Source organism: Adlercreutzia rubneri (assembly GCF_009755265.1).
GTDB classification, from domain to species: Bacteria; Actinomycetota; Coriobacteriia; order Coriobacteriales; family Eggerthellaceae; genus Adlercreutzia; species Adlercreutzia rubneri.
This window is the reverse complement of the sequence record NZ_WPOO01000002.1, coordinates 115343-173013: the sequence shown is the minus strand read 5'-3', so window position 1 is coordinate 173013 and position 57671 is coordinate 115343. Positions and strand designations below refer to the sequence as shown.

Here is a 57671-nt window from a genome sequence, read left to right as displayed (position 1 = left end):
TATCGTCGGTGCGCCCGGTGAGCGTGGCGATGCGCGGATGGCGGCTGCCGCAGGCGCAGGTGCCGGGCACGATGCGCGTGAGGTCGTGGGTGCGGTAGCGAATGAGCGGCGCGCCCTGCTTGCGCAGCGTGGTGAGCACGAGCTCGCCCTCCTGGCCGTCGGGCAGCACCTCGCCGGTTTCGGGATCGACGATCTCGATGTAGACAAAGTCGTCCCAGATGTGCATGCCGTCGTGAGCGTCGCAGGAAATGCCGATGCCCGGGCCGTACACCTCGGTGAGGCCGTAAATGTCGTAAATCTCGATGCCCAGCTCGTCCTGAATGCGGTTGCGCATCTTCTCGCCCCAGCGCTCGGAGCCGATGACGCCCTTCTTCAGGTGAATCTTGTCGCGCAGGTTGCGCTTGGTGATCTCCTCGGCGAGAAGCAGCGCGTAGGAGCTGGTGGCGCAGATGACCGTGGACTTCAGATCCTGCATCATCTTCAGCTGCTTCTCGGTGTTGCCCGGCCCCATGGGAATGGCCATGGCGCCCAGGCGCTCGGCGCCCAGCTGGAAACCGATGCCGGCCGTCCACAGGCCGTAGCCCGGGGTGATTTGGATGCGGTCGAGCGGGGTGATGCCCGCCATCTCGTAGCAGCGGGCGAACTGCGTGGCCCAGTCGATGACGTCCTGCTGGGTGTAGGGGATGATAACCGGCGTGCCCGTGGTGCCCGAGGAGCTGTGGATGCGCACGACTTCCTCGTCGGGCACCGCCTGCAACCCCAGCGGATACACCGCGCGCAGGTCATCTTTCTCGGAAAAGGGCAGCTTTTCGAAGTCGGCCTGGGTGCGCACGTCCGCGACATCGATACCTTCGAACTTCTTCGCGTAGAACGGCGACCGCTCCTTAATGGTGGCCAGCTGATTGGCGATAAGCTCAAGCTGCTCTTTCGTCATTTCCATGGGCGCGCATCTCTCCTTCGGACACATTTGTTGCGAGTATGCCCCATTCTAACAAACTGGCAACAACTCGCACTCGTGAATCACGATAATCGCGCAGGGAAAAGGCGAGGTGATGGCTGGAAAGATGACGGATTAACCCATAGATGGCGGATCGAATCGGTAGCCGAATTTGCGGATGGCCTTGATCTCCGCGTCCCAGCCCATCTTTTTCCGTAAACGCGCAACGGCTATATCGACAGCCTTCGACTTCGAAGGGTAATAACCGTGCCATACGCGCTCATAAATATCTTCTCGGCTAAAAGCGCGATGGGGATTCCTCACGAACAGCATGAGCAGATCGTACTCTTTGGGGGAAAGAACCACTTCGCATCCGGCTATGCGCACCTGCCGCGCCGTCGTATCGATCTCCGTCGTGCCCATGCGCAGCGTCTCGCGGAGCGCGCCGCGTTCGAGAAACTTATTGGCGCACGACAGCAGCTCCCGAACCGAAAAAGGCTTGATGATGCAGGCGCTTGCCCCGATTTCCATGCAGTGCAGGCACTCTTTCTCTTGAGAGGCGTCAAGCACCATGATCGTAGGGATATCGAGCGTGCGAATGTACTCGAGTAATTGAATACTGTCGATGCCCGTCAGACCAAGGCCCAGAACGGCAAGATCGAAATCCGCTTCTACAATGGCGTCAACGGCATCAAGCCCGTCACACACCGTGACGCAATAATGGCCCTCGCGCTCGAAGGCGGCTTTCACGACATCAGCCACGCATTGCTCGCCTTCAACAATAACGATGTTCGCCACGACTATCTGCCCCCTCTCCCGTTCGAAGGGGCGGCCGCAAGGACGGTCGGCGCGGTCGGCGCGGTCGCAACAGAGGGGTCAGCGCCCCTTGCGGCGCCTATTGTTTTCTGGGAGCCCCCCCCCCGAGCTGTTTTTTGCCCTGAGGATTAAAAGGGCAGCTGCAGCCGGCCGCACCAGCAGCAGTTCTCTTTAATTCCCTCGGAAAACCCATCGGTTCACCTTTCTCATGCTTTACGGTGCGCAAAGCGAAGCGACTCGCCTCGCGCATCGCCGGATCCGCACCATCCGAAGCGAATCCCGTATCGCCCTTTTGCGATGTTACGATTTTACGCGAATCATACGATGCCCGACGGCTGCTTGGCGTCACCCTGCCCTACTTTCCTGCTAAACACGAGAGCTTGTCCTCTCGTAGCTCCATCCGATGATCCTTCCCGCTATTTGGCGTGTCGACCCCTCGCAAGACGGCGCATGCGCCCGAAGGCTACTACCGAAATGCCCGCCCCAAGTGCTGTTGCCACCAAAAGGACGACCACCCACCAACCCTGCGGATCGCCCGTCTGCGGAAGATGGATTAGCGTTTGGAACCAACTGGAACCGCCTCTGCCATTGGCCGCACTCGCGCCATCCGTCGCGGGGAGAATAGCCTGCTTCTCGCGATCGTAACCGCAAACCGAGCACACCTCGTGACGACGCCCATCATCGGCCATCACCTCGCGGAACTCATGAGCCCCCGCAGCCGCCTTGACGTTGCAGACAGTGCACTCGCGCCAGTGCCCCGCCGCATCGGCCTTCCAACCGCCGAACACGTGCCCCACCGACGGGATGGGCGTCGCATATCTCGTTGCGCCGCAATGCTTGCAATGATTCGATTTCAGACCGTCCTCAACGCAGGTAACGGGCTTGTCTACCGTGAAATTCGCCTCCCACTCGTGGGGAAGAACATCGAGCGGCCGTCTTTCAACGGCGTCACACGTAGTGCAGGTGCGCTTTTCGGTTCCTTGCTGAACGCAGGTCGAAGGAGTTTCGACAGCCCAGTCGCCCCAAACATGCTCCTGATACCCCCATGCCGCGTACACCGTTACATCGGCATCGACAAGCTCCACGCTATTAACATAGGCGTGGGAGGCCGCTCCATCGCGAGCCATGCCCTCATCGGCAGAGGTGGGCGCCGCCTCATGATCGAAGATGCCGTCGACACGACTGAGCGTCCAGCCGAGGAACACCACTTCCTTGCCGTTCAGGCCGCTGTGAGTGGGCCGAGCACTGCCGAGAGATACCGTGTCGCCGGCAAGATGAAGCCCCTCATCAACGGGAAGCCCCTTAACTGTACCATTTTCCTGAGCGTTTCCGTCGTAGATGATCTTGTATGACGTTTCGGAGAAATCAGGTACTCCGCTATTGTTGCGGTCCTGTGCCCATACGGCATAGAGAGTAAGGTCTTCCGTTCCCATGATAATTTTGCCCGAGACCAGCGCCTTCTTTGCTTCATCTCGCTGCTCCGCTGTAAAGGCATCTTCGTGCTTAGCCCGACTCCAACCTGCGAAGATTTCTGTGATGCCGTCGGGATTTCTGGGCTGCCGGCTGAAGCCCGTATCCGACGTCAACGGAACCGGCGTGCCCTTCCTGATGTCGGTCTGGCCTGCCGGGGCAGAGCCAACGCCGCCATTCAAATCGTAGGAAAGCGAGTAGGTCTCCAATACGTCGGCGACATTGTTCCTGTTGTCGTCATAGCCCCAAGCGGCATAGACGGTTTTATCGGCATCGTCGAACGCAACGCTCGTTACCAAGGTCGGCTCGTCATCGCTGCGGCTCAGGATCTTGGCGGGCCGCTCCGTCCAACCAAGGAAAGCGATGCTCTTGCCGTCGGCAGAGTGATAGATTGGCGTAGCGGTGCTGAGCGTGACGGTTTCACTCGTCAGATGGATTTCGCTATCGCTGGGCAAGCCTTCGATCGACCCTCCCGACTGCGCGTTGCCGTCATAATTGATCTTGTACTGCGGCTCTTGATAGTCCGCCACGTGGTTGCCGTTGCGGTCGGCAGCCCAAACGGCATACAACGTTCTGTCCGCCGTATCGAAAATGACGCTCGTGCCTGTGATGAGAGCCTGCTTGAGCTCCTCCTTCTGGGCCGCCGTGAAGGCATCCTCGTGTTCCGTGGCGCTCCATCCGACGAAAAGCTCATTGGCGTTGCGACGGAAACCTGCCTCCGTGGTCAGCTTGACTTCACTGCCTTTCGCGATATTGCTCACTTGCGCTGGAGGCGTTCCGCTGCCTCCGTTAAGATCGTAGATGAGAGAGTACGTTTCCAGCGCATCGGCCACGCCATCGTCGTCTTCGTCATAGCCCCAGGCAGCGTAGACTGTCTTGTCAGCAGCTCCAAAGGTGACTTCGGTAACCGTAGCCGGCGCCTCATCGGCACGGCCGAAAATTGAATTCGTTTGCGTTTCGGTCCAACCGATGAAAACCACTTTCTTGCCATCTACATCGCTATGCGTGGGCTTGGCGTCGCTCAAGGTCACCTTGTCGGAGGGGATGTGCGCTCCGCTGATCGTGGGCATCGCGCCAACCGTGTCACCGTCTCTAGCGTTGGCTTCATAGGTCAGCTGATATTCTTCTGTGTAGTCAGCTACTTTGTTCCCGTTGCGATCGGCGGCCCAGACGGCGTAGACGTTGGTATTGCCATCTGCATCGGCGTACTTGCTCGTATCTTTAGCGTCATCCGCAGAAACGTCGGCGCCTGGCTTTGACAGCATCGTCACCTCTGTCACGATGCTGTCTTTCAAGTCATCGTGATCCGCCTTGGTTTTTATCACACGGTCAAGGATCGGCGTAGTGCTCCAGCCGACAAAGATGTTGGTACCGTAAGTAAAGGTATGGTTTTTTACCTCAGCGGCAGCACTCGATGCGTCGTCATCATGCCCCAGGCTTTTACCGGAAACCGCACCGTTGGTGGAGAGCTGTTCCTTTGCCCCTATCACATGATGGTGGGGACAGATGATGTCGGTATAGTCACCATTGTTGCCGTGATAACGGACATGGACGGCATCGTCGTTGTAATCCGGATTGCTGTTACCATTGGCATCCATCGCATAGACGGCATAAAGGTGGACGTCATGATCGGGCATGTCATGCTGATCCGTAGAGATGATCTTGCCGATGGTTTCTTGAGTCGCATCCTCCTGAAGAACGTCCGCGATTTTCTCCAGGCTCCAGCCGACAAAGATCGTCTTCTCTCCCTTGTTCAGACTGCTGGTGCCCGTATAATTTGGCGAAACCTTCTCGCCTTCAACATGCTGCGTGGTTTCCGGAGCACCCGCTCCGGTTCCGCCGTTCAAGTCATAGGTCACCGAGTAGAGCTTCTTCACCTCGGCAGCAAAGGTCTTGTCATCCGCATTGATTACCTGCTCCTTCAACTGGTCAGTGGTATACGTGGTGGCTTCGTCTGTCCAGTTCCCCGTGAATCTCCAGCCACTCGAGGCCGTAACCGTCGGAATGCCCTCCTTCAGCGCATCGTTGTGCCACACCTTGGTTGAAGAGGCGCTCAGCGTTGCGTTTTCTGCACTAAAGGAAACAGTATGGGGTTGCTGAAGACCAATCGCCAGATCGGCGGTGCCTTTGCCTGTTCCTTTTTCAAGCGTCACCGTGGCCGTAGCGGTCGTCTCGTCATCACCCAGACCAAACGCCCCTCCACTTTCTGGTAGAGAAAACTTCAGCGGATTATCGCCGTTGGCATCGCTGCTGCCGGGGTTGGCAACAATCACATGGTAGGTATCTGCCCGCCGGCCCGTGAATTTAAACACACCCGTTTCGGTAATTGTCTCGTGGCTTTCGGTGTCGTCGGCGCCAACTCCATTCTGATGAGGTGCACTTACTTTAATCTTACCGGTATAGAGATCATCCGCGTCTTCCGTATAGACGCCATCGAAGTCTTTATCAATAAAGACCTTCCCTTCAATAACGCCCGTCTGGAACTCAACTTGAATGCGTGACAAGGGGTTGTGCCCCTGATTGAGCGTGCTGCCCACGGAATAGGGAGACACGCCGCAAGGCCCAAAGTTGACCACGCTGCCCACAAGATCGGCGCTGCTGTCAAACTTTGGACTCAGACGCAGGTTAACTTTTAGATCCGCATCCTCCGGAATGCTTTCGGTATCACTCGTAGCCGCGATGCGAATCATTTTCACATCGCCCCAATTGGTAATTTTTTCTGCCGTAACATAGTTATCATTCGTAACAGTACTATAGTGAAAAGAATCTCCAGGGGCTGCGCTTGCATCAACCTTGGTGCTGTACGTTACCTGAATATGATTGCGGACTGCAGATGCACCGCTGAGCGTCGGTTCTCCCGTCAGCATCATGTCAAAGTCAAATGCCTTATCTTGCATATGACTATCCCAGAAATCCCCCTCTTTGGGCACCGGAATAAAGTAATAAAAGGCCTGCGCGTCGTCCTTGGAAAAAACTCGTCCAGTTTCATTCTTGAGGGTAAAAAGCATGTCCACAACATGATCCGCATCTTTGAGATAGACCTTGTCGCCCTTTTCCTCGAAGTTTGAGTAGTCGCCTGCGTCATAGTCTGGTTCCGTGTTTGACTTGTCCAGCATTCTTGCGCCGAAGGTGAAGGTCAAGCCCAGCCGGGCCGCCACCACCGAGAGCTTCGCGCCCTTTGCGTTGACGTTGAAGGTGCTGTACCGCACCCTATCATCCATAACCTGATATTGGGCCAGGGTGCCGTTGTTGGATGTGGAGGTCAGGGATGCGCTCTTGAACCGTACGCAGTCCCGCATATCCAAGGTCATGGCATCGGCGTCCTTGGCGATCTCCATATCAAAGGAAATCCCGATCTGGTACTGCCCCAGCCCGTCGGTGAACCAGCCAACCTTTGCGGGGTTATCCGCGTCCATAAAGGTGATCTTGTACAGCTTATAGCCGGTTTCGGCAGCAGATGTTACCTCCACAAAGCTGTATGAGTCTTTGGCAATCTCGGTCCTTTGGGGACTCGTTACCGTCTCCGTAACCGCGTCGAGGAGGAAAACCTTATCCGCCATTCTTCCAACCTCTTGGTATAGCTTGAGGTTTTTGACCGTGATCTTTTCCGGCAGACGGATATAGATTTCCTGATCCGTTGTAATATTGTTGGAAGAATAAGGATAAGCGGACGAGCTGAGCAGACCGTTGAAGGTAATGGTCTCTCCCGCTGTTGCGGAGGTCTTGCTCAGGATCGGCACCCGCTCCAAGGAATTCTCCTCGTACGCCTGCTCCATGGCCAAGGGGATCTCGCCCCTTGTGTTTGTGACCTTTACGGTATAGTTGCCCGATTTGGCCGTGCTATCACCTGAACCGGTATCGTACATTTTCATGGAAGCAAAGTTGGAATACGTAGCCTCGTCTGCGGTCAGCAGCTTGCCGAAGGTGGTAGCATATCCCGACGTGGGATCCTGATCACGGGAGGACACATAGCCCACGTAGTCCTTCTCATAGCTGCCTACGTTGGCCTTGATCTTGGTGAAATACTCGCCCTTGCCAAGTCCTGCCATCTGGGTGGTAAAGGCGACAAAGCCGCCGCTGCTGATGAGGGTGCCGTTGTACTTTTGTTCGGTTGGGTTCGTTGTCGTCGTGTACCAGACTTCCACAACATTGCCCGTGGTTGCAGGAATCTTCTGGGCGGTGACGCCGATTTTATCATTGTTTCCATAGGTGAATTCCACCGTCTTATTGGCGCTCACGGCGCCGCCCTGGTTGACCACATGGAACTGTCCCAGATAATAGATAATATTGGAATCGCTTGCGTAATTATTATAGATTGGCTGATTGTTGGCTTTTCCATTCACGCTCATGCTCTCTCCTGCTTGAGCAGTGAAGCTGAGCGTAGTGCAGTCGCCATTATAGAGATACCACGTACTGTCATCCTGCCAGGTGATCGTTCCGCCCACTGCGGAGGCATCGCCAGTAGTGGGCGTCTTCCCCTCGTAGCATCCGGGGGCTGTCTTACCGGTGTTGAGAATCGAATCGCTGCCCCACCTGACGGCATTTGTAGTTGTGATGTCACAATCGGACGTCCACTTAAAATAGGGGGTAAAGTAATCCTGCGCATACTCCAGGTACAAGTTTTCCCAGGTCAGTTTAACAGTGTGATTGGCATCGTCTACCGTCTTTGTGAAGTTAAAGCCGTCCTTATAGCTATCGTCACCACCCTTGTGGTTTTCCGGATCCAGCAGGTTGAGCCTGGTAGACTCTCCCGCAGGATCCCAGGTGATATGATCGAGTTTCGCATAAATATTGTTGCCATTTTCTGTGTAGTATGGCAAGGCAATGGTGAGCTCCAGCTTCTTAAAGAACTGGGGCATATCGATGTAGTCCTTGTCCGGGTTTATCCAGATTTGCCGCAGGGCAAAGGGCTGATTCGCCGCCGTGGGTACACCAGTCTTCACGCCAATCCGGGACAGTCTGGGGCCGGTCTGGATCGCTCTGTTGTCACTAGGCGTATCATTGTATTTGCCCGTAATCTTTGGAGTGGCAGAGATTGTCTGATATGTTCGATCGCCTGTGTAGACTTCGATTTTGAGCGAATCCTTAAGCTCCTGCTCCTTTGTTCTGTTCCAGAGAACGGTGTCCGGGGCCAGAACGATATTAAAGCTGTTCTTTTCCGCCGTATTTTTGAGAGAATAGGTGATGGTGCCATTTGTGGGGTGGTAGCCGCCGTAGTTGTTCACACTGTGCAGCTGGTCAATGCTTTCAGGCGTTACGCTCTCCGCCATGTCACCCCGCTCGGGGATGGGGTACTCCACCACGGTCAGCCCGTCGGGCACGGTGATCTCCACCTTTTTATTCGCCAGATTCAACTCGCTTTCCACCTCAATGTGCAGGGTGAATTGCTTGTTGAAGTCGACGGAGAAGGAGCTATCATTTGCCAAATTTTGATCGAGTACACCTTCTACCTTAATCAGGGCAGTCGTAATTCGCATTCCCTCAACCGCTCTCTGACCTCCAGATCGGGCGGCTAGGAGATTGGCACCCCGGCTCGCAATCTCCTTCAGGGCGGCATCGCTCCCACCTTCGGCAGCCACCTGCCAGAGCGCGTCGTCCTCAGCAGGAACAAGGCTGGAAGGCGCGGCGCTCAACGAGGCGGTATCCTGCAGGACGTCCACCACATCGAACCCGTCCGAACCCCCAGTAGCCGCAAGGGCGCTCGACACACCGCAAACACCCGCCAGCAACAAGCCCGCCGCCAGGGCCACCGTCCGATTCCTCAGCTGCTCTTTGCGCCTTTGGCGGCGCTTTTCCATCAAGCTTTCCTTGCCATGATATTCGAAACGAGAAACCATAAGACCGTTCCTTCTCGCACGTATTTCGCTCTCTCAAAAACCCTTCGATTTTATCAAGAACAGATTCGGCATAAGTGGAGGTTAAGCCTGATAAAACACTCATATTGGTTTCAAAACGGACACAAAAATGAATCCCTTTTCCAGGGGCTCGAAAGCCGTCTCATGCCGCGGCCTCTTTCTTGACAAAAAAACTTCCAACGGATAGGCTCGGCCCCAGGTTTGCTACATTGTCTTCCACGAGCAAATTGCAGAGCCCGAGACCAAACCCGCAGGAAGCATATCCAGCGGGCCAGAAAATGCCCGTCTAACAAAAACGGATACTTGGGCTTTTCTCGACCAAAAGACATGGTTTGCTTATTTCAAGGGAGGGGATCGTGCAAATCAATCTGAAGGCCCATAGGGTCAACCGGAAACAGGCAGCGCAGATAGCCCTACTCGATGCCATCATCTGGCTCTGGCTGCATCAAATTAATTACGACAGCCTTTTCACCGTATCCTTTATCGACTCTGTTGCAACGCCCGCCATACCAGGCCCACTCATCGGCATCGCCTTGGTCATAGGCATAGGCCGGGCGCGATGGGATCGCATCCCCAAAGCCATTCGCATCGGCGGCGCCCTTGCGGCCACGTTCACGACCCTCGGCTTGGCCCTAGAGCCCCACATGCCCATCTCCAGTGCCACACTGCATGCGACGCTCATTCTTTCCTTGACCGTGGCTTGCACTTTCGCCGCATTGCTTCGACTGGAGACCTTGGCGAAATGCGATGACTTTTCCACGCTATCGGTGGCGCTGTCCGGCTCGCTGCTGCTTTTCTACCTGTTAAACCTGGGGCTCTTGCTCGTGCCGCGAGCCGTATACGACGCTTGCATCATAGCCGCACCCCTCGTCATGCTCGCAGGCGCAAACAACCCCGCACCAAGTTCCACACGCCTGGGGCCTCTGCCCAAGAAGGTACGCCTGTCCTCGCCTATCGTCGTACCGTGCCTCGTCGGTCTCGCAACCGGTTTGGTGGTGGCACTCGGCACGGTATCCATGGCCACCTCCCCCTCGGAGCTGTTCACTCGCCCCGCACCGCTGTTCCTCATCTCGCAGCTGCTCTTCCTGCTGCTCGGCATTATCACGGCGTTCGGCCTCGATTTGCGGAAGGCCACCTACTTCGCCCTCATTAACCTATGCTGGGGCCTCGGCATTGCGATCGGGCTGATCGGCCGTGAGCATTTCATCCCGCTGCCAGACCCTATTCTCGTTGATCTGTCTTCCTTCGTGTGCCTTCTCACCCTTGTGGGGTTCTTCGCCTTCTCGGGGATATGGGTGAACACTCTGGGACGCGCGGCAAGCATGAGTCGCGAATCGGCCGTAGAGGACGTAGCTCGAAAGGCAGGCCTCACCAAAAGGGAGACCGAAGTGGCGTCCCTTCTCCTAGAGGGACGAAGCCTGCGCATTGTGCAGCAAGAGCTGTTCATCTCGGAGGGCACGGCCCGCACCCACGCGAAGCGCATCTACGCGAAACTCGGCATCCACTCCAAACAGGAGCTTATCGACTACTTCAAGCAGAACCTCCCTCATTAGCAAAAGGAATGCTCCCCATTAAAGCGCCTTCCTTCCGTTGATAAAGGAGGCGGCTTCGCCGAAGCGAAGCCGCCAAAGGGAAGGGTATGGGCTGGCAGCGTAGGGAGGGATCCGCTGCCAGCAGAAGTTGGCTTAAGCCTTGGCGGCCAGGACGTGGTTCACGGCCACCCAGCTCATGACGGCGCCCGAACCCAGGCTGATGCCGCCGTGCACGTACGTTCCACCCGATACGCCGGAGGAGCAGTTGCCCACGGCGTACAGGTGCTCGATGGGCTCGCCGTTCACGTTCACGACCTGAGCGTTCTCGTTAATGGTGAGACCGCCGGCGGTGCCGCAGGTGCCGGGCACATACACGGCGCCGTAGAACGGGCCCGTGGCCAGCGGCGCGAGCACCGGGTTCGCCAGATCGGTTCGGCTACCGGCCATAACGCCGGTGGTGTTGATGTCCAGGTGCTTCTCGCCGCGATGGTACACCGGGTCAACGCCCTTGGCAGCGTTCTCGTTGAAGGTCGCAATCTCGGCAGCGAGGCCAGCCGCGTCGATACCCAGCTTCTCGGCGAGCTCTTCCAGAGTGTCGGCCTTCACGAAATGCGCCGGCACCTCCGACGGGTCGGAAGCTTCTCCGCCGTAGGTCTCGTTGAAGTAGCTGTCCTCGCCATCGCCCACGGCGCCTACCGTGTGGCCGGGAAGCGAGTAGGTAGCCCAGCAGGCAGCATCGCAAATGAAGTAGGCGGGGATGTTCACATGGCCCGGCTCGCCCGTGTCATAGTAGGCGAACGCCTGGTTGAACAGGTCGTAGGGACATCTGATCCCACATCTGAGCAGCCGAGAGCGAACCGCTGGCGTCGGCGGCGCCGAGGCTGCCGCGACCCATGGGAATCCAGCCATCCATGGGCTCGTAGTAATCGCCGAATAGCGGCGAGGCTGCGAACTTCCAGCCCATCTCCTCAGAAATCCAGTCGATGAAGGTGCTGCCGTTATCGATGAACGAGTTGAGCACAGCCTGATCGACGCGACCGTCGGTGGCGTTGGTGAAGTACTTGACCACCTCTTCCTTGCTGTCGGTGATGCCGGCGTCGGTGGCGGCGTAGGTCAGCGGCACAGCCAGGCCGCCGCCCGAGGTAGCGGCAGTGCCGCCCCACATGGTTCCCTTCTCGACAAGGCACACCGATTCGGCGCCCTTGGCCGCGGCGACCAGAGCCGCGAACGCACCGGTGCCCGAGCCGATGACGAGCACGTCTACTTCCTTATCCCAAGCAACATCGGCGCCGGCGCTCGCCTTCGCGCTCGCGCCCTTTTCCGCGCCCGTCGAGGGGGCACAACCCGTCAGTGCAGCAGCACCTCCCAGCGCCAGACCAGAGAGAGCAGCCGTCTTCAAGAAGTCGCGACGACCCATTCCCTTGATTTCTCCCATTACTTCCTCCTTTCGGCGAACCAGCGTCCCTGCCGGTTCGGTTACCCCTGCATCGTAAGGACATTGGCGCCTCGCCGTCAGTCTCACGAAAGCGGCGATATGTCCTAAAGCACTCATCCGAAAGGTATGATTTTAGGGAAAATGGCCGATCAGAACCAAAAATGAGAAACGCAGCGACAGCCTATCCCGTCACTCGCTACTCTGCCGCCAGCTTATAGCCAACGCGCCAGACAGTGAGCAGATATCGCGGCTCGCTGGGATTGTTCTCAATCTTTTCGCGGATCTTGCGCATGAACACCGTGATGGAGTTCTCATCCACCTCCGCCGTCTCGCCCCACAGGTGCTCGTAGATGCGGCGTCGCGTGAACACCTCTCCGGGGCTTTCGGCCAAAAGCGCAAGTATTTCAAATTCCTTAGCCGTCAGAGGAACTGTCTCGCCGTGCAAATGCACTTCGTAGCGATCGAAGAACACTTCCAGATCTCCTATGCGGCACGGTTCGCGGCGCGCCAGCTCGCTGGCATCGGTTGAATTTTTGCGCGCATGTTCGATGTCGCCGCGGTGACGCCGCACGTGAGCGTCGATGCGCAGCAGCAGCTCATCGGCGATGAAGGGCTTGGTCACGTAGTCATCGGCACCGGCCTTGAAACCCGTGCTCTTGTCTACGATGTCGTTTTTCGCTGTGAGAAAGATAACGGGAATGCGACGTCCCTCCTCGCGCATTTGCTGGCAGACGTCGAAGCCATTCATGCCGGGCATCATCACGTCGAGAAGCAACAGATCGGGGTGCTCGTCATCCAACAGCCGAAGCCCCTCTCGCCCGCCAAGAGCCCCGCAGAACTCGTAGCCCGCTTCTTCTACGACGGCTCGAAGACTTTCGTGAATGCCCGGATCGTCGTCGATAAGCATCACTTTGATGGGTCGATTCATGATTGTTCCCCCTTCGGAAGGTCTTCGCCACTAGGCCCGCTACCAGATTTCTCGTCCTTCTCTGCCGTTTCTCGCGAAACCGGGCCAGACACAGGGATGCGCACGACAAAGGAAGCTCCCTGGCCCAGCTCGCTTTCCACGCTCACAGAGCCCCCGTGCATCTCGGCGTACTCGCGCACGATGGCGAGTCCCAATCCCGTACCGTTGTAGCGCCGGGTGGATGAGGAATCCACCTGCACGAACTTCTCGAAGATACGTTCCTGATCTGCGGCATCTATGCCGATGCCGCTATCAGCCACCGTAAGCCATACCTCATCGACAGCGTCTTTTGAGCTGGCAGGGTGGAAAGCGGCCCCAAGATGCACGGTACCCCCGTCAGGCGTAAATTTCACCGCGTTGCCGCACAAATTCTGTAGCACGTGGACGAGCTTGTCGAAATCGCCCTGCACGAGCGGCACGTCCGGAGCCACCTCGTTCGTGAACTCCAAATGCTCCTTAGCCGCCAGGGGCCCTACCGTGGCGCGCACGATGCCCACCACATCGCCGACGTCCACCACTTCCAGACTCAGCTTCACGCGACCGGCATCAAGACGACTCATCTCCAGGATGTCGTTGATCATCAGCATGAGCGCCTGGGAGTTAGCTTCGATGCCCGCCAAGGCCTTAGCCTCGTTCTCGTCAGCTCCTGCACGATGCTTGCTCAGCAGATCGGCAAAGGCCACGATGGAAGTGAGCGGCGTGCGCAGCTCATGGCTCACCATAGAGAGGAAGTCGCTCTTGTACTGATTCTCATCCACCAGCTGAGCGTTGACCGCTTCCAGCTGGCGGCGCTGCTGCTCGAGCACCTCGTTAGCCTGCTGCAGCTGAGCCGTCCGATCAGCCACCTCGTCTTCAAGTCCTGCGTAAACATCAGCAAGCTCGTGGGCCATGTCGTTGAAGGCCGTCGTGAGCGAACTCATTTCTTGGGACGATTCGCTATAGCTGAGACGCACATCAAGATTGCCTTCTGACACCTCGTCCACACCGGAACGAATTTTGCCCAAAGGCCGTGTGACCAAATAGGTCAGCGCCACATACACCACGACCAAGCACACCGCCAGCATGACGGCGAAGAACAGGACATCTTGAGCAATGGAATCGCGCTCATTGGCCTGGTACACGTCGAGCGGCATAATGATGCTGATGGCGCCACCGATATCCCCCATTTTCCACCCCTCTTTGGGAGTGCCGGTCACGTCCAGCTCCCCAGCCGGTTCGCCATGGCACTGCAGGCAGGCCTCATCTATGGTCATGGGAGCCACATATCGAAAGACTTGGTGTCCCTCATAGTCGGTAAAGCCGTAGTAGTCGGCACGACTTGCATCGTCGTGGAACGCGGAGAGCGCGGCCGCCTCGTAGCCATCGGGCTCACCAGCTTTATTGCGCGGATTGAAATTCACGAACCGCGTCGTGTAATCGGAATGCATCGTGAAAGACTGACCGATGATGCGACCAGCAATGGCGCAGTGAAGCCCTTGGTACACGCCATCTTCCGTGAAGGCCACTTGGGCCAGGCGGTCTTGATTGGCCACCATGAATTCCCAGACGGCATCCATTTGCTGAGCGAGGGCGCGCGCCTGCTCCCGCAACTCGTTTTCCATTTGGGCATGCTTGTTTGCGGAAGTCCAAACCAAGTTCGCACCGAGCGACACCGCCAGCAGCACGGCGATCAGGCAGAGAAATTTGGTTTTCAGCTTCACTTTCGCCCCCCTTCCACCTTCGACCAGTGTAGCGCGGAAAGCCGGACCGTACGACGGGAGGGAGGTCGCACGGCCCGGCTCGGCGGAAAGGTGGCTACAGAACGAGCTGCTTCAGCTCGCCGGCAAAGGCCGCCTGACGGGCATCGATAACCACCGAGGGATCGGTGGTGGGCTCGGGCAGCACCGAGATCTGGTTCACCCCGTCAGGATGAGCAGCGCGCAATTCCTCGATAGGCCCGAAATCGAGTGCGCGCATGGGGCAAGCCGCCACGCAAGCCGGCTTCTCCCCTGCCGAGCGAAGATCGATGCATCCGTCGCAACGATGCACGACGTTCAACTCCTCGATGAGCACCGGGTGTCCATAGGGGCAAGCCTTCACGCAGTAGCCGCAGCCGATGCACGCTTCATCGTCATGCTGCACCGTGCCGTCTTCCTCGTTGATGTAAGTGGCGCCAGCAGGACACACTTCCACACAGGCCGGAGTATGGCAGTGGTTGCAGGCCCCGGAGTAGTGGAAAGTGGCGGGAGCGGGGAATTCCCCCACTTCGAAGCTTTCCACCCGGCGAAAGAGGTAGCCTACTTCCAGGTCGTTCTTATCCTTGCAGGCCACCTGACACGTACGGCAGCCTATGCACATCTGCTGGTTGAAATAGAATCCCTGCGGGTTCTTGTTCTCTTTCACGTCGGCCATAGGTTACTCACCATCCTTGCAGACAATGCGAAGCGGCTGCTCGGCATCGGGAGCCAAAGCCTCGCCCGTGTACTTCTCAATCTTGCAGAGCGCGGAATTGTAGCCCGACACGCCCTGACCGTTGGGGGCGGGGCCCGTCAGGCAGTTGTCAGCGCCGGCCACATCGATACCAGTCTCTTCGTCCACGGCCACCCACGCGCCGTGAGGCAGAGCCACCACGCCGGGCATGAGGCCCGCATACACGCAGGCGTTGCGCACGCACTGGCCGTAGGGGCTCGAGACGAGCACCGTGTCGCCGTCGGACACCCCGGCCGCATCGGCGTCGGCAGTGCTGATGAACACCGGGTTCGTCCACGCCTCGCGCAACCAGCCGATATTGTCGAACACCGAGTGAGCACGACGCAGATAGTGGGGGTTCATCACCTGCAGGGGATACTCAGCCCCGGACGCGGAGGCGTCCTCGTAGCCGTTGGTCACCTTCACATAGGTGGGAATGGGGGTCACCGTGTCCCAACCCATGGCCGAGAACGTGTCCGCAAGCGTCTGGCTGTATATCTCCAGCTTACCGGAGGGCGTTTCCAGCGGATTAGCCTCGGGGTCTTCCACGAAGTCCTTGAAAGCAATATAGCCGTAGTTGTCGTCGGGAGTGCGCTTGACCTGATACACGCCGAGCTGCTTGAGCTCCTGATAGGCCAGCTTGCCCTCCTGGGGCTCGCCTTCCACGCCCAGCTCGTCGATGTCTTCCTGGGTGATGCCCACGGCCGGCACATAGGTTTTGCCGTCCTCGTCGCACACCTCCATGGAAGCCAGCTGATTGAAATACTGCTGCTTCACATCGAAGGGGTACACATCAGCGCGCGCGATGCCCAGCTTCTCGGCTAGCTCGCAGGCAATGTCCTGGTCGGACTTTGCCTCGTACAAGGGGTCGATGATCTGCTGATAGGCCACCATCATCTCGCGGTTCGACTTATGGCCGAGCGTGCCGCCGAACAGACCGTCGAAGCGCTCCCACTCGGTGGTGAGGGGCAGGATGATGTCGGCATAGCGGGCGGCCGAGGTAAAGAACTGGGCATGGGCCACCACCATGTCCACCTTGCGATGGGCCTCGATGGCGCGGGCCATGCCCACGTTGGTCTGCAGTTTGTTGCCGCTTGAATGGTAGATGACGTGGATGTCGATATCGCGCTTCTCGGCCGGGTCGTAGTGCTTCGTGCCCGTGAAAGTATAAGTGCCATCGATGACAGCATCCCACACCTCGTTGCCATTGATGTGGTCATCCACGGGGTTCTTGATCTCGGGCAGACCGTCCTTGCCGGCCTTAATGAGAGCCGGCCCGCCATTACCCGAAGTCACATGCATGGTGGAACCCGTCATGTGGCCCGACTTGCCCATGTGGCCGCCCATGGCGCCCACGGTCATGACGAGCTGGGGCAGGTTGTCGGTGTTGTTGACGCGGGCCGAGGCAGCCGACACGAGGAAGCCCACCTTGTGATCCTTGCCCATAGCGCGGGCCAGATTGCGGATGGCCTCGGGCGAGGCACCGCAGATTTCGCTGGCCCATTCCGGCGTTTTCGGCGTGTTGTCGTAGGCGCCCTGCACGTAGTCCTTGAAGTTCGTCTGCTGTTTAGCATCGGACGGCATATGCTCGGCATCGAAGCCCACGGTGCAGCGGTTCAGGAAGTCCCAGTCAATGAGGCCCTCAGCCTCGTCGGCCTCCAGCATGGCGTAGGCCACGCCGAGCAGGAAGGCCATGTCGGTGGCCGGGCGAATGGGAATCCACTCCGCATCCAAGGTGGCCGCCGTCTCGCTGTACATGGGATCAACGACGATGAACTTCGCGCCGGCGGCCTTGGCCTGCCAGTAGTTCCACATTTGGCTGCCCGCAGCGCTCCAGGCCGGGTTCATAGCCATCATGACGATGGTCTCGCAGTTGCGCAGGTCGTAACGGTCGTTGATAGTCTGGTCCTGCATGTTGTCGTGATGGAACCCGATGACGAACGGAGTCTTCGACCAGGAGCCATAGGAGTTGGTGTCCCAGAAGTTCGTGAAGCCGCCGAAGGCGCCCATGGTGCGGGTCATCTCGGGATTCCAACCCTTCAGGAGCAGGATGGAGCGGTTGCCATACTGCTCCTTGGCGCGAGTCAGGCCCTGAGCCACCAGATCGAGCGCCTCGTCCCAGCTCACACGCTCCCACTCGTCCTTGCCGCGCAACTCGCCATTGGGAGCGTCCAAGCTCCAGCCGGCGCGCTTGAGCGGATACTTGATGCGATCCTCGGCGAACACCTGCTTGCGCTGGCTGCGGCCGCGCAGGCACCCGCGCTGCTGCGGATAGTCCGGACTGTCCTCGTGGGTGTCGTCGGTCTTCTGGCGCACGACAACGCCGTCTTGCACAAGCACCTTGTTCAGGCAGCGACCACCGCAGTTGTGCCAGCAGGCCGCCGTCTTCCACTCGCCTGACACGATATCGCGACCGACCGGATGGGCAGCTTCAGCATCTTCACCCGTAGCGGCCAAATCGCTCGTAGCCGGAGCGCAAGCAGTCAGCGAGCTAGCCGCGGCCAAAGCCGTAGCAGCCGTAGTGGCTTTGATAAAGCTGCGGCGAGTCAGATGAGCAGCGTTCCGAGTCGTCGGGTGCGAATCAACGTGGAGCGTCTCTTCATTGCGAGCCATAGGTCCTCCTCTTCTCCCTTACTCAGAAGCACGTTCTCCTCAACGTGTCTACAAGAGTACGAGAACCAGACCCCAATAGCCATTACCGCCATCCGCAATCTTTCTTTCCGAATTATTAATTGCCCCGAGGCCAAGCGTTCTTCGAGCGAGTGCAGATAATCCTCTTTGCCGTAAAAATCTCCGCTGCGGGAGATTATTTCACGAATTTTTCTCCCAAATCAGAATTACCCGTACTCCTCCCCTCCGTAGTTCTAATAGGTCTTTGCAGGGAACCCCTTGCAAACTTAGAGGAACTTAGAAGCTATCATGGAAGAAAATTCTTTCACTCCAAGCGGTAAATCCCGCTGGAAGTCCTTTAATACTCGACCAGGCTGTAGGTGTCGATGGATTGGCGCTGGTGCATGATGCGGTACACCGTATCAGTCTGCCAGCGCCCTGAGGGGCACGACGTAAATGCCCTCTTCCACTTCTCTAGCATACGAGCCAATGCCGGTTATCACACAGAGGAACTCTGGAGGACGCCCCTGCGCTCGTGGGTTTTCTGCAACTTTCTTCCGCAGCCGCCTGAGAGATTTCACCGCATCGGGAACCTTCTCTTCGCTGAGCTTGAACTCGAAGGCGGCCCATCTACCATCCAGGGTCTCTATGACAGCATCGGCCTCTAACCCCGAATCGTCCCGATAGTAGTAAACAGCCGCCGGCATCGAAGGATCCATCGCCTGGGCGTATACCTTGAGATCGCGAATGCAAAGATTCTCGAAAACAAGACCGAAGGTCTGCCCATCCGCGAGGAGGGAATCCGGCGAAAGCAATAGCAGGGCGGCGGCCAACGACGGATCGGCGAAGTAGCGCTTCGGCTTCGTCGCTAGGCGCTTTTTTGAGCGCTTTGGCGGCACCCAGCCCGGCACCTCCTCGACAAGGTAGATCGAGCGAAGAAACTCCAGATACGAGGCGAGCGTCTGCTCGGTTACGAGGGATGATGGATTGTCCTCTCCGCCGTACATATCGCTGATGATGGTCTTGTAGGTTGGAGACTGTCCCAAATTGCGGGCAATCGACAAGCACAACCGACGGGCCACCTCTCCACTCTTGCCATGTTTAGGAGCACTCTTTTCGAAAACAAGACGCAGATATTCTCTTGCAACGAGCTGACCGTTTTCAGCGGAAAGATCGAGGGCTTCGGGCCATCCCCCACGGCAGATCAACTCAGCTAGCTGACGCGTATCGTTTTCAACTTTCGCTGGCTGAAACCGGTGAGCGAATAGACCGCGGAGCGAGACAGAACGTTCAGACTCCCCAGACTCGGCCAAGCTGAAGGGATACATCCTCACAGAGCCAATCCGACCCGCACCACTATGCCTGCTCTGGCCCTCTTGGTCATCGGACGAGATCGGGGTGGACGACCCAGTCAGCAGCCACGCTCCCCTTAACCCCCGCTCGTCATCTATGGCATGACGAACTGCATTCCAAATCGCAGGCGCAAGCTGCCATTCGTCTATAACGTGGGGGCGATCGCCTATGAGCATGAGTTTTGGGTCGGCACGAGCCATGTCCAACTCTTCATCCACATAGCTGACGCTTTGCGCGTGGGCCAAAGCCGTCCACGTCTTTCCGCACCACTTCGTACCAGCCACCTCTACGGCCCCGAAGACCTCGAGATAGCGCTCTATTTGCTCGTCCACAAGACGCGGCAGATATCCATTCTTTACAAGCGTTTTCCGAGGCATGGCCCACGCAACCTTTTCTCTACGAGCGGCTTCTTTGCATCGACCCTATACTATCAAACTATTCATGGTTTTCCGAGTTTTTGATTCATGGTTTTCCGAGTTTTTGATTCATGTTTTTCCGAGTTTGATCGGTTGAGGGTTGATTGAGATCAACTGTTTTCGAATTGTACCTTGGCAACCTATACTGATTCTGGATTGAGTGTTAATACTCAATCAGGCTGTAGGTGTCGATGGATTGGCGCTGATGCATGATGCGGTACACCGTAAGCGTAGTGGCATTGTAACGGTAGTAGATGATGTAGGGGCCCGCAAGCGTCGTGCGGTACTCGTGCTCGAGATGGTCGTCGGTAAAGTGGCCGCCGGCGTCCGGAAAGGTTCGTACGGTTTCCAAAGCCGCATCGATACCCTTTATCGCATCGAGGGCCGCCTGGGGCATTCCCCGCTCGAGGCCGAGGTAAATGGCGATGGACTCCCGATCGAGCTGCGCCCGCGGACGCCATGCAAGATCAAGCATAGTCGAGCCCCCATACCTTGAAGATTTCGGCCATGCGCGCGTCGGATTCCTCCGCTGTGAGCGCCTCCGGGCGGTAGCGCTCTTCAATTTCCGCCTCACGCAAGGCGAGGAACATGCGGTTGCGCTGAGCGGCGGCCTCATAAGCGGCGCAGTCTTCCAGCACATAGGCCGGTACGCCGTTTTTCGTGAGGATGATGGGTTCCTGGCTCTCCGTCGCCTGAGCGCACACGTCATTGAACTGCGTGCGCAAATCAGTGATAGGTCGAATAAGCGGAAGCGCTGCCACAGCGGCTGTCATAAGGCACCTACTTTCATTACCATAATTATGGTATTAATTATAGATGCTTTAATTGACAAATCAAGCAACACGTCTATGAGAACTCTTGCATGTTATTCAGCTAGAGCAAATTATCCGAGGCCCTCTGTTATCCGAAGTTGGCGACGGCGGTGTCAATGGCGGCGAGGTTCATGGCGACGAACTGGGGCTTCACGCGGGCGCGCACCGCATCTTTCAGCTCGTCGACGGTGAGCGGCACACGGCCCTGGGCCACGGCCACGGCGAGCAGCATCATGTTGAGGGACTTGCGGGAGCTCGCACCGGCCTCGCGCACGAGGGCCTCGTCGTCCACGGGGATGAACAGGGGCACCGGGTAGCCTTCCGCGCCATCGGCGCTGGCGTCCTGGTCAGCAGTCACGGTGTTCGGCGCAACGATCGTTTCGGCTGCTTGCTCGTGGGACGCCTCCGCCTGCAGGGAGTTCGCCAAAGCTGCCACAACGTCGCCGGCACGATAAGGCTGGCTCGCCAGGGCCGCCGTCACCGGCTGGATGGCCGTCGTGGCCGTCACCAGCACACCGCCCGGCGCCAGATAGGGCAGCGCGCGGGCCGCCTCGCCCGGCTCCAGAGCGATGACCATGTCGGCCGTACCCGGCGTGATGAGCGGAGAGTACACCGCCTCCCCGTTCGACCCCATGCGCACGTGGCTCGTTACATTGCCGCCGCGCTGGGCCATGCCGATGGTCTCGGCCGTGCGCACCTGCCAGCCCTTGTTCTGCGCCGCCTGGGCCAGCACCTTCGCGGCCAGCACCGTGCCCTGGCCGCCCACGCCCGCAAGCAGAATGTCAATCATCGCACGCCTCCTTCCTCCGACAGCGGCAATCCCGCCAAGGGGCCAGTCGGCCCTTCGGAATGCACGATGCGTTCTGCCACTGACACCCCTTCGGCTGCCCCCAACACCTCACCAGGCGTCTCGTTCGGCTCGCCTGCTATCTCCGTTTCCTGGAAGTCGTTCATCTCATCAGTCAGTACACGAGGGATCGGCCCCGTTTGGAACGGGTCGGGGTTCGGAGCGTAGATGGCCGGCTCGGCCGGAACCGCACCGCCAAAACCCACGGCACCCTGGATGGCGTTAAAGGAGCACACCTGAGTACACAGGCCGCAGCCGTCGCACAGGCTCGTGTCCACGAACGCCTGGCCGCGTCCGCCGGATTTCGGGCCGCGCAGCCCTTCGTCGAAGCCGATGCCGGGGCACCCGATGGAGGTGATGCACTTCTTGCAGCCCGTGCACGTATCGGCGTCGATAGTCACCGGCGCATCGGGCTTCTTCAGCTGGATGCACGGGGCGCGGAAGATGATCGCCGACGGGCCTTCGAAGTCGATGGCCGCGCGGGCCGCCGCCACGGAGCTTTCCAGGCTGTGCGGATTCGCGAACCCGATGTGCTGGATGCCGAGGCCGTGCAGCACTTCCTCAATCACAATGGGACGCCGCCGCTCGCCCATGAGCGTGACGCCCGTGCCGGGGTGCGGCTGGCTGCCGGTCATGGCCGTGGTGGCGTTGTCCAGAATGGCGAAGGTGACGTCGTGGCCGTTGTACACGGCATTGGCGATGCCGGTCATGGCGCTGGCGAAGAACGTGGAGTCGCCCACGAAGGCCACCTGCTTCTTGTGCGGCTCGGCCACCGCGAAGCCCTGAGCCATGGTGATGCCCGCGCCCATGCACAGGCAGGTGTCCACGGCATCAAGTGGCTGGGCGTTGCCGAGCGTGTAGCAGCCGATATCGCCGCACAGCACCGCCTCGCGTCCGCGGAGCGCCTGCTTCGCGGCATAGAAGCTGCCGCGATGGGGACAACCCGCGCACAGCACCGGCGGACGGACCGGCAAGGGGCCGTCGTAGCCGAGGTTGTTGGCGCCGATGATGGACGCCACCAGGGCGGCAAGGGAACCAGCCTGTCCGCACCCGGCGTCGGGGGAGGCCCCGTGCTCAGTCTCGGAAGAGCAGCGCGAGGGCGGCGGTACCTCCTCGCTCGCAGGTTGCACAGCGAACGGAACAGCCCAGTGGGCTGTTCCGCCGAGCGAGCCATTGCTTGAGCACGTGGAGGTGCCGCCGCCCTCGCGCGGAGAGTCAGCAGACGCGCTCGTGCGGTCGAAGAACCTGCCCAGACGACCGGCGATGTTCTCGGTCGTGTTCTCGCCGCGATCGTTAGCCTCGCCGGTCAGCTTGCCGTGCACCCGCAGCGGCAGATGGCGCGCGCCGGTCAGCTTCAGCATTTCCTCTTCCAGCACGGAATCGAGTTCTTCGAAGACGATCACATCGGTCAGCTCCTCGGCGAAGGCCGCCGCCGTCTCGGCCGGGAAAGGGTAGGGCGTGCCTACGGCCATGAAACGGTAGCGGGGCACAGGAATTCCGGCGCGGGAGGCCTGGGCCTCAATAAGCGATAACGCCTCGCGGGCGTAGGCTGCCGATACGCCGCCAGCCACAATGCCCACCGCAGGAGCGGACGCTCCAGCACCTTCGACGCCATTCTGCACGCAAGCGCCCTCACCTTCCCCGCCCCCTTCGAACACTTCGTTGAACCGCGCGAATGCCGGATCGTAAGCGTAGTCCCAGGCAATCTGGGCCAGGCGACGGTTGATCTCGCCGTGGGCCTCAAAGGCGCGCTTGGGGAAGATGACCCACTTCGGATCCTTCTGGAAACCTTCTTCAGGCAGCGGACGACCGTGAGTTTCCTCGGCCACCTCGAAGAACGTGGAAGCATGGTTGATACGCGTCGTGGGACGCACGATGACCGGCGTGTGGTAGCGCTCGGACAGATCGAAGGCGGCCCGCATCATGGCGAAGCCCTGCTCGGGCGTGGCCGGATCGAGCACCGGCACCTTCGCGAAGGCGCCGAACCGACGCGTGTCCTGCTCGGTTTGGGAGGAGATGGGGCCCGGATCGTCGGCCACGAACAGCACGCAGCCGCCGCCCGTGCCCACGTAGTTCAGCGACATGAGCGCATCGGAAGCGACGTTCAGCCCCACCTGCTTGCAGGTGAACAGCACCCGCGCGCCGCAGTAGGACGCGCCGGCCAGCATCTCGAGCGCCGCCTTCTCGTTGGTGGACCATTCCACATGCACGTCCTGGGCCGCGCCCGCCGCGTGCAGCTTCGCCACAGTTTCCACCAGCTCCGACGACGGCGTGCCCGGATAGCCTGCCACCACGTTCACCCCGGCTTCCAGAGCCGCGTGGGCAAACGCCTCATTGCCCATCAAAAGTTTCTTCACCATGTTCGTTCCGCCACTCTCGTCAACCTGTTGGAACAACCTATCCGCTGGCGTCAACCTAACGGACGCTCTTTCTGTCGGTATCAACTTACTGTCTACCCGCCGACTCAATCTACTGGGACAATTTGCCTATCGGCTTTTCGCCAAAAATTGCGGTTGTTAGCATTTTCTGCAGACATTCGAGACGGAAGACCTCGCCTCATGTCCACTTTCTGCCCCGAAATTGAACCATTTGCCCTCATTAGCGTCATTTTCGTCCCTTAGATTTCCCGCGGCTCCACTGCGGATGCTAACAAACGCAATTTTTTGGGAAAAATCGGAGTCCAAACTGCCTGCAACCACGAACAAGGCCGCCTCTGCCACGTAAACCGTCGAGCAAATTGCGTGGCGTAGACCGCACCCATCACAAGACGAGAACGGCTTACGACGCCATCTCTGCCTTCAGGTCGGCCACCTTTTGCAGCATGGTCGCATCGCCCGTGCCCATCATCTGCACGGCCAGAATGGCGGCGTTCTTCGCGCCGTTGATGGCCACGCAGGCCACCGGCACGCCCGAGGGCATCTGCACCATGGACAGCAGCGAGTCCAGGCCGCCCAAATCGCTCGTCTTCATGGGCACGGCGATGACCGGCAGCGGCGTGAAGGCGGCCACCACGCCGCCCAGATGCGCGGCCTTGCCGGCGGCGGCGATGATCACCTTGATGCCGCGATCGTGGGCCGTTTCGGCCCACTCGTGCACTACGGCCGGCTTGCGGTGGGCGCTCGCTACCTTCACCTCGTAGGGCACGCCCATGGCGTCCAACTGGGCCATGCACGGCTCCATGGCCGGCATGTCCGATTCCGACCCCATGATAATACCCACGACCGGCGTTGCCTCTGCCATATCCGCGTCCTTTCCCTCGGTGCTTGTTGTGCGGCTACGTTCTATCGCCTTGTGCTCTGTCGCCGTTATTATAGCCGCACGCCCCTGCAGGCAAACAGACTGGAGATTCCGTTTTCAGCCAACGGCCTCCTCCTGTTCAAGAGATTTAACGGAGAATAACGGAACTTAACGGAGATTAACGGAACATCATGGTCATAGAAGGATAGATATCCCGACAAAGCCGTTGCGGTTCGTTGACGGTTAGGGCGGCGAAGAGAAGAAGCCGCTGGACCTATCGCAAAATGAATGGCAATTGATCGAGCGACATGGAAACACCGTTGCCGCTGCTTCGAAAGGGAGGCCACCGTGAGCCAGGAAACGTACCACCAGCACGAGACGCAGAAGGAAAAGCACGTCGAAGACCATATCGGTGACGAGATTCGCAAAGTAAAGGAACAAGAGGAGCGCGAAGCCCACGGCTTCCACGAAGCTATCGGCGACGAGATCGCTCACGAGAAGAAGGCCGAGCGTCGCCAGCAGAACGAAACCGACGCCGCCCTCACCGAGACCGCCGACACCATCCTGCGCGGGGAATAGGCCGACCCCGCCTGACCAACGCAGCGTCCTCTTCTCCGAGCCATGGCCCTGACGAAAACGCGGCATTTCCCAAAAAAACTTCTTGCACCGGTGGCGTAAGTCGGGTAAGATAGTCAACGCTCTTTTGGCAAGGCCGAAAAAGCACCTGCGGGCGTGGCGGAATTGGCAGACGCGTACGGTTCAGGTCCGTATGGGGGCAACCCCATGGAGGTTCAAGTCCTCTCGCCCGCACCATTTGAAACGAACGCCCTCTTCGGAGGGCGTTTTACTTTCCGCCACCTCCACTCAGCAGAAAGGGTCAACGAGAAGGATGGGCTATGTCTGCCGATAGCTTCGACGACTTCCCCTATGAGACCGACACCCATGCCTCCGATGCAGAGGCGCGGCGGCACTACTGGGCTGTGGCCATCGGGCTGCAGGCGGTGGACGGGCTGGAAGTATCTCCCTACCTGCACGACCTGGCCCGCAGCTACGAACAGGGCCAGTACACCTTGCAGGAGACAGGCGAGCTCATCCGCGCCTATCACACGGGGGAAGCGGACGGGCGGCAGGCCACGGCCGAGGCCGATCTGGTCAGCCAGCGCATCGCCGAGATGCTGGAGGCCGGCAGCTTCGTCTTCGCCCCCGACATGCTCTCCCTTATCCACCGCGCGCTGTTCCAAGATCTCGATGCCGAGACCTATCGACCGGGCCAGTTCAAAACCGAGCGACTCGTAAAGCAGGAGGATATTCTCAACGGCGACAGCGTGCTGTACGCCGACCCGGCCATGATCCAGACGTCGCTGGACTACCTGTTCCGCGAGGAAGGCCGCCAGTCTTACGGAACGACGCTCTCCGAGGCCGATGTCGCGCGGCTCGCGCAGTTCATCGCGTTTCTCTGGCAGGTGCACCCCTTCGTCGAGGGCAACACCCGCACCGTGGCTGTGTTCTCGGAACTGTACCTCGGCTCGCTCGGCTTCACCGTGGGCAACGAGCCCTTCCAAAAGCACGCGCGTTACTACCGCGACGCCCTGGTGCGGGCCAACTACCGCAACAACGAGGCCGGTATCTTGCCCGAGCGAAAACCGCTGGAGGCATTTTACGAGAATCTGCTGCTAGGCGCCGAGCACGCCCTTAATCGCGAGGCCCTTCTCTGCCCCGAGCTCTTCGACAATCCCCAGCTTCTCAAGCACATCGACCCCTCAAGGGCGCTGAGAAGATAGCCACAGTCCCGCAAGGTGTTTCTGACCTGCGCGTAACAAACGCGGCAGGCGGCCTGCGCCGCGGGGAAACGGACGCACAATGGAACCGATGCGCAGCCCGTGCCGGCTCTTCGGCGCGGATCTGCGCACGACGCGCAATCTTTCGCCGTTGGGAGGTTCCTTATGAGCGGGAAGTCCAAGACCTTGCCCACCATCGTCGTCGCGAGCGCCGGCATTGCCGCCGGTGCCGCCGTGGCCTTCACGGGGTTTCTGCTGAAGCGCCGCGCGGTGCGCACCACGTGCAAGCCGTTCTACGCCGAGGCCACGCGCCGCTTCAAGATTCCCGGCATCAGCGAGGGCTTCGTGCCCCAGGACCTGTTCTACCTGTCCGATGAGCAAACCTGGCTCTTCAGCGGCTACCTGGCGAACCGCCGGCCCTCCCCCATCTACCAGGTGGGCGCCGACGGTACGGTGCGCCGCCACGAGGTGCGCCTGCCCGAGGGCTCGCTGTACCGCGGTCACGGCGCCGCCGTGACAGCTGCCGGGCCCTTCGTGTTCCTCACCGTGCGCGACGGGTTCATCGCGCTGGATCGCGCCGAGCTAGCCAAGGCGGCCGACGGCGACGTGCTGCAGGCAACCGGGCACCGCGCCGTGCCGCTTATGCCCGCCTTCATGACCGTGCAGAAGGACATGCTCTACATCGGCGAGTTCTCCCATCGGCTGTTCTACCCCACACCGAAGAGCCACTGGCTGCGCTGCCCCTCCGGCGAGACGAACCCGGCTCTCCTGCTTGCCTACGCCCCGCACGACGGCGGCCCCTTCGGCTTCGGCGAGCATCCCTCGGCGGTGTACTCCATTCCCGGCAACGTGCAGGGCATGTGCGTCACGCCCGAGGGGAACATCGTCCTCAGCCTGGCGTGGGGGTTCGGCGACGCCGAGGTGCGCATCTACGACCCGGCCCAGGCCAAGCGCGGCGGCAGCTATCTCGTGGAAGGGCACAAGGCGCCGCTGTACTTCCTGGACGAGGCCACGCGGGTGGAGACGCTTACCGTGCCGCCCATGGCCGAGGGCATCGACGACGTGAACGGCGAGGTGTACCTGGCCAACGAGGCGGCGAGCAACCTCTACCTGCTCGGCAAGTTCTATGGCGGCCAGTACGTGTACTCGTTCCCGACGAGGGAATAGCTGCGCCGTCCCGCCACCCTTTGCTTTCGGCAGGCCCGGCGAGAGCCAATGTTTCCGCGGGAAAACGGCTTGCGTGAGAAGTGATGACAGCTTGCAGGCACGAGCGGCCGCGCGGAAGACGCCTCCTATACTAAAGTCGATATTTTTGCTCAGAAATAATCGATGGAGCCGAGGATCGGAGACCGTCATGACCGCTTCAAAGAAACGAACTGTCCGCGTTGTCGCCCTGTGGATACTGGCGCTGTGCCTCGTTATCCCCCTCGGGGCGTGCGCCTACCAGCAGGGAAGCAGCGCCATCCAGGCCCTGGCCTCGACGGCTTCCGACACGAACGCGGAAGCTGCCGAGACCAGCGATGCCGCAGCGGAAGACAACGCCGCCCCCGCGGCCGATACATCTGATGAAAGCTCAGCGGCCGAGAACACTGAAGGCTCCACCAGCACCGACGCAACAGCGGCCGAGGCGACACCAGCAGAAGGCAACGCCTCTCCCGACGCCCATGAAAGCAACGAGAAGGCTGCTGAGGGGGCACCGACCACGGCGACGATCATGTACTACGAAAACGTCAATTACGACGACGGCGATACCGAGCCCGACGAGAACGGCCGGGTGTTGCTGGGTTCCTACGAGCTCACCGACGTACACGTCGGGCAAACGATCAACGCATGGGATTACGTAGTCGACATCCCCGGGTATTTCTTCTGGGACGGTTGGCCGCAGAATCTCACGTTGACTGAGAACCCTTCCGATAACGTCATCAACCTCTTCTACTTCAAGCTGTGGAACAACGAGTACACCGTGAACTACTACCTCATGGAAAACGCCGACCTGACCGCCGACAACTGGAAGGACGCGCTGGCGCCCGATGACGTGAAGTTCGTTAAGATGGGATCGGAGACCTTCACCAACCAGCGCTTCGACCAACTCGTCAAGGGGGATGCCTACGAGTACAAGATTGACGGCACCTATGTGGTGGACACCTATCCTTCCGAGATACATGTGGGCGTAAATCCCGACGACAACGTCATCAATGTGCTCTATGTGCCCGATTCCGCGAACCTGCCCGACGATATTGAGATTCCCAGCGACACGACGCAGCCCGGCGATGGGGCGCAGCCGGGCGATGGGACGCAGCCGGGCGATGGGGCGCAGCCGGGCGATGGGGCGCAGCCCGACGATAGCGAAAACGGCGACGATTCCGCCGACCAACCCGCCGATGACTCCGACGCCGACAAGCCAGCGGACGATTCCAGCGCCAGCAAGCCCGCCGATACGCCGAGCGCTGACGGAAGCACCGCACCGAGCATGCCGAGCGACACCACTTTCGATAAGGACGAGATCGAAGACGCCCTGCCTGACGATGTGAAGGACGAGATCGTGAAGGACTTCATCGAATCGGGCGACGCTCAAGACAAGACGGAAATCACCGACGAAATGATCGAGAACCCCGTGAGCAAGTCCGACGCCGACTACGTGAAGAATGTCTACGAGACCGGCTTGAAGGAGGGCGAACGGCTGGCCCAAACGGGGGATCTCGTCCCCTTTGCCATCATCGCAAGCCTCGCCCTGGGAGCAGCGGCAGCCGGCGCCATCGCCTTCGCCATGAACCGCCGCGCCCGGCGCTGAGCCCGCCACGCTGCCCGAAACAGGAAATTACCGCGCAACGGGCCCCTCCCCCTTTTTGCGAAACTTGCGAAACTCTGCGAAACTTGCGAAACTCTGCGAAAGATGCGAAAGGCTTGGGGGCTACACCAGAAGTGTTCGCGTGCCTGGTTACTCCCCCTTTGAGGTGAGGTGCCAGCCATTGCAATAGGGGCAGTGGTAGACGTGCAGGGGCGGGGCGCCGTGTTCGGCGCACTCGGCGGCGGTGAGTTCGGCCTCGTAGCGGCTGGCATAGCGGTTCTTGCGCTCGCAGGCCTTGTGGCGAAGGGCCGCGGCGCGCTCCTCGTCATGGCGCTGGCTGCGCGCGTTCTCGCTGGCGAACAGGTCGTCCATGCCGCCGAGAGATGCGGCGAACTCCGCTTTCTGCTTCTGCCACGCCGACCGCTTCTTGCTGCCCACGGACGCCTCCTTTTCCGCAACACCTTCTCACGGCACGGACACTGCAAACCATGCTATAACCCAACCTAGAACTAGCACAATCGTAGAATATCCTGCCATGCTTATCGCAATGCTAACAGATCATATTTTCCTGTCGATCTGACAGTCGTCTACCGTACCATAAGAGCCAGAAAAAAGAGCATGATCGCAGCCCTCTATCATGAAGGAGAGAACTCATGGAGCGCGCCTTTTCCCTTTCCGTCTCCGTCCCAACACCATTCCGAATCCCGCATAGGGTACTGGCCCTTATCGGCGTCATCACATTCATTCTTGCCTGCTGCTTGGCCGGCTGTACCTCGAATGCCGCCGATAGCGACAGCTCTGCCACCGACGGCAACGCCACCGGCGAAAAGACCCTCCGCGTGGCTATGGAACTGGCCTACCCGCCCTTCGAAACGAAGGACGACGCCGGCAACCCCGAGGGGCTGGCCGTCGACTTCATCCGCGACTTCGGAGCTGCCTACGGCTACGACGTGCAGATAGAGAACACCGCTTGGGACGGGCTTATCCCGTCGCTGCAGTCGGACAAGGCCGATCTGGTCATCAGCTCCATGACCATCACCGACGAGCGCAAGCAGTCCGTGGACTTCTCCGACGCCTACGCCATGGCCCAGCTGGCCATTCTGGCGAACGCGGATTCCGGCGTGGCCTCCATCGATGACTTGAACCAGCCGGGCAAGAAGGTGGCCGTGAAGACCGGCTCCACCGGGGACGTGTACGCCACGAAGAACCTGACCAACGCTGAAATCGTGCGCCTGGCCGACGAGAGCGCGTGCGTGACTGAAGTAGTGCAGGGCAAGGCCGACGGCTTCCTCTACGACCAGCTGACCATCTACCGCAACCACGAGGCGAACCCCGACACCACCGAGGCCGTGTTCATCCCCTTCCAAGACGCCGAGGAATGGGGCATCGCTGTGAAGAAGGGCAACACCGAGCTCTTGGACCAGCTGAACGCCTTCATCGCGCAGTCGAAAACCGACGGCGAGTTCGATCGCCTCACCGAGAAGTACCTCGCGGACGAAAAGAAGGCCTTCGACCAGTACGGTTTCAAATGGTTCTTCGATTTCGAGTAATCTAGTCTCATGAAACGCCTCACCGCCATCACTCGTCCCTTCACCGCCGCCGCAGGTGCGCCCGTGCGCCCGGCGAAGGCGGCCCTGAACTACCTGGCCGTGTGCGTGGCCGTGATCGCCGTGGTGTGGGCATCGCTGGCCGCAGCGGGCATCTCGCTGAACTTCGATTTCGTGGCTCAGTACCGCGTGCGCATCTGGGACGGCTTCTGCATGACCGTGGGCATTTCAGCGGCATCCCTCGTGCTGAGCCTTGTGCTCGGCGTGCTCGTGGCCGCGGGCCAAGGCGCGCGCTTCCTGCCACTGCGCTACCTGTGCGACTTCTACGTGAAAATCATCCGCGGCACGCCGCTCATCGTGCAGGTGTACTTCTTCTACTACATCATCGGCACAGCCTGGGGCATTGACAACCGCGTGCTCGCCGGCATCATCATCCTGTCGCTGTTCTCCGGCGCCTACATCGCCGAAATCGTGCGCGGCAGCCTGCTGTCGCTGGACGCGGGGCAGATGGAAGCGGCCCGGGCCGTCGGCTTCACCCGCGCCCAAACCTTGCGCTACGTGGTGGCGCCGCAGCTGGTGGCGCGCACGCTGCCGGCACTTACGGGGCAGGTGGCCTCCATTATCAAGGACTCGTCGCTGCTGTCAGTCATCGCCGTCATCGAGCTGACCCAGACCATGCGCGAGATCACCGCCACGAACTACAACTTCTTCGGCGGGTTTCTGCTGCTCGGCGCATTGTATCTGGTGCTCACGCTGCCCATCATGGCGGTAAGCCGCCACTTCGAGAAGAGGCTCGACTATGCGCATTAGAACCGACACCGCCGCTCGCCTCTTATCCCATAGATGCTTTCTCGGCACAGCCGCGCACCGCATGTTGAGTGAGAGCACGCGCCCCCTCCCCTTCCCGGAGGTCGACTATGCGCATTAGCTTGGACCACCTGTGCAAATCTTTCGACGGCGTGGAAGTCCTGCGCGACATCACCTTCGACGAAGAGGTGTCGGCGCTCGCCATCATCGGCCCCTCCGGCGGTGGGAAGTCCACCCTGCTGCGCATCATCGGCGGCCTGGAGACACCCACGTCCGGCGCCATGGCGGTGGATGGCTCCCCCGTCTCCTTCGACGAGACTTCCCTGCGCGCCTACCGCGCTACCCTGGGGTTCGTCTTCCAAGATGGCGGCCTGTTCCACCACATGACCGCTTTGGAGAACGTGGCCCTCCCCTTGCAGGTGGTTCATGGCGCGAGCTCCGATGAGGCTGATGACCGCGCTCGCGAACTGCTCGCGCGCCTCGGTTTGGAAGACTCGCTAGCAAAGCGCCCGGCCCAGCTGTCCGGCGGCCAAAAGCAGCGCGTCGCCATCGCCCGTGCGCTCGCCGCCCGCCCGCGCCTTCTTCTGCTGGACGAGCCCACAAGCGCCCTAGACCCAGAGTTCACCACCGAAGTGCTCGACGTCGTGCGCGACCTCGCCGAAGCCGGCACGCGCTTCATCATCGTCACCCACGAGATGGGCTTCGCCCGCCACGCCTGCGACCACGTCGCTTTCCTCTACGGCGGCCGCCTTCTGGAGTACGGCGATGCCGCCCGCGTTTTCGACCACCCCGAAACCCCCGAGCTCACCCGCTTCCTCAGCCGCCTTTTGGAATGGAGCATGTGAGGAGAGGGGGTTACGCCCTCCACAGCTCGTTGTCGCGCACGGCGTTCATGAACCAGGCTCCATGTTTAGCCACGTCGCCCACCCATGAGAGAACGCCGGCACTCCAGCGAGCGAGGGCAACGAACTCGACGGTGTTGTCCAGAATCGTCGCCTCGTCGCATAGGTCGAGAGCGCGCGACAGGTTCCCCAGGGACGCTCGGTAGCGACGTAGCACCGCCCCCTCGTCGATATCATGACCGCCTACGGCCACCCGATGGGCAATGCGGTCGAGGGCCACTGCGGCCGTATCGACGCCGATGTAGTACAGCACCACCCGGTATCCAGCCTCCCGCGCCCGGCTCATATTGCGAAGCACCGCGTGACCCGTCAGCGTCGTTTCCTGGTTGAAGCTGCGCCGGCGAGAGAGGCACTCTTCTATGAGGCGGACCGCCTCACGCCCGGCACGCAGCTGATCGGCGCTGGAGGCCGGATCACCGCCCTGGGCCACGACGATCTCGTCGGAGTTCACACGCGTCATGGTGCGCGGCATGTCCTCCGTGCGCCAAAGACCCGTGCGATAGAACGTCGATTTCCCCGCCCCGTTCACGCCGGCGAAGACCACGTACACGGGCTGCATCAGAACACGCCCTCCTTCACCAGCTCCCGCTGGCGCTGCTGCAGAAAGAAGTCGAACACGGCCATATAGAAGGAAGCCTCTTCCTGGCACCGCGCCGCCTTCATCATCTCAGTTGGGGGGAGGTGCCCAAACGCGTGCCGACATGCGTCGTACAGATCGTGCGCGCAAGCAACGGCTTCTGCGCGAGCCGCGGCCGCCGATCCCTGCGAGTGCTCCCCAAGTGCGTCGGCCACACCCACGCGCGGCCTCCCCGCGCGAGGGGAGGCCATCAGCCTTTGCAGCACGTCCTCTTCCCGAATCATCCACTCGCGGCCGTTCTTCGCTGCAGGAAGACGTCCCTCCTTGATAAGCGCTCGCACCCGAGACGGACTCACCCCTAACTGTCGAGCACTTTCCCCAACTGACAACATGGCATCCTCCTTCAAACTAATCATTGCGTTAACACAATGATATCACAAGGAGAAACCATTCTTTTACTCAGGCATCACGGGCGCCCGCCGCAGAGGCCGCGCGCCTCCACCTTGCAGGAAACGGCCTACTCCAGGCCCATCTCCTTTTTCAGGCGGGCCAGATCGTCATCCACGGCGGCTTCGGCGCCAGCGGCAGCGTACTTCTTCGCCAAGTCCTCGGTGGGGTCGGCCGGCTGCTCGGACAGCTCGGCCACGGCATTGGCGCGGTCGAGCATCTCGTCGGCCTTGGCCTCCATGCGGTCAAAGGCACTGCGAGCACCCTCGGCACGGTCGCCAGCCGAGGTCATCTCGTTCACCTTGGACTGAGTTTTCGCCACGGCGGCCTTCGCCTTGATGGTAGCCTTCCGCGCGTTCAATTCCTCGATGTCGGCTACCAGCTTGTCGTGCATCTGGCGCATCTTGTCGGCGTTGGCCTTCGCGCCCTCGTAGGCCACGGTCAGCCCCTCGGCGCGCCCGGCCAGCTCTTGCTTCTTCGCAAGGAACACGCGAGCGTCGGCCTCATTGCCAGCGGCGAGCGCCTTGCGGGCCAGCTCCTCGTACTTCGTCATCTCGGCCATGTTCTCATCAACGAGCTTCTTGCAGCGCTTCTCCTCGGCCATGACGCCGGCGGTGGCTTCGCGCACCTCGGCGAGCGACTCGGTCATCTCGCGCAGGTACTGGTCGACCATCTTCTCGGGGTCTTCGGCCTTGTCCAAAAGCTCGTTGATATTCGCCTTCACGATGGAGGTGAAGCGATCGAGGATTCCCATGTCAGTCTCCTATCTGGCCCGAAGGCCGGGTTGAATACCGCTGCGTCGCCTAAGGCCGCGGCTTCGTCGGCTGCACCGGCGGCGCGTCCGAAGCGCCTGCCTGCGCGTACTTCTTTTCCAAATCCGCCAGCTCGGCGTCGGCGAGCGACTCCAGCGGCGTGTTCAGAATCTCCTGCATGCGCTCTGCCTCGCGCTGCTGCGCCAGACGGCGGTTGCGCACGATGAGGAACACGACGACGGCCACTATTATCACCGCCGCGCACACCGCGATGATCGGCAGCGGCGAAGGCGTCACCGTCATGATACGGTCGGCCGTGTCGGCAAAGGCGTCGGAGAAGATCTCCTCTTCCGTGAGGCTCATGTCGTCGTAGTTCTGGCTGAGGTAGGCTTTGAAGATGTTGATGGCCTCGTCGTCGAGCACCGATCCCGTCATCGCGCCGGCCCAGTAGGCGGCGTTGAACCGCCCGTTGCCGTCGTCGCAGAACACGAGCACGAAATGGGCCTGATCGGTGAACAGCTCGTCATACTTCTCCTGAGCGATGGACTGCAGCTCCTGGTAGGAGCGCACCGACCCGTTCGGCAGGATGTACACGTAGGGCTGCACGCCCGTTTCCTCGTAGAAGTGGCGCAAGCCGCGTTCGAGCTTCGCCGGGTCGTGGATCCAGTCGCCGTCCTCGTCGGTGAAGTAGCCGGTCTCGTTCACGGATCCAGCAGGAAGGGCCGTGCGCTCCACCGTGGATGCGGGCACATTCGCGCCCGTGCAGCTGCCGCCGCCGAGAGCCACCACCAGCAGCAGCACGAGCAGCACGGCCGCAACGATGACGAACACGGTGCCGCATCCGCTGTTGGAGGACTTGCCCTGAGAGGAGCCGGGTTGCGGGCCATTGCCGCCGGGGCCGTCGCCCGATCCGGGCTGCTGCGGGCCGCTCGGCTGCGGGGACATTTGCGGCGGCACCGAGCCGCCACCGCCACCTCGGCTCGAGCCCATCAGGCCGCCAAGGAAGCCTCCCCAGAAGCTGCCGCCCCCGAAGCCTCCCCCATAGTAGCCGCCGCCGTGATAGCCCCCGCCGAAACCAGAGCCACCGTGGCCGGCCGAGCGGCCGCCCGACCCCGAGCCGCCAGAGAATCCGCCGCCGAAACCGCCGCCGCTACTTCCAAAGCCGCCGCCGAAGCCGCCGCCTCCCGAGAAGCCGCCGCCTCCGCCCGATCGTCCCATGACCGCGAGCCTATTTCACGATGAGCACGGGCACGTTGGTCTTGTGCAGAACCGAGTAGCACACGCTGCCGAGCATGCCGCGCACGGCGCCAAGGCCGCGGTGGCCCATAACGATGCAGTCGTAGCCGCCCTCGTCGGCGTAAGCGGTGATGGAGTCGTGCGGCGAGCCGTTCACCACGGCGATGCCAATGCCCTCGGCGTCGCCCACCAGAGGCGCGATGTTATCGGCAATGGCGTCCATATCGGCCTTGATGGCCTCGTTCTCCACTTCGGAGATCACGTCCATGTCCATGGTGTCGCCCATGACGCCGGACATGCGCGAGGCAATTTTGAAGGTCTCGGCGTTGAAGTCGTGCCAGTCGACCACCGACAGCACGGTGATCTGGGCACCGGGCACGCCGGCCGCCAGGTCGAGCGCCGCGGCCAGCGCGTTCTTCGCCGGGTCGGACTTGTCGTAGGGAACGAGAATCTTCTTGTACATGGGGGCCTCCTTACCCTCGCGGCACCTCAAGCGACGACGCCTACGAACCGCAGCTCGGCAACCGAAAGCAGCTCGCATGCTCTAGCATCGCCGGATAATGCTTACCCTGCGGCTCATCCTAATGAGCCACTGCCATTTTACCACGGGCCTTTTCCGTTCCCCCGCCGCCGCCCACCTGTAGACGCGACGTTACGCATCCCTACCGCGGTTCCAACTGCACTCGCCAACTTCAACGGCTATCGGTTAATGCTTTAGCAGCAAAGGACGAAACGGAGGAAGTTGAGTTAATTTCGACTCTCATTTTTAACTCAATTCTCTCTCGCACCTTCCGATTCGGTTAAATTCTGCTACCATTTCAACTCAATACAGACTGTATCTTCAGAAGAAGGCGCTATGACATATCTCGATCTCCGCAAGGCCTTTCACGACACCGCGCAAGATGCGGATCAGCTATACGATCGCCGATTCAACGATGAGCGCACCTGGCATCTCAAAACATCTATCGCCGGTAGTCCCGCCTTTGTCTACATGGCTCCGGAAATCTACGAAGCCCTGCTCGAAGCTGCTCAAATCGACAAAGATATCCTTCGCCTGGAAGCCGCACTTCCCCAGCGAGCCCTCGATAGCTACCGTGACAGCTGCCTTATCGACGAAATCGTGCTGACCAATGAAATAGAAGGTGTGCACTCAACGCGGCGCGAAATAGGCGAGGTGCTCGAGCGCCTGAAGCAAAATGATCGCCGTGGGCGTTTTTTCGGTATTGTTCAAAAGTATGCTCTCCTCCAGACGCGACCGGACATCGCCCTTCGAACCTGCGCCGACGTGCGTGATGTCTACGACGACCTTGTGCTGGCAGAGGTTCGCATCTCGGATCCCCACAACGTCCCCGATGGCACCTACTTTCGCACTAAAATGGTGCATGTGATCAACGAAGCAGGCATCCCCATCCACGACGGAATCGAGCCCGAGGCAAGAATCATAGAGGAGATGGATCAGGCTCTTGACGTCCTCAACGACGAGTCACGAGAGCCTCTTCTCCGCATTGCTCTTTTCCACTTCCTTTTTGGTTACATACACCCTTTCTACGATGGCAATGGAAGAACAAATCGCTTCATTAGCAGCTATCTCATCTCCCGCCAATACGAGCCTATCGTGGGATTGGGCATCTCCCACGCCGTAAAGCAGGAGATTGAAAAATACTATAAGGCCTTTTCTCGGTGCGAGCATCCCCTCAATAGAGGCGATATCACGCCTTTTGTCATCGCTTTCTCAGAGATATGCGTGAATGCGATGTGCAATCTTCGCGATGCTCTCACAGAAAAGAAAAGCCAGATGGATATGTATCTCCATCGCTCGGCCGTGCTTGTCCCAGAACCGCTGCGCACCCTTGTCGAATCGCTTATCACCGCCACGCTGTTCACCTTTGACGGCGTAACCGCAAAAGAGCTTTGTGAGGCTGAGCGGCTCTCCCGGCAGACGCTTTATAAGCGTCTGTCCGAGCTGAGAAAACTCGGCCTCTTGCAAGAGGAGAAGATAGGGCGAAAGGTATTCTACAAACTCAACGAGGAGGCCTTCCTTCTGAGAGGATGCTGAAGCGCTCTATCGAGTTAACGCTTTAACAGCAACGAGCAAAACGGGAGTAATTGAGTTAAATTCGACCCCTGTTTTTAACTCAATGCTCTCTCATTCTTCCGATTCAGTTAAAAAGCGGTGGCTCACGTACTGCCTCGAACCGCGCCAACATCACCTACCGCGGCTCCTCGTTGTTGAGAAGGCGATGGCGGGAGACCAGGATGTGGAACACCGTGTAGGCACCCAGCACGAAGGCGCCGACATAGCCCAGCACGCCGAGCAGGGGCACGCCGAGCAGTTGCGGCTGCATAGCCGTGGTGCACAGGATAGACGACCCCAGGAACAACCCCGCCGACAGCAGCGCCAACGATATGCGACCCACCGAGGCGTAGGCGGTGGCAAGGATGCGCGAGGACACCTCGATGTCGCCGTTCACCTTGATCTGCCCGCGGTCGAGCATCTCCAACGTGTTCGACAGCTGGGTCGGCAGCTTCGCCAAGGCCTCGGCCGAAGCGGCGCTCGTCGTGGCGAGATCGATCAGCTGCGTCGCCAAAAACTTCGGGTCGGCCTGCTGGGCGATGACGTGCTTCGACACGATCTCGATGACGCTGATGTCGGGCGCGACCTGGGCAATGACCCCCTCGATGGTCACGAACCCGCGCGCGAGCATCGTTACCGACGAGGTCATCATCATGTTCTGGCCGCGCAGCACCTCGATGACCTCGGTGAGCACGGTGCCCACGTTGATCTCCTTCATCTCGGCCGTGCTGTACTCGGCGAGCAGCCGCGAGAGCGCCTCCAGCAGCGCCCCGTGGTCCACCGGCCCCAGCACGTGCACGAGGCCCATCACCGCCTCCTTCAGCAAGTAGGCGTTGTCGGTGGCCACGGCCGTGAACACCTTGCCCACGAGCATGCGCTCCGACACCGTCAGCGTGCCCACCATGCCCAAATCGATCCACACCACTTCCCCATCGCGCACAAGAATGTTGCCGGGATGCGGGTCGGCGTGGAAGAACCCGTCGTCGAGCACCTGGGTCACGTAGCTTTGGCACACGCGTCGCGCCAGCGCGCTCACGTCGATCCCCTGCTCGCGCAACGCTTGCGTGTGGGAAATTTCCGTGCCCTGGACGAACTCCATGACGAGCACCGACTCGCACGAGTACTGCGGGTAGGCCACCGGGGACGTGACCCCCTCTTCGTCGGCCAGCTCGTCGTGGAAGCGCATGAGGTTGTGCAGCTCGGAGGTGAAATCCACCTCACTGGCCGTCGTGCGCTCGATTTCCTCGATGAAGCCCTCGAGCGACAGCAGGATGTCGCGATGGGAATTGGAAGCGAACTCGCCCAAGGCCAGCAAGTGCTTCATGAGCATGATGTCCTCGGCCATGGATTCGGCCACACCCGGCCGGCGCACCTTTACCGCCACCGTTGTGCCGTCGAGCAGCGTCGCCTTGTGCACCTGAGCAATGGAGGCCGCACCCAAAGGCACCGGATCGATGGAGGCGAACACCTCGTGCCACGACTTCCCGTATGCGCGGTCGATCTGCTCGATCACCACATCGAACGGCATCGGATTCGCGTCATCGCGCAGTTTTTCGAAGGCGTCGCAGTAGGCCTTGGGCAGAAGATCGGAACGGTTCGAGGCCAGCTGGCCGATTTTCACGTACGTGGGGCCGAGCGCCTGCAGTACTTCCACGGCCTGCTCGGGGGTAAGCCCGTGAAGCACCTTGTACTGCCGCATGATGCGCACAATCTCGTTCATGCGCTTGTGAGAGGTCTTGTCCTTGATGGAAATCTCGGCGACCTTCATGAACTCCTCGAACGTGGCCATGGGCGCTCCTCCTTTCTGGAAAGCCCATGGTATCGTGCGAAATGAGAAGCGATCTCCTCATCAATTCACCTGGCATCAAGCTGTTTCCCGGCCAATCGAACAAAATTGTCACTGTGGCAATTAAGTAAAATGGTTGGTCGATGAGGTGCGTGCATAGGTTTTATGGCAAAATAAGCTGCTGTGCTACTGAACGCTGCACCGAAAGCGCAGCGCAACCACGCAAGAAGAACGCAGCTTAAACACGCAAGAACAAGGAGAAGCACATGGGACTCCTCTCAAAATTCGAAGGCAAGATGGAAGACACCGTGGAAGGCGCCGCCGATCGCATGGGCGCAGCGCCCCTGTCTCCCGTGCAGATTGCCAAGAAGGCCGAGAAGCAGATGCGCCGCGAGAAGATGGTCGGCGCAGGCAAGCAGTACGCTCCCACGCTTTATACCGTGCTCGTCAACGCCGACGATGACCGCCGCCTTCTGGGCTACTACCCCACCCTGGCTGGCGAAACCGAAACCTACCTTTCCGCCAAAGCCGCCGAGCAGGGCCTCGTCATGGACGGGCAGCCCCTCGTGCGCTTCATCGTCGACGACGATTTGCGCCACGGCAAGTTCGACGTCATTGCCGAAATGGTGGCCTCCCCCTTGGTTGAGCAGCTGCGCCAAGAAGAGTACGCCCGCTACGGCATCCGCCCCGGCGGCGGTCCGGCCCGCGCGGCCGCCCCGCAAGCTGGCTACGGCTACCAGCAGCCGGCACCCACCCCGGCGCCGGCCCCCGCACCCGCCGGCGGCTACGACTACCAAGCCGCGCCCGTCGACGAGTACGTGGAAGACGACTACTACGAGGACGACGAGCCCCGCCAAGCTTATATCTATGACATCACCAACGACCGCGCCTTCACGCTGCCCGGCCAGGCCGAGACCATCGGGCGCGAGTCGAAGAACGACATCGTCATCCCCGACATCAACGTCTCCCGTGTGCACGCGGAAATCCGCCAGGACGAGTCCGGCGCCTGGATTCTCACCGACCTCGGTTCCACCAACGGCACCTTCGTCAACGGCCGCCAGATCAAATCCACCGCGCTGCATGACGCCGACCGCATCATCGTAGGTACCACCAACCTCGAGTTTCAGCTCATCTAGCCCGCCCGCACCTCAGCGAGCCAAAGGAGGCTATCGGTGATCGATCTCGTTCTGCTCATCGCGCGCCTGTTGTTCGTGGCGCTGCTCTATCTGTTTCTGTTCGCCATCATGCGCACCGGCATCGGCATGGTCAAAGGCTCCCGCAAGAAGGAGCGCGGCTGGACGGTGTCGGTGGAGCGCGGCCCCAAAGAGCTGCGCGGCGTCTCCATCGCCGTGCACGGGCCTGTCATCGTGGGCCGCTCGCCGGGCGCCGACATCGTCATCGGCGCCGGCTACGTGTCCGGCCGCCACGCCCGTTTCCAGCTGATGGGCCAGAACCTCTTCGTGGAAGATCTGGGCTCGAAGAACGGCACGGCCGTGAACGGGCGCCCCGTCCATGATCCGGTGGCCCTGCGCAACAAGGATCTCGTCACCATCGGCGACGTCGACATCCGCGTGAGGAACCAATAATGGCCCGGGCAAAGCGCAAGAAGAGCGGCGCAACTTTCGGCAGTCGCACCGACGTCGGCTGCGTGCGCGAGCACAACGAGGACTCGCTGGCCGTTGCCCCGCCACTGTACGTGGTGTGCGACGGCATGGGCGGCCACGCCGCGGGGGAAGTGGCCTCGGAAATCGCCGTGGACGTCATCTGCGACCGCGCGCCGGCGCACCCCGATGCCTCGGCTTTGGGACAGGCCGTGGAAGAGGCGAACCTCGCCATCATCCGCGCCGCCCGCGAGGGCGTCGGCCGCGCCGGCATGGGCTGCACCTGCACCGCCGCTATGCTGGAGAAGGACAAGCTCGTCATCGCCCAGGTGGGCGACTCGCGCGCCTACCTTTTGCATAAGGGGCAGATGCAGCAGCTCACCCGCGACCACTCGCTTGTGGCCGACCTTATTGAGGCCGGGCAAATTACTGAGGCCGAGGCCCGCGTTCATCCCCAGCGCTCGGTCATCACCCGCGCCTTGGGCAGCGACCCGCGCACCCAGCCGGACTTGTTCGAGCTGACCGCGGAAGCCGGCGACCGTCTGCTTCTGTGCTCCGACGGGCTTTCCACGATGTTGGAAGATGACCAGATTGCCAAGATCCTCGCCAGCCACAGCGAGCCCCAGCGCTGCGCGGCCCAGCTGGTGAACGAGGCCGTGGGCCGGGGCGGCTACGACAACGTCACTGTCATCGTCGTGGACGTGACGGGCCTGGCCGAGCAGCACCGCCGCAAGCTGACGCGCAAGAGCCGCGCGACGGCTATCATGCTGGCGCTTTTGCTGGTGGCCATCATCGCCGGTTGCGCCTATGGGTTCAACTACCTGGCGTCCAACGCCGCCTATTTGGTGGCCCAGGATGGGAAGGTCGCCGTGTACCAGGGCGTTCCCGGCGACATTTTCGGATTCTCGTTCAATCACCTCGACCGCGTGACCGACGTGGCTCTGGACGACTTGCAGCCGGGCACTGCCAACCGCCTGCGCGAGGAGGGCATCAAGGTGGATTCCCTGGAAGCCGCCAACAGCCTCGTCGCGGAATACGAGAAGGAGATCGCCGACCGGAAGGCCGCCGAAGAGGAAGCGGCCCGGGCAGCAGCCGAGGCCAACCAGCCTGAGGAACCCGCGAAGGGTACGGAAGGTGCTGGCGGCGGCGCGGCCGGTGGCGAGCAGGGTGGCACGGACTCGCAAGACACTGAACCCCCGGCCGGTGCCGGCTCCGGCACGACCGGCAAGGGCACGGGCAACCCCGACGCTGGCGCAAGCGGCAGCACGGCCGGGAGCACCTCGGGAGGAACCAACCGATGACCCGGCGCAACATAGAGCTGATGCTTCTGCTCATCGCCTCGCCCATCGTCATCGTGCTTTTTGCCATGATGGTGGTCACCGGCGGGCAGGAGCTCTCCTTCAACACCCTGGGCGTGCCCCTCGGCATCTTCGCCGCATTCCTTGTGGCCCACATTGCCGTGCGCTTGCTCGCCCCGGCGGCCGACCCGGCCATCCTGCCTATCTCGTTCGCGCTGTCGGGCGTCGGCATCGCCTTCGTCACCCGTATTGTGCCTGATTTGGCCGTGAATCAGCTGCTGTGGCTGTTCATCGGCATCGCGGCCATGATCGCCACGCTCGCCGTCGTGCGCAACCTGGACAAGCTCGCCAATTACAAGTACACGCTCATGATCGTGGGCATTCTGCTGCTGCTTTCCCCCATGTTGCCGGTCATCGGCTACGAATCCGGCGGCGGCCAGCTGTGGCTGCGCTTCGGCAGCTTCAGCTTCCAGCCCGGCGAGCTGGCGAAGATTCTCATCGTGTTCTTCATCGCCGCCTACCTGGCCGCCAACCGCGAGATGCTCTCGGTGTTCACGTGGAAGGTGGGGCCGCTGTGGCTGCCGAGCCTCGCCACCCTTCTGCCCCTCATCGTCATGTGGGCGCTCGCCTTCATCGTCGTCGTGCTGGAGAAAGACCTCGGCCTCGCCTTGGTGCTGTTTTCCGTGTTCGTCATCATGCTGTATGTGGCCACGGGGAAGAAGCTCTACCTGGTGGTGTCCATTGGGCTTGCGGCCATTGCGGCCGTGGCCCTTTACGGCATGATGGGCCACGTGCAGACCCGCGTCGCCATTTGGCAGGACCCCTTCGCCGAGGCCCAGGGCGGCGGCTTCCAGCTGGTGCAGAGCTTGTATTCCATCGCCGACGGCGACCTGTTCGGCACCGGTATCGGCCGGGGCATGGGCGGTCAGCCCGTAGCCGAGGGCGGCATCCCCGTCGCCGAGAGCGACTTCATCTTCCCGGTCATCGCCGAGGAGACGGGCCTGCTCGGCGCGGCCGGTGTGCTGCTGCTGTATTTGTGCTTCGCCATCCGCGGCATCGTCACAGCGGCCCGGGCGAAATCCGACGTCAGCTCGTTCACCGCCGTGGGCCTCACCTCCATCATCGTGCTGCAGGCCTTCATCATCGTCGGCGGCGTCACGCGCCTCATCCCGCTGACCGGCATCACGCTGCCCTTCATCAGCCAGGGCGGCTCGTCGCTCATCGCCAGCTTCATCATCGTCGGCTGCCTGCTGCGCTGCGGAGACGAGGGCACCGGCGTGAATTCCGAAATGCGCCAGACCGGGGCCATCGGCGCCCACGGATCGGACGCAGTGCTGGGACGCGTGGCCTTGGGCAAGCGGCTCACCGGCACCATGATCGTTTTCTCGGTGCTCTTCGCGGTACTGGTGGCGAACCTCACCTACCTCATGGTCATCAAGGCGCCGGAGTACCAGAGCATGCCGTCGAACAACCACACCATCGCCAAGGAAGCGCGCATGGAACGGGGCACCATCTCTACCGCCGACGGCACGGTGCTCGCTACCTCGGTACGCCAGGAGGACGGCTCCTATAAGCGCGAGTATCCGGCTGGCGAGCTGGCGGCGCACATCGTGGGCTACACTTCCCAGCGCTTCGGCACCGCCGGCATCGAGGCCGCCTACAACGACACCCTGCGCGGCGAGCAGAACTTCGCTAGCTTCACCGACGTAGTGAACTCGCTCGCGGGCATCCAGACCAAGGGCAACGACGTCGTGCTTTCCATCGATTCCCGCATTCAGCAGGCGGCCCAGGACGCCCTGGCCGGGCAGGTGGGCGCCGTGGTGGCCTTGAACCCCGAGACCGGCGCCGTGTACGCCCTGGCCTCCTCCCCCACCTTCGACGCCGCCAATTACGAGGAGCTGCTCACGGCGGCTGCGGACGGCGGCAGCGACTCCTCCGAGCTGTTCAACCGCGCCACCCAGGCGCTGTACGCGCCAGGCTCCACCTTCAAGATGGTGACCCTGGCCGCCGCGCTGCAGAACCACATCGCCACGGCGGACACGGTGTACGACTCCCCCGGCGAGATGGACATCGGCAACGCGCCGGTGACCAACGTGAAGAAACGCTCCTACGGCAAGATCACCCTGGAGCAGGCCCTGTGGTACTCGTCGAACACGGTGTTCGGCCAGGTGGGCGTGCAGCTCGGCAGCGATTTGCTCGTGCAGATGGCCACAAGCTTCGGGTTCAACGAGGCTATCCCCTTCGACCTTCCCCTGGCCACGTCCCTCATGCCCGACCCCGAGGAAATGACCACCTGGGAGACGGCCTGGGCCGCCTGCGGCGAGCCGGTGGGCGAGCATGAGAGCCCCGCCGGCCCCCAGGCCACTGTGCTGCAAATGGCGCTGGTGGGTTCCGCCATCGCCAACGAGGGCGCCATCATGCAGCCCTACCTGGTCGACGGCATCTACAACGCCAACGGCGAGCGCAGCTTCTCGCCCATTCCCGTGAAGCTGAAGCAGGCCATGGACGCCGACACCGCCGCCGCTGAGATCGACATCATGAAGGGCGTCGTCACCGAAGGCACCGGCGGCAAGGCGGCACTGGACGACGTGGCCGTGGCCGGCAAGACCGGCACCCACGAGCGCGGCGATGGCAGCGACGACAGCTGGTTCGTGGGAATGGCCCCCGCTGCCGACCCCAAGGTCGTGGTGGCCGTCGTCATCGAGAAGGGCGAATCGGGGGCTGGCGCCAGTGCCGCCCACGACGTTCTGGAAACGGCTCTCGAAGTGACGGGGGCGCTGTAGTACAATGGCAAGACTCACCAGAGTTCGCATACTTAAACCGCAAACGCACTCGTACATGGAACTTTAAGGAGTATCAAGGTGACCGGACAGGGAACAATGACGGGCAAGGTCTTTGGCGGCCGTTACGAGATAAAGGACCGCATCGGCATCGGCGGCATGGCCGAGGTGTACCGCGCCCAGGACAGCACGCTGGGCCGCGTCGTCGCCGTGAAGGTGATGCTGCCGCAATTCGCCGCCGACCCCTCTTTCACCCAGCGCTTCCGCCAGGAGGCCGCCGCTGCCGCGAATCTGCAGAGCCCCTACATCGTGAACGTGTACGACTGGGGCCAGGACGACGAGACCTACTACATCGTCATGGAATTCGTGCGCGGGTCCGACCTGAAGACCGCCATTCAGCAGCGCGGCGCCATCAACCAGCGCAAGGCCGCTGAAATCGGCTCCCAGGTGTGCCAGGCCCTCACCGTGGCCCACAACCAGGACATCATCCACCGCGACATCAAGCCGCAGAACATCATGGTGCAGCCCGACGGCAACGTGAAGGTGATGGATTTCGGCATCGCCCGAGCGAAGAACTCCGTGAACGACAAAACCTCCGCTGTGCTGGGCACCGCCCATTACATCTCGCCGGAGCAGGCCCAGGGCAAGGACCTCACCGCCGCCAGCGACATTTACTCGCTGGGCATCGTGCTGTACGAGGCCACCACGGGCAAGCTGCCCTTCGACGGTCCAGACGCCGTATCAGTGGCCATGCAGCAGGTGAAGGACGAACCGGCGGCCCCCTCTTCCATCAACCCGAACATCGATCCCGACCTTGAGGACATCATCATGGTGGCCCTTTCGAAGGATCCGGCGCGTCGCTTCGCCACGGCTAACGACATGCGCATCGCGCTGATGGACTACCTGGCCGGACGCCCCGTCACCCTGCCGGCTGGCGCGATGAGCTCGTCGTTCACCGAGGCCCAGACCCGCATGATGGGCGCGGTGCCGGGTGCGGTGCCGGGCATGACGAGCACCCAGGTTATGCCGACGGTTGCCGGCGGCACGGCGGCCATGTCGCCGAGCTCCACGGGCAATTTCCAGGCGACGAACTTCCACGATGCCAACACGAAGAAGAGCAAGAAACCCGTCATCATCGCCCTCTGCGCCATTCTGGCCATCGCGCTGGTGGCCGGCATCGCGTTCGCGGTAACGGGCGGCTTCAAGCCGGCGGCCCCTGCCGACGAGCCCATTGAGGTCCCCAGCGTGGTGGGCAACACCGAGCAGGAGGCCACCTTCACGCTGGAGCAGGCCGGCTTCCAGGTGCAGATTACGACCAAGGAAGACGAATCCGTCGACGAGGGCACGGTGCTGCAGCAAGACCCGGCCGGCGGCACCAAGCAGCAGAAGGGGGCGACCATCACCCTCACCATTGCCGTGGGGCCCGATACCGTGGACGCGCCCAACTTCAAGAACATGACCATGGATGATGCACGCCAAGCGGCCGAGGACGCCGGCCTTAAGGTTGTGGAAGCCGAGAGCAAATACTCGGAAGATGTCGCCGAGGGCAAGATCATTTCGCAAAGCCCCGCCGCCGGCGACCCGGTGAAGCCCGGCACCACCATCGAGGTCGTCACCTCCCGCGGAAGCGAGCTGACCACGGTGCCCAACGTCATTGGCATGACCGAGGAGCAGGCCATCGACAAGCTGCAGTCCGAGGGATTCGGCGCCGATGTGAAGGCCCGCGAGTACAGCGACAAGCAGGGCGAGGGCCGCGTCATGAAGCAGGATCCGCTGAACGATAAGGTGAAGCCCGGCGCCACGGTGCAGATCACCATTTCGAAGGGCCCCGAGCCGGAGCCCGAACCGGAACCGGAACCCGCCCAGCCGTCGAACCCCGGCACCACCGATCCGGGCACCACTAACCCTGGCGGCACCACTGATCCGGGCACGGGCGGCGGCAGCGGCAGCGGCGGCACGACCGACCCCGGCAATCAGGGCGGCGACACCGGCACGACCACGCCTTCCGCCAACTAGGATCGGATAACGAAACCGTGAAGACCGGGCGCCTCCTCCTTCGGGATGGAGGCGCCCTTCTATAATGAGGCCATGCCCAATTTGCTCGACATATTCGATAAGTTCATCCACGCCGACTGGTTCAATACCATGCTCGGCGTCGTGATCATCTGCGCAATCACCTTCGTCGTCGCCCGCATCACCGTGGCCTTTATGCGCCGGGTGCTGAACAAGACCTCGCTTCTGCCCTCCAGCTCCATTTTCATCAACTTGGTGCGCATCGTGGTGTGGGTCATCGGCATCTGCTGCGTGCTTTCCATGTGCTTCAACGTGAACATTTCGGCCATGATCACCGGCCTTGGCGTCGTTGGTATCGCGGTGTCCCTCGGCTTTCAAGACACGCTATCGAACCTCATCGGCGGCCTGACCGTCAGCGTGTCGCGCACGGTGGAGCCCGGCGACAACATCCGCATGGGGCCTTCCGGCGTCACCGGCGTCGTGCAGGACGTCACTTGGCGCTACACCTCCATCAAGGACAGCTCGGGCACCATCACCAATATCCCCAACTCGCTTATGACCTCCACGGCTGTCTGCAAGCTATCCCCCTTGAACGAGATTTCCATTCCCCTGGTGGTCACCACCAACAGCGAGCGGCTCACCGCCACGGCCCACCACATTGAGGACGCCGCCGAGAAGGCCATCGCCCGCGTGAGCAAACTGAAGAAGCGGCCCAGCGTGTCGTTCTCATCCATCAGCGACTACGGATTCAAAGGTTCGCTGAGCTTCACTATCGCGGAGGCGTCCAAGGCCTCCTCTGCCACCGATGCCGCCATCCGCGCCGTGGCCCCCTACGTGCACAACCATCTCATTGAAGAGGCCATGGGCGACCTAACCGGGCAGAAACTTACCGACGCCACCGGCTCGCTCGTGCCCGTGAAAGACGAGGAAGGCGCCTCCAGCAACTGAGTTCGCGTAGCGCAGAACTTCATGGCGCTTTTGGGCACAAAAATAGCCCTGCCCCACGCCAGAGGATGAACCCACCTCAAAAGGTGGGTGCTCGCATCGGGTCTCCCGGCTTTCGCATCAACGGATGCGAATCTCCGTTCCAACCGCTTCTAGAGCTCCCTCGTCACAATACGTCGGTCCATCGCAATATATGGCGGGAACAGGACTTACCTCCAGTATACGCAAAACCCGGTGACAGGAAAGTCTTGACATCCACCGCAACATAAGCTGTTGGGCAAACGTTGCCCACCATCGCAGCTTGAAGAAGCGGTCATGCCAACTTTATGACAGAGACGCAGCCGACGGATGCATGGACCGGAGTGCGCTACAATGGCGGCTATGGAAAACGACTTCGAAAACACCACCATCTCGCTGTACGGCACCGTGCCCGACTCCATCGTGGACGGCCCCGGCCTGCGCTACGCCGTGTTCGTCCAAGGGTGCTCGCACCACTGTCCCGGCTGCCACAACCCCGAAAGCCAGCCGGCCGAGGGCGGCACCGAAACGACGCTGGCGGCCCTTCTGGCCGATATTCGCGCCAACGGCCTCGTGCACGACGTGACCCTCTCCGGTGGCGAGCCCTTCGAGCAGCCGGAGGCCTGCGCGGCTCTGGCGGCCGCGCTGAAGCGCGAGGGTTACGGCATCTGGTGCTACACGGGCTACCTCTACGACGATCTTGCGGGGCGGACGGATCCTGCCATCGCCAACTTGCTCGACCATATCGACGTGCTGGTGGACGGCCCCTTCGTGGAATCGCGCAAGTCCCTCGAGCTGAAGTGGTGCGGCTCCTCCAACCAGCGCCTGATCGACGTGCCGGCCACACGACGTGCCGGCTCTGTCGTGGAATGGCAACCCGCCTCGTTCTCGCTGGAAAAACCTTCTAACTGGTAAGGCAAGAGCCTCTAAAGGCTCAGCCTTGCAAGCACTTTTACTATTTCTGGAAATCTTTGTCAGCCGATGGGTAGACGCACCGTAAAGCGAGTACCGACATCTTCCTCGCTTTCCACGAACACCTCGCCGCCGTGGTAGAGGGCGGCGTGTTTGACGATGGCCAAGCCCAGCCCCGTGCCGCCCAGCTCCTTGGAACGGCTCTTCTCCAGGCGGTAGAAGCGCTCGAAGATTTTCTCCAGCTTATCGGCGGGAATACCCGCGCCGGTGTCGTTCACGCGGATGATGCCGATGCGGACTCCCCCCTCGCCGCTCGGCCCTTCGCCGGCGGGGACGTCCTCCTCGCACACCTCCACGAGCACGTGGCCGCCTTCGCGGTTGTAGCGGATGGCGTTTTCCACCAGGTTGTAGATCATCTGCTTGAGCAGGGTCTCGTTGCCCTGGACAGTAACTGGTTCCGCCTTGAGGTGCACCTCCACATCGGCATCGGCGGCCAGCTTGGTCAAACGTCCCACGACGCGTTCGGCCACGGCGCGCAGGTCCACCGCCTCGGCTTCGTCGGCGCCGGGAGCCATCTCGTCAAGACGCGACAAAATGAGCACGTCGTCGATCAACGCGCGCATGGCCTGGGATTCCTCATAAATGAGCTGGGCGAACCGGGGCACATCCTCGGGGGGCACCAGACCGTTGGCCATCAGCTCGGCATAGCCGGAAATCACTTGCAGGGGCGTCTTCATTTCATGGGAGACATTGGCCGTGAACTCGCGGCGCATCTTCTCGGCCCGGGCCAGCTCCTCGTTGCGCGCGAGAGCCGAGGCCGATCGCGCCGGCTTGTCAGCGCCCGGCGTAGGCGCTGACGCAGGTGCCGCAGCCGCCCGAGCATCGCCGCAACGGGACTTATCAGCGGCACTCACGAGGCACTCTTCTTCAATCGATAGCCCACGCCGCGCACGGTGGCGACGGCTTCTTCGGAGCCGGGGGCCGCTTCGGCCAGCTTGCGACGAAGCGTCTTCACGTGCATGTCCACCGTGCGCGTCTCGCCGACGAAGCTTACGCCCCACACCTGCTCGAGCAGCTGCTCGCGGGTGAGCACACGGCCCTTATTCTCCATAAGCGTGCGCAGAAGGTCGAACTCCTTGCGCGTGAGGTTGACTTCACGGCCGTCCGCCATCACCGTACGGGCGGACGGCGACAGCTTGATCGCGCCGACGACCATAAGGTCACTGGGTTCCGCTATCTCTTCTGCGGCGCCTTGGGCCGGACGATTCGCACGGCGCAACAGCGCGTTCACCCGCGAGATGAGTTCCATCATGCCGAAGGGCTTTGCCAGATAGTCATCGGCGCCGGCGTCGAGTCCCACCACTTTGTCGAACTCGGTGCCTTTGGCCGTGAGCATCATGATGGGCATATTCTCCGTCGCCGTATTGCCGCGCAGGGCCTGCAGCAGCACGAGGCCGTCGTCTCCGGGCAGCATGATGTCCAGCAGCACCGCATCGGGCGGCTCGGCCGCACACCGCTCAACGAGACCGTCGCCGTCATGGAACGCACGCACTTCCATGCCCGCCTGATGCAGCGCGTAAGCCGTCAGGTCGCGAATGTGCTCGTCGTCCTCCACGTAATAGATGAGCGGGGCTTTGCTCATGGGGATCCTTTCTGGAACAGGTGCGCGGCCATTGTAGCGCAACAGCCGCGTAGCGCGGAGGTGGGCGGTGAGACGTCAGAGAGCCGTGGGGCGAACCGAACAGCCCACACGGCCTCGGCGCAACCGGAAACCTACGCGAAAGCGACCGACGGCGCGGGGCGGTGTCATCGATCGCGAGGTGCGGGGTTAGGCGGCCGCCGCGTCGGGGGCCAGCGGCGTCTCCAGCGTGTCCGCCAAAGAATCGCGGGGACGGCGCGGCTTCTCGGGGAGAATCGCCATAACGATCTTCACCATCACCGACACAAGCGGCAGCCACAGCACCGTCATGGTCACGTTGAACAGCGTGTGCGCGTTGGCAATCTGCCGGGCGATGACCTCCACTTCGGGGCCGGCCGGCGAGATGGCGGCCACCACCGCGGCGGCAGGGCCGATGAGCCACACGAACAGCAGGCAGCCCGACAGGTTGAAGATGCAGTGGGACAGGGCCACGCGCTTGGCGTCGCGGGACTGGCCGATGGCGGCGAGAAGCGCCGTGATGGTGGTGCCCAAATTGTCGCCGAGCAGGATGGGAATGGCGCCCTCCAGGCCGATGATGCTGGCTCCATCGACGCCCGGCGTGGCGGCGAAGTTCTGCAGCACGGCGATGGTGGCGCTGGAGCTTTGCACCACGAGCGTCATGAGGGTGCCCACCAGAACGCCGAGCACCGGCACGCCCGTCACCTGGGCAATCATGTCGGTGAACACGGGGTTCTCGGCCAAGGGCTTCATGACAGCGCCCATGGTGTCGATGCCGAGGAACAAAAGCCCGAAGCCGAAGACGGCGGTGCCGACGTACTTCATCTGCCCCTGCTTGGCAAGCTGCATGACGAGGAAGCCCACAAGCACGATACCGAGCACGTAATCGGACAGCTTGAAGGCGATGATCTGCGCCGTGATGGTGGTGCCGATGTTCGCGCCCATGATAATGGGAATGGCTTGGCGCAGCCCCATGAGGCCCGCAGCCACAAAACCGATGGTCATGACCGTGGTGGCGCTGGAGCTTTGCAGCACCGCCGTGGCCAGCGCACCGGCCAGAACGCCGAAGAAGGGGTTCTTCGTCACGGCGGCCAGAATGGCGCGCATGCGCTCGCCAGCTGCCTCCTGCAAGTTGTTGCTCATGAGGTTCATGCCGTACAGGAACAGGGCCAAACCGCCGAACAGTCCCAGCCCGATTTGCAGCAGTTCTTCCACCTATGCGTCTCCTTCACGCGGCCCGCTCCTCCGCGGGACAGACATGGCGGCGCACCTCGCGCACGCCGGTTTTCCGTAGGCTGCAGTATGGAGCCCCCATGAGCGCCCCGAGTAAGCCACACGTAAAGGGAAAGTAAAACTTTGCTGATGAAGCACGAGCGGGGCACCGACCTTAATCGGCGCCCCGCTCGGGGGAGGGCTCGTCTACATCCGGCAGCCTTAAGCTTCCAAGGCTGATCGGTCAAGAGAGGGCTCGCCTAGCCTAGAACACCCTTTGCAATAACATCTCCGTACCCCAGAACCTGGAGGCAGGGCTGACCACACACCTCCCCGACGGCAAAAAGACCCGCAATCGGCTGGCCACCGTCGTCGAGCACACGGAAGCGCTCGTCCACCGTAAGACCGTCAACAGTGATAAGCACGGCCCACGTCCCTGGCGAAGCGTAGAAGGGGCCCTCAACGATGGGAGCTGTTTCCTCAAAATATGTCCGTCCGAATTCATCCGGTACGCCAGCGACGCAGGCGGCGTTGTACTCCTCCACAGTCTTCTTTAGGGCACTGGCAGGAATATCGATCTGATCTGCGAGTTCGTCAAGCGTATCTGCTCGATAGGCAAGCCCGTTCTCGAACAGCCCCTCAGCAGGCTCGCCATCGAAGTTCCTTCCATCGGGCATGATGTTGGAGTTCTGATCGCACGCGATGATGTAGCACAACTGGTCGGGCTGATCCATAACGGCAAGAGCCAAGTCGGTGCGTTTCCCCGTCTCATTGACGAAGCGTTTCCCCTCCTTGTTCACCACGAGAGGGTTTCCCGTGTCGCCAATAATGTGGCCGACAATGTGGTACTGGGGATGAGCATAGGGGTTGAGCATCACCTCGCCGCAGCTGACAACAGCCGCACCGACCTCCTCCGCCATATCAAGGCCGTCTCCCGAATGTCCAGCGGGAGCTACCGAGTGAATGCTCTCACCCTCATTGAATCCGTACTGGGGCTGAAGCCGGGCAAGCCATTTCGGGCTATCGGTATAGCCTCCCGTAGCCAGAACGACCGCCTTGCTCGCATGGATCTCGTAAGTGGTTCCGTCGTCGCATTGGCCCCTTACACCCGTGACCTTGCCATCTTCCACCAGAAGCTCTTGCGCTGAAGTGCTGAAGAGGATATCGAGCGCCGGGAATCCCGCACTCTGAATGTATGCCTCGAGAGCGTCGACATAGCCTTCGCCTGCGGGCCTGCCCACAGGGTGAGTCGAACGGGGCCAGGAGAAACCCATGATGCCGAGAAGCGGCTTCTCGAGTTCCACGCCATGCGCAGTCACCCATTCGCACGCGCGGCGCGCCGATTCAGCGTCCAACGTCGTCTCCGCAGCGAGAGGGTTGCCGAAACCGACGGCGCCGAGCACGGCGTAAAACTCGTCGCTGTCGAAGGTCTTGGTGTTTCCCTCCGCATACCACTGCTCGTACTGCTGCTCAACTTGTGAGACTCTTTCCTCGGACACACCCAAATCGCGAGCGCGCTCCATGACCTCGGCGAAAAGCCGTCTCATCGGCTCCGTTGTCTCCTGGCGATACTCAAGCGGCGCCTCGGGGTACTGAAGGCGGCCTCCCGAGACGAGCATACTGCCGCCTATGAACCCGCACTTTTCCATAACGAGCACCTCAGTGCCCGACTCTGCCAGAGCAATGGCCGACGTGAGGCCAGCCGCACCGGCGCCGATGATGGCCACCTCCGTCTCAATTACCTCGACGGCGTCCGATTTTTCGCGCCCCGGGACCTTCTCCAAATCGGAAACGCTGCCGCCAGCTTGCCCGACGCAGTCTCTGACCGCAGAGAGGATGGCCATGCTCGTCAGCGTCGCGCCCGTTACCGCATCCACATCGAGGGACTGAAGCTCGACGATGTCGGATGTTATGGCGGAAATCGCCGTATTGGCGATGCGCTCTGACTCGCAGTGGCCAAGCACCTCTACCGCCTCGATAGCATTCTCCCCAAACGTCACCTCAACGGTCACAAGGCTCTGCTTTCCCTGAGCCTGTGCGGTATACGCCCCGGGGACGTAACTGCTCTTTGCGGACGAGGTGGCCGGCAGGGGGCTGCACCCCGTCACACCCAGGGCGAACATGGTCATTCCCGCTGCTGCACCCAGCTGAATAAACCTACGACGTCCGATCAGTCTTCCCCCATGTGCTTCTTGCATGATGCTCCTCCGATCCTCAGAATGCGGCCGTCCTTTTCGGCCCCGCAGGATCATGCAACCATGACGGAAAGACGGAAGGAATCGGGTGTTTCATGCGAATTTTTCATCCTCGGGCGTTTTACCCGATAAGCTGACCTGGCCTTATTCGTTCACAAGATCGAGAAGCTCTTGTCGGGAATGCACGCTGCACTTCTGGTAGATATGGCTCACATGGGTCGACACCGTGCTTTTCGAGAGAACGAGGTAGTCGCAAATATATGGTTGCGAGCGGCCTGCGGCCAAAAGGAGGAGCACATCGAGCTCCCGAGCCGTCAGCCCATGCTGCTCGGAGATCGCCTTGCAGCGCACGGACATATTCGACGCTGCCGCCCCATCCTCATTGCGCCAATCAGCAGCCACCCGAAGCGCCGGCCGCCCGACGACGACCATGGTCGTAGCAACCAGCAGACACACCAGCACAAGAGAGATGCTTTGAGGCATCGCTTCTTGCTGGGCGAGGTCTGCCAAAACGGCAACAGCGAGTATATTGCCAACTGTCGCCCCTCCGTGAGAAACCGCCAGCAGGACGGCGATCCTGGTGAGACTCGTTCCATAGTCGCGCCTCGCCATTCGAGAGGAATATAAGTAGGTCACGATCCAGATGGTAATGTCCAGAACGCTCGATATCGAACATACCGCCATTGCGGAAGCGGGGCTTTTCCAGAAATTGAGAATCAGTGCCAGTGTGGCCAAAGGGCAAAGCCACCGAAACAAAGCGGCAAAATCGATCTTGAGCGAGAAGAGCACGAACACGACGATGCAGAGCACGCCCGCCAAGGAGCCTATTATCTCGGGAAGGGAACGCTCTCCCGTCATTTCGAATTGCGAGAGAAGACCGTTCCAACTTACCACCAGGTAGAAGACGGCCAGAGGAACGGCTATGCGCGCCAGCTCCTTTACCATCGAATGCGGCCGCGATCCCTCTATGGCGACTGCCTTCTCGCATGCCTGTGCCACCGGCAGCCTCTGAAAGGAAAGGTAGAGGGTCGCCCCCGACGCCAATGGAGCCACAAGCATCGGAATGCCGTTGAGACTTGCCGGCAGCAGAGGGACAACAACGGCATAGGCGAGAACGACAAGCGAGGAAAGGGGCAGCGCAATCTCCGCCTCTTCGATTTTGGCTCGATTGAACACGTCGGCCCACAGAAGAAACATGATGGCCTGACCCATTCCCAGAGCAATTGCTCCCAGCAAAGCCACAGGATCGTCATTCGCCGTGACCCCTGTCGGCCATACAGAGAGCAGAAACCCTACGATGTTGAGAATGATCGACGGAGCCAGCAGCCTTTTCAAACGATCTAGGCGCGGACCGCGGAACACGGCGCCACACGCGAGAAGCACCAAGATGTTCGCCCCCATCCCCACAAACCAGGCAACGTCGGTGCTGACCGGAAGACCGGCCATCCCATGGAAAAGGCCTGACCCCGCATACTGCGAGAGAATCTGCACATGAGTAAAGCCGATACCGAGAAGCCACCAAGGAGGCATTTTCAATCCTCTCACTATGGCAACCCCCTTATCCCAAGAACTCTGCGAGGTCTATTTTCTGCGGGCCTCGCTCTTTTTCGATAAACATAACGGCATACCAGGGAAGGTACAGCACTTTGCCTTCCTCGCGCACGTTTCCACGGCAAAAGACGATGGCGCTGTCGATGCCCCATTCTCGCACGGCCATCACGTTGTCGAGGGCTTTGTGCTTCTCGTAATCCTTTCCCGATTTAGCCTCGATAGGAAGCGCCTTCGATCCCTTCTCGATGACGAAGTCAACTTCGCCGTACTTGGCCTTGTCGAAGTAGCGCAGATCGAAGCCGTGGGCCGTCAGCTCCTGGGCGATGGCGTTCTCCAGCATGCTGCCCCAGTTCACCGCAAGGTTCCCTTGCAGAAGGTCGAATCGTGCATCGCCCGACGTTTGCGCGGACAGAAGCCCCACGTCACAGAGAAAGAGTTTGAACAGATTGTGCTGGGCGTTCAGCGACAAAGGCAGCTCCGGCGCTTTAACGTTGTAGCAGGGCAGCCCCACGCCGGCGTCAGCAACCCACATGAAATCACTCGCATAGCGCTCCATGCGGGCGCTCTTCGCCAGATCACTGAGCTTGAAGCGCTTGTTCTTCTTGTCGAGTTCCTCGGGAATAGCATCGAAGATCATCTTGATGTGGGGCCTATCGTCCCCGTATTTGGCGATATCTTGCCGATACAGGTCGACGATATCCTGCTGCACAGCCAGCACGTGTGACAGATCGGAGGTCTCATTGAACCGTTCGACGGCCGCCGGCATGCCCCCGACGACCATATACAGGGAAAATGCCCGGAGTAGCCGCTCGTGAATAGCGGTCGGAATGGGCTCGCGATTCCGCATTCGTTCCCGCACCAGCTCCAGCGTCTGATCGTTTTGGCCAATAGCGTCGAAGAACTCTCTCAACGTGAGCGGGTACATGCGCAGATGCTGCTCGTAGCCCACCGGGTACGACGGCACCTCCTTATAGGAGACGCCCAGAAGCGAGCCCGATTCAATGTAGTCGAACCGACCATCCTCCACGAGGAATTTCATGGCGGTACGGGCGCGCGGGCATTCCTGGATTTCATCGAAGAAGACGAGCGTCTGACCGGGAACGAGCGGCACCTTCGTGAAGGCCGTGAGGTTCGCTACGAGCGTATCGGCATCGAGATCGCCTTCGAAGATCTCCCTCGCCTTGGGCGTCTCGATGAAGTTGATCTCCAGGAAGACCTCGTACTCGTTTCGGCCGAACTCACGGATGAGATACGTTTTCCCCACCTGCCGCGCGCCGGTCACGAGGAGGGCGCGCCTGTCGGGCGCACTCTTCCATTTCAGGAAGTCGTCATAGGCTTTCCTTTGAAGGGCCATACTGCTAATCCTTTCGTCTTGCGACGAGTTTTCGCTCATTATAACCTCTTCTTGCGACGAGTTTTTTGGTTTTAGTTACTGTTTTGCGACGAGTTTTCGCGTTTTCTGAACTTGATTTGCGACGTTTTTCAACTCTGGGACATCTTCGGTAGTCTCCCTAAAACAAAAAGGGCGGTCCCGGAGGACCGCCCGTGGGGTGCGGGGAGGCGAGGGGTGCGCTACTCGGCTGCCGGCACGTCGTGCTTTACGCGGTCGTGCTCTTCGGCGCGCTTGGCGTCGTTGAAGCGATCCAGCGTGCCTACCAGGTAGCCAGTGATGCGGCGGAGTTGTTGCTCATGAGGTTCATGCCGTACAGGAACAGGGCCAGACCGCCGAACAGTCCCAGCCCGATTTGCAGCAGTTCTTCCACCTACGCGTCTCCTTCTTACAGCGACTCGCCCCTTGCGAGCCGCACTCATCGGCGGGTCGCACCCTTGCGGCCCGCGCTTGTCTCAGCCGGGAAGGAGTATGAAGCCTCATTGAGCAGCCGCCGTAAGAGCCACGTAAAATGAAAGTAAAATCGTACGGCGTTGCAATTACCCGAAGCGCCCGGCGACGTAGTCGGCGGTACGAGGGTCGATGGGGGCAGAGAAGATGGTGTCGGTGTCGCCGGCTTCCACCACCTCGCCCAACAGGAAGAACGCTGTCTTGTCGGAAATGCGCAGGG

At 60.9% G+C, this 57671-nt stretch carries 45 protein-coding genes and 1 tRNA gene (2 of these 46 running past the window's edge); 17 read left to right on the top strand and 29 right to left on the bottom strand.

From position 1 onward, the window contains the following. From GO707_RS02240 to GO707_RS02230, 3 genes are all read right to left on the bottom strand, one after another. Positions 1 to 940, bottom strand: partial view of a phenylacetate--CoA ligase family protein gene (locus GO707_RS02240; RefSeq protein ID WP_114548457.1) — the 5' portion only. The gene continues 296 nt to the left of window position 1, outside the view; 940 of the gene's 1236 nt are visible here — the first part of the coding sequence; its start codon is at positions 938 to 940; its stop codon lies beyond the left edge, outside the window. Positions 941 to 1072: 132 nt separating this feature from the next. Then, positions 1073 to 1735 (bottom strand): response regulator transcription factor, encoded by a 663-nt coding sequence (locus tag GO707_RS12680; protein ID WP_114548458.1) that lies wholly within the window; start codon positions 1733 to 1735, stop codon positions 1073 to 1075. A 434-nt stretch (positions 1736 to 2169) separates the two neighbouring features. Next, positions 2170 to 9060 (bottom strand): InlB B-repeat-containing protein, encoded by a 6891-nt coding sequence (locus GO707_RS02230; RefSeq protein ID WP_157011882.1) that lies wholly within the window; start codon positions 9058 to 9060, stop codon positions 2170 to 2172. A 374-nt stretch (positions 9061 to 9434) separates the two neighbouring features. Between GO707_RS02230 and GO707_RS12675 the strand changes: the two genes are divergently transcribed. Beyond that, entirely contained in the window at positions 9435 to 10631 is a 1197-nt protein-coding gene (locus GO707_RS12675) for a helix-turn-helix transcriptional regulator (RefSeq protein WP_114548461.1), read from the top strand. A gap of 132 nt (positions 10632 to 10763) precedes the next feature. Here GO707_RS12675 and GO707_RS02220 read toward each other — a convergent pair whose 3' ends face one another. The 12 genes from GO707_RS02220 to purE all read right to left on the bottom strand — a co-directional run bounded on the left by GO707_RS02220 (position 10764) and on the right by purE (position 24738). Continuing rightward, complete coding sequence (locus GO707_RS02220; RefSeq protein ID WP_198160984.1) at positions 10764 to 11375, bottom strand: FAD-binding protein; 612 nt, start codon at positions 11373 to 11375, stop codon at positions 10764 to 10766. Between the two features lie 19 nt (positions 11376 to 11394). Beyond that, positions 11395 to 12045, bottom strand: a complete 651-nt coding sequence (locus GO707_RS02215) for an FAD-binding protein (protein WP_198160983.1) — start codon at positions 12043 to 12045, stop codon at positions 11395 to 11397. Positions 12046 to 12241: 196 nt separating this feature from the next. Then, on the bottom strand, positions 12242 to 12973 hold the full coding sequence (locus GO707_RS02210; RefSeq protein ID WP_231699539.1) for a response regulator transcription factor: 732 nt from the start codon (positions 12971 to 12973) through the stop codon (positions 12242 to 12244). Beyond that, entirely contained in the window at positions 12970 to 14712 is a 1743-nt protein-coding gene (locus GO707_RS02205) for an ATP-binding protein (protein WP_114548464.1), read from the bottom strand. Before GO707_RS02205 ends, GO707_RS02210 begins: the two co-directional genes overlap by 4 nt. Before the next feature lie 94 nt (positions 14713 to 14806). After that, positions 14807 to 15403 carry a 4Fe-4S dicluster domain-containing protein gene (locus tag GO707_RS02200; RefSeq protein WP_114548465.1) on the bottom strand — a complete coding sequence of 199 codons (597 nt, stop codon included), beginning with the start codon at positions 15401 to 15403 and terminating at the stop codon, positions 14807 to 14809. A gap of 3 nt (positions 15404 to 15406) precedes the next feature. Then, positions 15407 to 18073, bottom strand: coding sequence for a molybdopterin-dependent oxidoreductase (locus tag GO707_RS02195; protein ID WP_114548466.1), 2667 nt, complete (start codon positions 18071 to 18073; stop codon positions 15407 to 15409). 419 nt (positions 18074 to 18492) lie between these two features. Then, positions 18493 to 19800: an ATP-binding protein gene (locus tag GO707_RS02190; RefSeq protein ID WP_022741614.1), complete on the bottom strand. Its 1308-nt coding sequence runs from the start codon at positions 19798 to 19800 to the stop codon at positions 18493 to 18495. Positions 19801 to 20002: 202 nt separating this feature from the next. Further along, complete coding sequence (locus GO707_RS02185) at positions 20003 to 20314, bottom strand: type II toxin-antitoxin system RelE/ParE family toxin (protein ID WP_114538936.1); 312 nt, start codon at positions 20312 to 20314, stop codon at positions 20003 to 20005. Next, entirely contained in the window at positions 20307 to 20612 is a 306-nt protein-coding gene (locus GO707_RS02180; RefSeq protein WP_022741620.1) for a type II toxin-antitoxin system prevent-host-death family antitoxin, read from the bottom strand. Before GO707_RS02180 ends, GO707_RS02185 begins: the two co-directional genes overlap by 8 nt. 127 nt (positions 20613 to 20739) lie before the next feature. Next, a complete protein-coding gene (locus tag GO707_RS02175) occupies positions 20740 to 21441 on the bottom strand; it encodes an indolepyruvate oxidoreductase subunit beta (protein ID WP_157011877.1) in 702 nt (233 codons plus the stop codon). Beyond that, entirely contained in the window at positions 21438 to 23858 is a 2421-nt protein-coding gene (locus GO707_RS02170) for a thiamine pyrophosphate-dependent enzyme (protein WP_157011875.1), read from the bottom strand. The genes GO707_RS02175 and GO707_RS02170 overlap by 4 nt, the downstream gene beginning before the upstream one ends. A 418-nt stretch (positions 23859 to 24276) precedes the next feature. Continuing rightward, positions 24277 to 24738 (bottom strand): 5-(carboxyamino)imidazole ribonucleotide mutase, encoded by a 462-nt coding sequence (gene purE, locus GO707_RS02165; protein ID WP_114538933.1) that lies wholly within the window; start codon positions 24736 to 24738, stop codon positions 24277 to 24279. A 345-nt stretch (positions 24739 to 25083) separates the two neighbouring features. Here purE and GO707_RS02160 point away from each other — a divergent pair, with 345 nt between their 5' ends. The 5 genes from GO707_RS02160 to GO707_RS02140 all read left to right on the top strand — a co-directional run bounded on the left by GO707_RS02160 (position 25084) and on the right by GO707_RS02140 (position 29304). After that, positions 25084 to 25314 (top strand): hypothetical protein, encoded by a 231-nt coding sequence (locus tag GO707_RS02160; RefSeq protein WP_157011873.1) that lies wholly within the window; start codon positions 25084 to 25086, stop codon positions 25312 to 25314. 147 nt (positions 25315 to 25461) lie between these two features. Then, positions 25462 to 25548 (top strand) — tRNA-Leu (locus GO707_RS02155). A gap of 83 nt (positions 25549 to 25631) precedes the next feature. Continuing rightward, positions 25632 to 26516, top strand: a complete 885-nt coding sequence (locus tag GO707_RS02150; protein WP_114538931.1) for a Fic family protein — start codon at positions 25632 to 25634, stop codon at positions 26514 to 26516. Positions 26517 to 26678: 162 nt separating this feature from the next. Further along, a complete protein-coding gene (locus GO707_RS02145; protein WP_114538930.1) occupies positions 26679 to 27680 on the top strand; it encodes a hypothetical protein in 1002 nt (333 codons plus the stop codon). A gap of 187 nt (positions 27681 to 27867) precedes the next feature. Further along, complete coding sequence (locus GO707_RS02140; protein WP_114538929.1) at positions 27868 to 29304, top strand: hypothetical protein; 1437 nt, start codon at positions 27868 to 27870, stop codon at positions 29302 to 29304. Positions 29305 to 29451: 147 nt separating this feature from the next. On the opposite strand, the gene GO707_RS02135 is transcribed toward GO707_RS02140, so the two are convergent. Beyond that, on the bottom strand, positions 29452 to 29739 hold the full coding sequence (locus GO707_RS02135; protein WP_114538928.1) for a hypothetical protein: 288 nt from the start codon (positions 29737 to 29739) through the stop codon (positions 29452 to 29454). 215 nt (positions 29740 to 29954) lie between these two features. Between GO707_RS02135 and GO707_RS02130 the strand changes: the two genes are divergently transcribed. The 3 genes from GO707_RS02130 to GO707_RS02120 all read left to right on the top strand — a co-directional run bounded on the left by GO707_RS02130 (position 29955) and on the right by GO707_RS02120 (position 32500). Next, a complete protein-coding gene (locus tag GO707_RS02130) occupies positions 29955 to 30851 on the top strand; it encodes a transporter substrate-binding domain-containing protein (RefSeq protein WP_114538927.1) in 897 nt (298 codons plus the stop codon). A gap of 9 nt (positions 30852 to 30860) precedes the next feature. Beyond that, a complete protein-coding gene (locus GO707_RS02125) occupies positions 30861 to 31658 on the top strand; it encodes an amino acid ABC transporter permease (RefSeq protein ID WP_114538926.1) in 798 nt (265 codons plus the stop codon). A gap of 107 nt (positions 31659 to 31765) precedes the next feature. Further along, positions 31766 to 32500 (top strand): amino acid ABC transporter ATP-binding protein, encoded by a 735-nt coding sequence (locus GO707_RS02120; RefSeq protein ID WP_114538925.1) that lies wholly within the window; start codon positions 31766 to 31768, stop codon positions 32498 to 32500. Between the two features lie 10 nt (positions 32501 to 32510). Here GO707_RS02120 and GO707_RS02115 read toward each other — a convergent pair whose 3' ends face one another. The 5 genes from GO707_RS02115 to GO707_RS02095 all read right to left on the bottom strand — a co-directional run bounded on the left by GO707_RS02115 (position 32511) and on the right by GO707_RS02095 (position 36032). Continuing rightward, on the bottom strand, positions 32511 to 33116 hold the full coding sequence (locus GO707_RS02115) for an AAA family ATPase (RefSeq protein WP_157011871.1): 606 nt from the start codon (positions 33114 to 33116) through the stop codon (positions 32511 to 32513). Then, positions 33116 to 33526 (bottom strand): helix-turn-helix domain-containing protein, encoded by a 411-nt coding sequence (locus tag GO707_RS02110; RefSeq protein WP_114539006.1) that lies wholly within the window; start codon positions 33524 to 33526, stop codon positions 33116 to 33118. The genes GO707_RS02115 and GO707_RS02110 overlap by 1 nt, the downstream gene beginning before the upstream one ends. 125 nt (positions 33527 to 33651) lie before the next feature. Next, positions 33652 to 34335, bottom strand: a complete 684-nt coding sequence (locus tag GO707_RS02105) for a PspA/IM30 family protein (protein WP_157011869.1) — start codon at positions 34333 to 34335, stop codon at positions 33652 to 33654. A 49-nt stretch (positions 34336 to 34384) separates the two neighbouring features. After that, the gene (locus GO707_RS12545; protein WP_157011867.1) at positions 34385 to 35551 is read right to left on the bottom strand and encodes a hypothetical protein; all 1167 of its coding nucleotides are present in this window, start codon (positions 35549 to 35551) and stop codon (positions 34385 to 34387) included. A gap of 10 nt (positions 35552 to 35561) precedes the next feature. Beyond that, entirely contained in the window at positions 35562 to 36032 is a 471-nt protein-coding gene (locus GO707_RS02095) for a universal stress protein (RefSeq protein WP_198160982.1), read from the bottom strand. Positions 36033 to 36425: 393 nt separating this feature from the next. Here GO707_RS02095 and GO707_RS02090 point away from each other — a divergent pair, with 393 nt between their 5' ends. Next, positions 36426 to 37625 carry a Fic family protein gene (locus GO707_RS02090; protein WP_114538921.1) on the top strand — a complete coding sequence of 400 codons (1200 nt, stop codon included), beginning with the start codon at positions 36426 to 36428 and terminating at the stop codon, positions 37623 to 37625. Positions 37626 to 37779: 154 nt separating this feature from the next. Here GO707_RS02090 and GO707_RS02085 read toward each other — a convergent pair whose 3' ends face one another. Then, the gene (locus GO707_RS02085) at positions 37780 to 39432 is read right to left on the bottom strand and encodes an ABC1 kinase family protein (RefSeq protein ID WP_114538920.1); all 1653 of its coding nucleotides are present in this window, start codon (positions 39430 to 39432) and stop codon (positions 37780 to 37782) included. A 263-nt stretch (positions 39433 to 39695) separates the two neighbouring features. Here GO707_RS02085 and GO707_RS02080 point away from each other — a divergent pair, with 263 nt between their 5' ends. The 7 genes from GO707_RS02080 (at position 39696) to nrdG (ending at position 48999) form a co-directional block, all read left to right on the top strand. Continuing rightward, positions 39696 to 40565 (top strand): FhaA domain-containing protein, encoded by an 870-nt coding sequence (locus GO707_RS02080; RefSeq protein WP_114538919.1) that lies wholly within the window; start codon positions 39696 to 39698, stop codon positions 40563 to 40565. Positions 40566 to 40601: 36 nt separating this feature from the next. Beyond that, entirely contained in the window at positions 40602 to 41015 is a 414-nt protein-coding gene (locus tag GO707_RS02075; RefSeq protein WP_022741684.1) for an FHA domain-containing protein, read from the top strand. After that, on the top strand, positions 41015 to 42331 hold the full coding sequence (locus tag GO707_RS02070) for a Stp1/IreP family PP2C-type Ser/Thr phosphatase (RefSeq protein WP_198160981.1): 1317 nt from the start codon (positions 41015 to 41017) through the stop codon (positions 42329 to 42331). Before GO707_RS02075 ends, GO707_RS02070 begins: the two co-directional genes overlap by 1 nt. Next, positions 42328 to 45111 carry an FtsW/RodA/SpoVE family cell cycle protein gene (locus GO707_RS02065; RefSeq protein WP_114538918.1) on the top strand — a complete coding sequence of 928 codons (2784 nt, stop codon included), beginning with the start codon at positions 42328 to 42330 and terminating at the stop codon, positions 45109 to 45111. The genes GO707_RS02070 and GO707_RS02065 overlap by 4 nt, the downstream gene beginning before the upstream one ends. 96 nt (positions 45112 to 45207) lie before the next feature. Then, entirely contained in the window at positions 45208 to 47124 is a 1917-nt protein-coding gene (gene pknB, locus GO707_RS02060; RefSeq protein WP_114538917.1) for a Stk1 family PASTA domain-containing Ser/Thr kinase, read from the top strand. 72 nt (positions 47125 to 47196) lie between these two features. Next, positions 47197 to 48069, top strand: a complete 873-nt coding sequence (locus GO707_RS02055) for a mechanosensitive ion channel family protein (RefSeq protein ID WP_157011863.1) — start codon at positions 47197 to 47199, stop codon at positions 48067 to 48069. A 369-nt stretch (positions 48070 to 48438) separates the two neighbouring features. Continuing rightward, complete coding sequence (gene nrdG, locus GO707_RS02050) at positions 48439 to 48999, top strand: anaerobic ribonucleoside-triphosphate reductase activating protein (protein WP_232325508.1); 561 nt, start codon at positions 48439 to 48441, stop codon at positions 48997 to 48999. 59 nt (positions 49000 to 49058) lie between these two features. Here nrdG and GO707_RS02045 read toward each other — a convergent pair whose 3' ends face one another. The 7 genes from GO707_RS02045 to pstB form a co-directional block, all read right to left on the bottom strand. Beyond that, a complete protein-coding gene (locus GO707_RS02045; RefSeq protein WP_227069392.1) occupies positions 49059 to 49910 on the bottom strand; it encodes a sensor histidine kinase in 852 nt (283 codons plus the stop codon). Continuing rightward, positions 49907 to 50638, bottom strand: a complete 732-nt coding sequence (locus GO707_RS02040; RefSeq protein WP_114538915.1) for a response regulator transcription factor — start codon at positions 50636 to 50638, stop codon at positions 49907 to 49909. Before GO707_RS02040 ends, GO707_RS02045 begins: the two co-directional genes overlap by 4 nt. A 186-nt stretch (positions 50639 to 50824) precedes the next feature. Continuing rightward, a complete protein-coding gene (locus tag GO707_RS02035; RefSeq protein WP_256156331.1) occupies positions 50825 to 51868 on the bottom strand; it encodes a Na/Pi cotransporter family protein in 1044 nt (347 codons plus the stop codon). 257 nt (positions 51869 to 52125) lie between these two features. Continuing rightward, positions 52126 to 53994 (bottom strand): FAD-dependent oxidoreductase, encoded by a 1869-nt coding sequence (locus GO707_RS02030; protein ID WP_198160980.1) that lies wholly within the window; start codon positions 53992 to 53994, stop codon positions 52126 to 52128. A gap of 210 nt (positions 53995 to 54204) precedes the next feature. Continuing rightward, positions 54205 to 55605, bottom strand: a complete 1401-nt coding sequence (locus GO707_RS02025; RefSeq protein WP_157011859.1) for a helix-turn-helix transcriptional regulator — start codon at positions 55603 to 55605, stop codon at positions 54205 to 54207. Between the two features lie 13 nt (positions 55606 to 55618). Beyond that, on the bottom strand, positions 55619 to 56965 hold the full coding sequence (locus GO707_RS02020; RefSeq protein WP_157011857.1) for an ATP-binding protein: 1347 nt from the start codon (positions 56963 to 56965) through the stop codon (positions 55619 to 55621). A 575-nt stretch (positions 56966 to 57540) separates the two neighbouring features. Further along, positions 57541 to 57671, bottom strand: the end of a protein-coding gene (gene pstB / locus GO707_RS02010; RefSeq protein ID WP_114548497.1) for a phosphate ABC transporter ATP-binding protein PstB. It continues 664 nt past the right edge of the window; 131 of the gene's 795 nt are visible here — the last part of the coding sequence; the start codon falls outside the window, past its right edge; its stop codon occupies positions 57541 to 57543.

Excerpts from the sequence above, each read along its gene's own strand:
- GO707_RS02230 (WP_157011882.1), bottom strand. The coding sequence starts at position 9,060 with ATGGTTTCTCGTTTCGAATATCATGGCAAGGAAAGCTTGATGGAAAAG.
- GO707_RS02215 (WP_198160983.1), bottom strand. The coding sequence starts at position 12,045 with ATGGGAGAAATCAAGGGAATGGGTCGTCGCGACTTCTTGAAGACGGCT.
- GO707_RS02210 (WP_231699539.1), bottom strand. The coding sequence starts at position 12,973 with ATGAATCGACCCATCAAAGTGATGCTTATCGACGACGATCCGGGCATT.
- GO707_RS02200 (WP_114548465.1), bottom strand. The coding sequence starts at position 15,403 with ATGGCCGACGTGAAAGAGAACAAGAACCCGCAGGGATTCTATTTCAAC.
- GO707_RS02195 (WP_114548466.1), bottom strand. The coding sequence starts at position 18,073 with ATGGCTCGCAATGAAGAGACGCTCCACGTTGATTCGCACCCGACGACT.
- GO707_RS02190 (WP_022741614.1), bottom strand. The coding sequence starts at position 19,800 with ATGCCTCGGAAAACGCTTGTAAAGAATGGATATCTGCCGCGTCTTGTG.
- GO707_RS02185 (WP_114538936.1), bottom strand. The coding sequence starts at position 20,314 with ATGCTTGATCTTGCATGGCGTCCGCGGGCGCAGCTCGATCGGGAGTCC.
- GO707_RS02180 (WP_022741620.1), bottom strand. The coding sequence starts at position 20,612 with ATGACAGCCGCTGTGGCAGCGCTTCCGCTTATTCGACCTATCACTGAT.
- GO707_RS02175 (WP_157011877.1), bottom strand. The coding sequence starts at position 21,441 with ATGATTGACATTCTGCTTGCGGGCGTGGGCGGCCAGGGCACGGTGCTG.
- GO707_RS02170 (WP_157011875.1), bottom strand. The coding sequence starts at position 23,858 with ATGGTGAAGAAACTTTTGATGGGCAATGAGGCGTTTGCCCACGCGGCT.
- purE (WP_114538933.1), bottom strand. The coding sequence starts at position 24,738 with ATGGCAGAGGCAACGCCGGTCGTGGGTATTATCATGGGGTCGGAATCG.
- GO707_RS02150 (WP_114538931.1), top strand. The coding sequence starts at position 25,632 with ATGTCTGCCGATAGCTTCGACGACTTCCCCTATGAGACCGACACCCAT.
- GO707_RS02145 (WP_114538930.1), top strand. The coding sequence starts at position 26,679 with ATGAGCGGGAAGTCCAAGACCTTGCCCACCATCGTCGTCGCGAGCGCC.
- GO707_RS02140 (WP_114538929.1), top strand. The coding sequence starts at position 27,868 with ATGACCGCTTCAAAGAAACGAACTGTCCGCGTTGTCGCCCTGTGGATA.
- GO707_RS02130 (WP_114538927.1), top strand. The coding sequence starts at position 29,955 with ATGGAGCGCGCCTTTTCCCTTTCCGTCTCCGTCCCAACACCATTCCGA.
- GO707_RS02125 (WP_114538926.1), top strand. The coding sequence starts at position 30,861 with ATGAAACGCCTCACCGCCATCACTCGTCCCTTCACCGCCGCCGCAGGT.
- GO707_RS02120 (WP_114538925.1), top strand. The coding sequence starts at position 31,766 with ATGCGCATTAGCTTGGACCACCTGTGCAAATCTTTCGACGGCGTGGAA.
- GO707_RS02115 (WP_157011871.1), bottom strand. The coding sequence starts at position 33,116 with ATGCAGCCCGTGTACGTGGTCTTCGCCGGCGTGAACGGGGCGGGGAAA.
- GO707_RS02110 (WP_114539006.1), bottom strand. The coding sequence starts at position 33,526 with ATGTTGTCAGTTGGGGAAAGTGCTCGACAGTTAGGGGTGAGTCCGTCT.
- GO707_RS02105 (WP_157011869.1), bottom strand. The coding sequence starts at position 34,335 with ATGGGAATCCTCGATCGCTTCACCTCCATCGTGAAGGCGAATATCAAC.
- GO707_RS12545 (WP_157011867.1), bottom strand. The coding sequence starts at position 35,551 with ATGGGACGATCGGGCGGAGGCGGCGGCTTCTCGGGAGGCGGCGGCTTC.
- GO707_RS02095 (WP_198160982.1), bottom strand. The coding sequence starts at position 36,032 with ATGTACAAGAAGATTCTCGTTCCCTACGACAAGTCCGACCCGGCGAAG.
- GO707_RS02090 (WP_114538921.1), top strand. The coding sequence starts at position 36,426 with ATGACATATCTCGATCTCCGCAAGGCCTTTCACGACACCGCGCAAGAT.
- GO707_RS02085 (WP_114538920.1), bottom strand. The coding sequence starts at position 39,432 with ATGGCCACGTTCGAGGAGTTCATGAAGGTCGCCGAGATTTCCATCAAG.
- GO707_RS02080 (WP_114538919.1), top strand. The coding sequence starts at position 39,696 with ATGGGACTCCTCTCAAAATTCGAAGGCAAGATGGAAGACACCGTGGAA.
- GO707_RS02070 (WP_198160981.1), top strand. The coding sequence starts at position 41,015 with ATGGCCCGGGCAAAGCGCAAGAAGAGCGGCGCAACTTTCGGCAGTCGC.
- GO707_RS02065 (WP_114538918.1), top strand. The coding sequence starts at position 42,328 with ATGACCCGGCGCAACATAGAGCTGATGCTTCTGCTCATCGCCTCGCCC.
- pknB (WP_114538917.1), top strand. The coding sequence starts at position 45,208 with ATGACGGGCAAGGTCTTTGGCGGCCGTTACGAGATAAAGGACCGCATC.
- GO707_RS02055 (WP_157011863.1), top strand. The coding sequence starts at position 47,197 with ATGCCCAATTTGCTCGACATATTCGATAAGTTCATCCACGCCGACTGG.
- nrdG (WP_232325508.1), top strand. The coding sequence starts at position 48,439 with ATGGCGGCTATGGAAAACGACTTCGAAAACACCACCATCTCGCTGTAC.
- GO707_RS02040 (WP_114538915.1), bottom strand. The coding sequence starts at position 50,638 with ATGAGCAAAGCCCCGCTCATCTATTACGTGGAGGACGACGAGCACATT.
- GO707_RS02030 (WP_198160980.1), bottom strand. The coding sequence starts at position 53,994 with ATGACCATGTTCGCCCTGGGTGTGACGGGGTGCAGCCCCCTGCCGGCC.
- GO707_RS02020 (WP_157011857.1), bottom strand. The coding sequence starts at position 56,965 with ATGGCCCTTCAAAGGAAAGCCTATGACGACTTCCTGAAATGGAAGAGT.